50 protein-coding genes (1 of these 50 cut by a window edge) are annotated in these 55819 nt (G+C 69.0%); 30 read left to right on the top strand and 20 right to left on the bottom strand.

Going from position 1 to position 55819, the window contains the following annotated elements; all coding sequences use genetic code 11:
- Positions 1-126, bottom strand: partial view of a hypothetical protein gene (locus J7J50_RS03665; protein WP_215055012.1) — the 5' portion only. Its footprint begins 60 nt before the window's first position; only the first 126 of its 186 coding nucleotides appear in the window; it begins with the start codon at positions 124-126; its stop codon lies beyond the left edge, outside the window.
- 188 nt (positions 127-314) lie between these two features.
- On the opposite strand from J7J50_RS03665, the gene J7J50_RS03660 reads away from it, so the two are divergent.
- The 5 genes from J7J50_RS03660 (at position 315) to J7J50_RS03640 (ending at position 7118) form a co-directional block, all read left to right on the top strand.
- Positions 315-887, top strand: coding sequence for an ECF-type sigma factor (locus tag J7J50_RS03660; protein WP_215055015.1), 573 nt, complete (start codon positions 315-317; stop codon positions 885-887).
- Complete coding sequence (locus J7J50_RS03655; RefSeq protein ID WP_215055016.1) at positions 884-3685, top strand: serine/threonine-protein kinase; 2802 nt, start codon at positions 884-886, stop codon at positions 3683-3685. Before J7J50_RS03660 ends, J7J50_RS03655 begins: the two co-directional genes overlap by 4 nt.
- Positions 3686-3907: 222 nt before the next feature.
- Positions 3908-5575 carry a M28 family peptidase gene (locus J7J50_RS03650; RefSeq protein WP_215055018.1) on the top strand — a complete coding sequence of 556 codons (1668 nt, stop codon included), beginning with the start codon at positions 3908-3910 and terminating at the stop codon, positions 5573-5575.
- 167 nt (positions 5576-5742) lie between these two features.
- Entirely contained in the window at positions 5743-6450 is a 708-nt protein-coding gene (locus J7J50_RS03645; RefSeq protein ID WP_215055020.1) for an aspartate/glutamate racemase family protein, read from the top strand.
- Positions 6451-6533: 83 nt separating this feature from the next.
- Positions 6534-7118: a cytochrome c oxidase assembly factor Coa1 family protein gene (locus J7J50_RS03640; RefSeq protein ID WP_215055022.1), complete on the top strand. Its 585-nt coding sequence runs from the start codon at positions 6534-6536 to the stop codon at positions 7116-7118.
- Here J7J50_RS03640 and J7J50_RS03635 read toward each other — a convergent pair.
- Complete coding sequence (locus J7J50_RS03635; protein ID WP_215055024.1) at positions 7090-7566, bottom strand: Lrp/AsnC family transcriptional regulator; 477 nt, start codon at positions 7564-7566, stop codon at positions 7090-7092. The genes J7J50_RS03640 and J7J50_RS03635 overlap by 29 nt on opposite strands.
- 135 nt (positions 7567-7701) lie before the next feature.
- Here J7J50_RS03635 and phhA point away from each other — a divergent pair, with 135 nt between their 5' ends.
- Both phhA and J7J50_RS03625 read left to right on the top strand, forming a co-directional pair.
- Positions 7702-8595 carry a phenylalanine 4-monooxygenase gene (gene phhA / locus J7J50_RS03630; protein WP_215055026.1) on the top strand — a complete coding sequence of 298 codons (894 nt, stop codon included), beginning with the start codon at positions 7702-7704 and terminating at the stop codon, positions 8593-8595.
- Positions 8596-8671: 76 nt separating this feature from the next.
- On the top strand, positions 8672-9313 hold the full coding sequence (locus J7J50_RS03625) for a DUF4291 domain-containing protein (protein WP_215055028.1): 642 nt from the start codon (positions 8672-8674) through the stop codon (positions 9311-9313).
- Between the two features lie 274 nt (positions 9314-9587).
- Here the strand turns inward: J7J50_RS03625 and J7J50_RS03620 are convergent, their stop codons facing one another.
- Positions 9588-10106 carry a DUF6622 family protein gene (locus tag J7J50_RS03620; RefSeq protein ID WP_215055030.1) on the bottom strand — a complete coding sequence of 173 codons (519 nt, stop codon included), beginning with the start codon at positions 10104-10106 and terminating at the stop codon, positions 9588-9590.
- Between the two features lie 506 nt (positions 10107-10612).
- On the opposite strand from J7J50_RS03620, the gene J7J50_RS03615 reads away from it, so the two are divergent.
- From J7J50_RS03615 to J7J50_RS03595, 5 genes are all read left to right on the top strand, one after another.
- On the top strand, positions 10613-11239 hold the full coding sequence (locus tag J7J50_RS03615) for a hypothetical protein (RefSeq protein WP_215055032.1): 627 nt from the start codon (positions 10613-10615) through the stop codon (positions 11237-11239).
- Positions 11240-11307: 68 nt separating this feature from the next.
- A complete protein-coding gene (locus tag J7J50_RS03610; RefSeq protein WP_215055034.1) occupies positions 11308-11931 on the top strand; it encodes a hypothetical protein in 624 nt (207 codons plus the stop codon).
- The gene (locus J7J50_RS03605; RefSeq protein WP_215055036.1) at positions 11928-12401 is read left to right on the top strand and encodes a hypothetical protein; all 474 of its coding nucleotides are present in this window, start codon (positions 11928-11930) and stop codon (positions 12399-12401) included. The genes J7J50_RS03610 and J7J50_RS03605 overlap by 4 nt, the downstream gene beginning before the upstream one ends.
- Complete coding sequence (locus tag J7J50_RS03600; RefSeq protein WP_215055038.1) at positions 12401-13204, top strand: hypothetical protein; 804 nt, start codon at positions 12401-12403, stop codon at positions 13202-13204. Before J7J50_RS03605 ends, J7J50_RS03600 begins: the two co-directional genes overlap by 1 nt.
- Before the next feature lie 112 nt (positions 13205-13316).
- Positions 13317-15236 carry a carboxypeptidase-like regulatory domain-containing protein gene (locus J7J50_RS03595; protein ID WP_215055040.1) on the top strand — a complete coding sequence of 640 codons (1920 nt, stop codon included), beginning with the start codon at positions 13317-13319 and terminating at the stop codon, positions 15234-15236.
- Between the two features lie 30 nt (positions 15237-15266).
- Here the strand turns inward: J7J50_RS03595 and J7J50_RS03590 are convergent, their stop codons facing one another.
- The 3 genes from J7J50_RS03590 to J7J50_RS03580 all read right to left on the bottom strand — a co-directional run bounded on the left by J7J50_RS03590 (position 15267) and on the right by J7J50_RS03580 (position 19292).
- Positions 15267-16652: an FAD/NAD(P)-binding protein gene (locus J7J50_RS03590; protein ID WP_215055042.1), complete on the bottom strand. Its 1386-nt coding sequence runs from the start codon at positions 16650-16652 to the stop codon at positions 15267-15269.
- A 457-nt stretch (positions 16653-17109) separates the two neighbouring features.
- Positions 17110-18468: an alpha/beta hydrolase gene (locus J7J50_RS03585; RefSeq protein ID WP_215055044.1), complete on the bottom strand. Its 1359-nt coding sequence runs from the start codon at positions 18466-18468 to the stop codon at positions 17110-17112.
- 101 nt (positions 18469-18569) lie between these two features.
- On the bottom strand, positions 18570-19292 hold the full coding sequence (locus tag J7J50_RS03580; protein ID WP_215055046.1) for a hypothetical protein: 723 nt from the start codon (positions 19290-19292) through the stop codon (positions 18570-18572).
- A gap of 156 nt (positions 19293-19448) precedes the next feature.
- Between J7J50_RS03580 and J7J50_RS03575 the strand changes: the two genes are divergently transcribed.
- The 4 genes from J7J50_RS03575 to sigJ all read left to right on the top strand — a co-directional run bounded on the left by J7J50_RS03575 (position 19449) and on the right by sigJ (position 22846).
- Entirely contained in the window at positions 19449-20576 is a 1128-nt protein-coding gene (locus J7J50_RS03575) for a histidine kinase (RefSeq protein ID WP_215055048.1), read from the top strand.
- Complete coding sequence (locus J7J50_RS03570; RefSeq protein WP_215055050.1) at positions 20573-21220, top strand: response regulator transcription factor; 648 nt, start codon at positions 20573-20575, stop codon at positions 21218-21220. The genes J7J50_RS03575 and J7J50_RS03570 overlap by 4 nt, the downstream gene beginning before the upstream one ends.
- Before the next feature lie 153 nt (positions 21221-21373).
- Entirely contained in the window at positions 21374-21820 is a 447-nt protein-coding gene (locus tag J7J50_RS03565) for a carboxymuconolactone decarboxylase family protein (RefSeq protein WP_215055052.1), read from the top strand.
- A 138-nt stretch (positions 21821-21958) separates the two neighbouring features.
- Positions 21959-22846, top strand: coding sequence for an RNA polymerase sigma factor SigJ (sigJ, locus tag J7J50_RS03560; RefSeq protein WP_215055054.1), 888 nt, complete (start codon positions 21959-21961; stop codon positions 22844-22846).
- Positions 22847-23207: 361 nt separating this feature from the next.
- Here sigJ and J7J50_RS03555 read toward each other — a convergent pair whose 3' ends face one another.
- The 5 genes from J7J50_RS03555 to J7J50_RS03535 form a co-directional block, all read right to left on the bottom strand.
- Entirely contained in the window at positions 23208-23900 is a 693-nt protein-coding gene (locus J7J50_RS03555) for a YafY family protein (protein ID WP_215055056.1), read from the bottom strand.
- Between the two features lie 94 nt (positions 23901-23994).
- The gene (locus J7J50_RS03550; protein WP_215055058.1) at positions 23995-25239 is read right to left on the bottom strand and encodes an NIPSNAP family protein; all 1245 of its coding nucleotides are present in this window, start codon (positions 25237-25239) and stop codon (positions 23995-23997) included.
- A 17-nt stretch (positions 25240-25256) separates the two neighbouring features.
- The gene (locus J7J50_RS03545) at positions 25257-25859 is read right to left on the bottom strand and encodes a hypothetical protein (RefSeq protein WP_215055060.1); all 603 of its coding nucleotides are present in this window, start codon (positions 25857-25859) and stop codon (positions 25257-25259) included.
- A 126-nt stretch (positions 25860-25985) separates the two neighbouring features.
- Positions 25986-27533, bottom strand: coding sequence for an ATP-binding protein (locus J7J50_RS25250; RefSeq protein WP_215055062.1), 1548 nt, complete (start codon positions 27531-27533; stop codon positions 25986-25988).
- A complete protein-coding gene (locus J7J50_RS03535) occupies positions 27530-28195 on the bottom strand; it encodes a response regulator transcription factor (RefSeq protein ID WP_215055064.1) in 666 nt (221 codons plus the stop codon). Before J7J50_RS03535 ends, J7J50_RS25250 begins: the two co-directional genes overlap by 4 nt.
- 253 nt (positions 28196-28448) lie before the next feature.
- Between J7J50_RS03535 and J7J50_RS03530 the strand changes: the two genes are divergently transcribed.
- Positions 28449-28982 (top strand): GNAT family N-acetyltransferase, encoded by a 534-nt coding sequence (locus J7J50_RS03530; RefSeq protein WP_215055066.1) that lies wholly within the window; start codon positions 28449-28451, stop codon positions 28980-28982.
- Positions 28983-29398: 416 nt separating this feature from the next.
- On the opposite strand, the gene dinB is transcribed toward J7J50_RS03530, so the two are convergent.
- Both dinB and J7J50_RS03520 read right to left on the bottom strand, forming a co-directional pair.
- Positions 29399-30520 carry a DNA polymerase IV gene (gene dinB, locus J7J50_RS03525; RefSeq protein WP_215055068.1) on the bottom strand — a complete coding sequence of 374 codons (1122 nt, stop codon included), beginning with the start codon at positions 30518-30520 and terminating at the stop codon, positions 29399-29401.
- A 101-nt stretch (positions 30521-30621) separates the two neighbouring features.
- Positions 30622-31059, bottom strand: a complete 438-nt coding sequence (locus J7J50_RS03520; protein ID WP_215055071.1) for a hypothetical protein — start codon at positions 31057-31059, stop codon at positions 30622-30624.
- Between the two features lie 224 nt (positions 31060-31283).
- Between J7J50_RS03520 and J7J50_RS03515 the strand changes: the two genes are divergently transcribed.
- The 3 genes from J7J50_RS03515 (at position 31284) to J7J50_RS03505 (ending at position 34927) form a co-directional block, all read left to right on the top strand.
- Positions 31284-31802: a hypothetical protein gene (locus J7J50_RS03515; RefSeq protein ID WP_215055073.1), complete on the top strand. Its 519-nt coding sequence runs from the start codon at positions 31284-31286 to the stop codon at positions 31800-31802.
- Between the two features lie 155 nt (positions 31803-31957).
- On the top strand, positions 31958-33013 hold the full coding sequence (locus J7J50_RS03510) for a class 1 fructose-bisphosphatase (protein WP_215055075.1): 1056 nt from the start codon (positions 31958-31960) through the stop codon (positions 33011-33013).
- Between the two features lie 447 nt (positions 33014-33460).
- Positions 33461-34927: a sigma-54 dependent transcriptional regulator gene (locus J7J50_RS03505; protein ID WP_285222262.1), complete on the top strand. Its 1467-nt coding sequence runs from the start codon at positions 33461-33463 to the stop codon at positions 34925-34927.
- Here J7J50_RS03505 and J7J50_RS03500 read toward each other — a convergent pair.
- Positions 34924-35301, bottom strand: a complete 378-nt coding sequence (locus tag J7J50_RS03500) for a hypothetical protein (RefSeq protein ID WP_215055078.1) — start codon at positions 35299-35301, stop codon at positions 34924-34926. The two genes, J7J50_RS03505 and J7J50_RS03500, sit on opposite strands and share 4 nt — an antisense overlap.
- 591 nt (positions 35302-35892) lie before the next feature.
- Between J7J50_RS03500 and J7J50_RS03495 the strand changes: the two genes are divergently transcribed.
- Positions 35893-36624 carry a 2OG-Fe(II) oxygenase gene (locus J7J50_RS03495; RefSeq protein WP_215055080.1) on the top strand — a complete coding sequence of 244 codons (732 nt, stop codon included), beginning with the start codon at positions 35893-35895 and terminating at the stop codon, positions 36622-36624.
- Positions 36625-37125: 501 nt separating this feature from the next.
- On the opposite strand, the gene J7J50_RS03490 is transcribed toward J7J50_RS03495, so the two are convergent.
- Both J7J50_RS03490 and J7J50_RS03485 read right to left on the bottom strand, forming a co-directional pair.
- Positions 37126-37560 (bottom strand): response regulator, encoded by a 435-nt coding sequence (locus J7J50_RS03490; RefSeq protein ID WP_215055082.1) that lies wholly within the window; start codon positions 37558-37560, stop codon positions 37126-37128.
- The gene (locus tag J7J50_RS03485; protein ID WP_215055084.1) at positions 37553-38734 is read right to left on the bottom strand and encodes a PAS domain S-box protein; all 1182 of its coding nucleotides are present in this window, start codon (positions 38732-38734) and stop codon (positions 37553-37555) included. Before J7J50_RS03485 ends, J7J50_RS03490 begins: the two co-directional genes overlap by 8 nt.
- A 123-nt stretch (positions 38735-38857) precedes the next feature.
- Here J7J50_RS03485 and J7J50_RS03480 point away from each other — a divergent pair, with 123 nt between their 5' ends.
- The 4 genes from J7J50_RS03480 (at position 38858) to J7J50_RS03465 (ending at position 45147) form a co-directional block, all read left to right on the top strand.
- A complete protein-coding gene (locus J7J50_RS03480) occupies positions 38858-40657 on the top strand; it encodes an SLC13 family permease (RefSeq protein ID WP_215055086.1) in 1800 nt (599 codons plus the stop codon).
- Positions 40658-41294: 637 nt separating this feature from the next.
- Complete coding sequence (locus J7J50_RS03475) at positions 41295-41513, top strand: hypothetical protein (protein WP_215055088.1); 219 nt, start codon at positions 41295-41297, stop codon at positions 41511-41513.
- A gap of 398 nt (positions 41514-41911) precedes the next feature.
- On the top strand, positions 41912-43828 hold the full coding sequence (locus tag J7J50_RS03470) for a M4 family metallopeptidase (RefSeq protein WP_215055089.1): 1917 nt from the start codon (positions 41912-41914) through the stop codon (positions 43826-43828).
- Between the two features lie 359 nt (positions 43829-44187).
- A complete protein-coding gene (locus tag J7J50_RS03465) occupies positions 44188-45147 on the top strand; it encodes a helix-turn-helix domain-containing protein (RefSeq protein WP_215055091.1) in 960 nt (319 codons plus the stop codon).
- A 27-nt stretch (positions 45148-45174) separates the two neighbouring features.
- On the opposite strand, the gene J7J50_RS03460 is transcribed toward J7J50_RS03465, so the two are convergent.
- Positions 45175-46077, bottom strand: a complete 903-nt coding sequence (locus J7J50_RS03460) for a LysR family transcriptional regulator (RefSeq protein WP_215055092.1) — start codon at positions 46075-46077, stop codon at positions 45175-45177.
- Positions 46078-46214: 137 nt separating this feature from the next.
- Here J7J50_RS03460 and J7J50_RS03455 point away from each other — a divergent pair, with 137 nt between their 5' ends.
- A complete protein-coding gene (locus J7J50_RS03455) occupies positions 46215-47810 on the top strand; it encodes an MFS transporter (RefSeq protein WP_215055094.1) in 1596 nt (531 codons plus the stop codon).
- A gap of 245 nt (positions 47811-48055) precedes the next feature.
- Entirely contained in the window at positions 48056-49942 is a 1887-nt protein-coding gene (locus J7J50_RS03450; protein WP_215055096.1) for a hypothetical protein, read from the top strand.
- A 64-nt stretch (positions 49943-50006) separates the two neighbouring features.
- On the opposite strand, the gene J7J50_RS03445 is transcribed toward J7J50_RS03450, so the two are convergent.
- From J7J50_RS03445 to J7J50_RS03435, 3 genes are all read right to left on the bottom strand, one after another.
- Positions 50007-51110: a PA0069 family radical SAM protein gene (locus J7J50_RS03445; RefSeq protein WP_215055098.1), complete on the bottom strand. Its 1104-nt coding sequence runs from the start codon at positions 51108-51110 to the stop codon at positions 50007-50009.
- Between the two features lie 124 nt (positions 51111-51234).
- Entirely contained in the window at positions 51235-51999 is a 765-nt protein-coding gene (locus tag J7J50_RS03440) for an SIMPL domain-containing protein (RefSeq protein WP_215055101.1), read from the bottom strand.
- Positions 52000-52085: 86 nt separating this feature from the next.
- Positions 52086-52625, bottom strand: coding sequence for a cysteine hydrolase family protein (locus J7J50_RS03435; protein ID WP_215055104.1), 540 nt, complete (start codon positions 52623-52625; stop codon positions 52086-52088).
- A gap of 181 nt (positions 52626-52806) precedes the next feature.
- Between J7J50_RS03435 and cls the strand changes: the two genes are divergently transcribed.
- From cls to J7J50_RS03420, 3 genes are all read left to right on the top strand, one after another.
- Positions 52807-54222 carry a cardiolipin synthase gene (gene cls, locus J7J50_RS03430; RefSeq protein WP_251044464.1) on the top strand — a complete coding sequence of 472 codons (1416 nt, stop codon included), beginning with the start codon at positions 52807-52809 and terminating at the stop codon, positions 54220-54222.
- Positions 54223-54520: 298 nt separating this feature from the next.
- A complete protein-coding gene (locus J7J50_RS03425; protein WP_215055110.1) occupies positions 54521-54781 on the top strand; it encodes a hypothetical protein in 261 nt (86 codons plus the stop codon).
- A gap of 91 nt (positions 54782-54872) precedes the next feature.
- Complete coding sequence (locus tag J7J50_RS03420) at positions 54873-55628, top strand: pyridoxine 5'-phosphate synthase (RefSeq protein WP_215055113.1); 756 nt, start codon at positions 54873-54875, stop codon at positions 55626-55628.
- Positions 55629-55819 lie beyond the last annotated feature (191 nt).

Genomic DNA, 55819 nt, shown 5'->3' with positions numbered 1-55819 from the left:
CGGCGACGGCCGCGGCGGGAAATCGATGTGCGGGCCGCGCTGGGCCTGCATGCCGCCGTCGTCGGCGACGACGACATCCGCGCCGCCGGCGATGCCGGTCAGTACATTCGGGTCGATCTGCTTCATGAGCATTCTCCTGGGCAGGTGAGCTTCGATCGCCACCTTCTTCCCACAGTTCGCAGCGCGGCGGCGAAACCCGACACGGCCGCGAAGTTTTTTCGCCACCGGCGTGTACGAGTTCAGAAAGCCCGACCGAAGGCGCATGCCACGGCGGCGACGGCGTCGTATGCTGGGCCGCGCACGGAGGAAGGGCCATGACGGACGAAGCGACGAAAGGAGACGTCACCCGCTTGCTGCACGCCTGGAACGGCGGCGACAGCGATGCGCGCGACGCGCTGTACCGCCTGGTCTACGGCGAGCTCAAGGGCATCGCATTGCGGCGGCTGGCGCACATCGGGCGATCGGTCATCGATCCGACCGAACTGGTCAACGAAGCGCTGCTGCGCCTGCTCGACGACAAGCTCGACGCGCAGAACCGGCAACACTTCTTCCGCATCGCCGCGACCGCGATCCGCTACACGCTGATCGACGTGATCCGCCAGCGCCAGGCCGACAAGCGCGGCGGCGAGGTGATCATCACCTCGCTGGATTCGACCCTGGGCCAGAACCAGGCCGCCGCGCCCGCCGATCAACGCTGGATGGAAGTCGAACAGGCGCTGGTCGCGCTCGACGAGGCCTATCCGCGCCAATGCCGGGTGATCGAGCTCGCGTTCCTGGTCGGCCTGAAGCAGCACGAGATCGCCGAGGCGCTGGCCGTCAACGTGCGCACGGTCGAACGCGATCTGAGTTTCGCCAAGGCCTGGCTGCGCGAGTACCTGTCGCCATGACGCCGGAACAGCACGCGCGGGTCGAAGAAGCCTTCCACGCCGCGCTGACCCAGCCGCCGTCGCTGCGCGAGCGCTATCTGCTCGACACCGAGCCCGATCCGGACGTGCGCGCGGCGGTGCGGCGCCTGCTCGAACATGCCGCTCACGACGACAGCTCCGATCCGCTGGCCGAGCGCCTCGCGCAGGCCTTCGCCGCGCCCGATGCCGCCACCGCCAGGCAGGTCGGCGCGTATCGGCTGCTGCGCGAACTCGGCGCCGGCGGCATGGGCACGGTGTTCCTGGCCGAGCGCGATGCTGGCGACGGCGTGCAGCGGGTCGCGCTGAAACTGCTGCACGGCCTGCCGACCCAGGCCGCCAACCGGCGCATGGCGCGCGAACGCGGCTTGCTGGCGAGCCTGGACCATCCGCAGATCGCCCGCCACATCGACGGCGGCGTCAGCGAAAGCGGCCAGCCGTATCTGGTCATGGACTATGTCGAAGGCGCCTCGCTGCACGAGTATCTGGCGGCGACGCCGGGCACGACGCGGCAACGCCTGCGCCTGTTCCTGCGATTGTGCGACGCGGTCCAGCACGCGCATCAGCGGCTGGTGCTGCATCGCGACCTCAAGCCGTCCAACATCGTGGTGCGCGCCGACGGCGCGCCGGTGTTGCTCGACTTCGGCATCGCCACGCTGATGGCCGGCGACGAGGAACGCCCGGCGCTGACCGCGACGGTCGCGTTCACACCCGCCTACAGCGCGCCCGAACAACGCCGCGGCGAACGCGCGACCACCGCCACCGATGTGTTCGGCCTGGGCGCGCTGCTGTTCGATCTGCTCAGCGAACGCAAACTGGCCGACGTGCGCGGCCGCGACGCACCGGTGCCGGCGCCGGGCAAGCACGCACACGACCCGGCGTTGCGGCGCGCCTTGCGCGGCGATCTCGACCGCATCGTGCTGGCCGCCTGCGCCGAAGCACCGGACGAGCGCTATCCCACCGTGGCCGCGCTGGCCACCGACGTGCAGCGCTATCTCGACGGACTGCCGATCTCGGTCGCGGTCGGCGGCCCGGTCTACCGGCTGCGCAAATTCGTCGCCCGCCATCGCCTGGCCACCGCCGCCGCCGTGGTCGCGCTGGCCGCGGCCGGGTTGTTCGTGTGGCGGCTGGACAGCGAGCGCCAGCGCGCGCTCGCGGCCGAATACGCGGCGCAGCTCTCGCGCCTGCGCGCCGAGCGCGAGGCCGGTTACACCGAGGCCTCGCGCAACTTCCTCGCCTCGGTGTTGGCGCAGACCGCGCCGCAATCGATCCGCGGCGAGCCGATCACGGTGGCCACGCTGCTGGCGCGCGCCTCGGAGCAACTGCAGGCCGAACAAGGTCAGGACCCGCGCACCCGCGCCATCGCCTGGCTGACCATCGCCGAGGTCTACGACGCCATCCTCGATCCGCAAGCCGCGCTCGACGCCGCCGACAAGGCCAGGACGCTGATGGCGGGCGCCGGCCTGCGCGATCCCGAGTTCGACGCGCGGGTGCTGCGCGTGCACGGCGCCTCGCTGGCCGGGCTGGACCGCTTCGACGAATCCATGCGCGAGCTCAAGCGCCTGATCGTGATGCGCGAACGCCGGCCCGAAGATGCGGTGGCGATCGCGCAGGCCTACTACCAGTACATCGCCGTGGCCGTGCGCGCGGCCTCCGGCGCAACCACCGAACGCTATGTGCGCCACGCCCTGGGCGTGCTCGATCGCGCCGGCGAAACAGCCCCGGAGCTGCGCGCGCACTTGCGCATCGCCCTGGTCACCCCGGCGATGGACGCCGGCGACCTGCCGCTGGCGCAGCGCCGTCTCGACGAAGCGGTAAGCGCGGCGCGCTCGGGCTGGCGCGAGAACCATCCGGATGGGTACATCGTCCATCTGCTGACCGCGCAGTTGCGCCGCCTGCAATCGCGCCACGACGAGGCCATCGCCGAAGGCGAACAAGCCGTGCGCCTGGCCTACAAGGCCTACGGCGAACGCAGCCGCCTGACCATGGAGATGGAGAACGATCTGGCCGCCAGCCTGAGCGAGGCCGGCCGTCGCGACGAAGCCCTCGCGCATTACCAGCGCGCCTACTCCATCGCCCAGCAGTTGGGGCTGCAGGCGCTGACGATGGCGCAGTTGCAGATCAACCTGGGCACCTTCCACCTGTTTTCCGGCGATGCCGCGCAGGCGCTGGAGATGGAAACCGCCGCGCTCGCGCTGCTGGCCGCGCGCGCCGACACGAACGAAACCGCGCAGCTGACCTGGCGCCAGCGCGCGCACGCCAGCCGCGCCAAGGCGCTGATGGCGCTGGAGCGCAAGGACGAGGCCTACCTCGATTTCGAGGCGGCGATCGGGCTGGCCCGGCAACTGGGCGATATCGACGGCATGATCGGTTCGCAGCTGCAGCTGGCCAAGCTGCGGATGAAGGATGAGCAGTTCGATCAGGCCCAGCAGTTGCTCGACACCGCCAAGCGCGCGGTCGATGGCGGCAAGCCGGAGCAACGCAACTTCGAACCCGGCATCGATGCGCTCAGCGCGCAACTGGCGCGCAAGCGCGGCGATCTGGCCCTGGCCTCGCGACGCATGAGCGAGGCGCTGACCAGCGCGGCGAAGGCGCCGGGCTATAACGCGGTGATGATCGCCAAGCTGAAACTGGTGGCGGCGAGCATCGAGATCGAACGCGGCGAGAGCGCCGCGGCGCGGCGGCTGCTCGACGAGGTGATACCGGTGGTGCGGGACAAACTGCCCGCCGATGCGCCCGAACGGGTCAAGGCCGACGAACTGATGCGCAAGTTGACCGGTTAGCGCGGTCGCTCGCCTCGCGCCGAGACCGTCACTTGGCGGCGCCATGCGCCGGTGCTAGCGTCGGCCTCGCATCCAGCCACCGCGCCGCCGCTCATCGCCGCCGAACCGACAACGCGGCGCGAGGTCCGATGCGCAACACCGGCCATTTACGCCGATCGGCGCCGCGCTGATCGGGGTTCGGCCGCCGCAAGCCGCTGTCGTCGCCACCGCCGCGAGAATTCCATGCGCCGTCCGATGTCCGTCCTGCTGTCCGCCGTCTGCGCCCTATCATTGTCCGCATGCAAACCCGAGACGGCGACGCCACCGGCCGGCGGCTACGACGAACGCGCCGGCGCCGACGCGCGCCGGATCGAATCGGACCTGCGTTTTCTCGCCGACGATCTGCTGGAAGGCCGCGAGACCGGCACGCGCGGGTTCGATCTGGCCGCGCTGTACGTCGCCGCCCGCTTCCGCGCGATCGGCCTGCACCCGGCCGGCGATGGCGGCAGCTATTTCCAGCAAGTGCCGCTGCTGCGCGCGCAACGCCTGGACAACGGCGGCAGTTTGAGCATCGAGCGCGCGACCGGCACGGTCGCGCTGCGCTTTCGCGACGATTTCCTGCCGCAGCTCAATTTCGATCAGGCCCAGGCGCAGGTCGCCGCGCCCGCCGCGTTCGTCGGCCAGGCCGTGTACGCGCCGGATCTGGACCAGGACGACTTCGCCGGCATCGACTTGCGCGGCAAGATCGCGGTGCTGTTCAACGGCGCGCCGGCGCGCTTCGACATCGACCGGCGCGCGTTCTACAGCTCGTATCGCGAAAAGATGCGCGCGCTGGTCGAGCGCGGCGCGGTCGGCGCGGTGATCGTCGACACCGAGGACGAAGAAAAATCCGAGCCCTGGGCGCACGAGGCGCGCAACTGGAATTGGCCGGGCATGCGGCTGCGCGATACCGGCGGCGGCGCCATCGACACGTTTCCGCAGTTGGCGGTGGTCGCCCGCGTCAGCGCGGCCAGCGCCGGCGCGCTGCTCGATGTCGGCGCCCACAGGGCCGCGTCGCTGTTCCGCGATGCCCGCGAAGGCCAATTGCGCGGCTTCGATCTGCCCGGCACGCTGAGCCTGTCGGCGCACAACCGGATCGAGCCGGCGCAATCGCGCAACGTGGTCGCGCGCCTACCCGGCGCCGACGCGGCGCTGGGACGCGAGCACGTGGTGTTCACCGCGCACCTGGATCACCTGGGCGTCGGCGCGCCGGTCGGCGGCGACGCGATCTACAACGGCGCGCTCGACAACGCGCTGGGCGTGGCGGTGATGCTGGAATCGGCGCAGCAGCTGGCACAGTCGGCGACGCCGCCGCGGCGTTCGCTGCTGTTCGTCGCGCTGACGGGCGAGGAAAAGAATCTGCTCGGCGCGGAGTGGTTCGCGCAGCGGCCGACGGTGCCGCGCGAGTCGCTGGTCGCGAACATCAACGTGGACATGCCGGTGATGCGGGTGCCGACCCGCGACGTGATCGCGATCGGCGTGGAGCATTCCAGCTTGCAGCCATTGCTGGAGCAGGCCGCGGCGGACATCGGCGTGGAGCTGTCGCCCGATCCGTTGCCGCAGGAAAGCATCTTCATCCGCAGCGATCAGTACGCCTTCATCCGCGCCGGGGTGCCGGCGGTGTTTCTGCTCGGCGGGCTCAAGGGCGGCGAGGGCGCGGATCGGCAGCTCAAGGATTTCCTGCGCGATCACTATCACGAGCCCAGCGACGATGCGTCGCAGCCGATCCAGTATGGCGATGCGGCGCGGCTGGCGCGGCTCAATGCGCGTATTGGTCAGCGCATTGCCGATGCGCCGGTGCGGCCACGGTGGAATGCGGGGGATTTTTTTGGGGAGCGGTTTGGTTCGGCTGAGAGGGCGGCGAGGCCGTGAAGTTCGTATTGGGGGGGGCGGGCGATCTGAGCGGAAAGCATCGGGGCTGAAGCCCCTCCCACAAAAGTGTTGAAGCCTCTCCCACAAAGGGTGAAACCCCTTCCACAAAGGGCTGAAGCCTCTCCCGCAACGGGCGTGGCTATACTCCGGGCATGAGCGAAACCACGATGAAAACCCTCGGTCTGCTCGGCGGCATGAGTTGGGAATCGACCGTGCCGTACTACCGCATGATCAACGAGACCGTGCGCGATCGTCTCGGCGGCCTGCATTCGGCGCGGCTGCTGCTGTACAGCGTGGACTTCGCGCAAGTCGAGCGCCTGCAGCATGCCGGCGACTGGGATGCGGCCGGCGAGCTGCTCGGCCGCGCCGCGTGTTCGCTGCGCGACGGCGGCGCGCAGTTGCTGGTGATCTGCACCAACACCATGCACAAGGTGGCCGCGCAGGTCGAAGCGGCGTCCGGGCTGCCGCTGCTGCACATCGCCGATCCCACCGGCGCGGCGATCCGCGCCGCCGGCCTGGGCAAGATCGGCCTGCTCGGCACGCGCTTCACCATGGAACAGGCGTTCTACCGCCAGCGCCTGATCGAACGCCACGGCCTGGAGGTGCTGGTGCCGCCGGCGGAGGATCGCGAGATCGTGCACCGGGTGATCTACGACGAGTTGTGCCTGGGCAAGATCCTGCCGCCGTCGCGCGAGGCGTATCGGCGCATCATCGCCGGCCTGGTCGCGCGCGGCGCGCAGGGCGTGATCCTGGGCTGCACCGAGATCGGCCTGTTGATCGGCCCACAGGACGTGGACGTGACCTTGTTCGACACCACCGCGTTGCATGCGCGCGCGGCGGCGTTGGCCAGCCTCGGCGAAGCGCCGGCGCCGTAGTCGCCGCCCCGGCCGCCGCGGCGGTGGTGTTGCAGCCGCGCTGCCGCCAAACTGCGGCGATCCAACGCGCAACGGAGTCCGCGATGAACGACCGCCCGAATCCCGGCTGGTTTGGCCGTAACTGGAAATGGTTCGTCCCCACCGGTTGCCTGACCGTGCTGTTGCTGGCCGCGCTGGCGCTGGTCGGCCTGATCGGGCTGGGCATCAAGGGCGCATCGGGGCTGTTCGCGTCGTCCGAACCGGTGCGCCACAGCGTGACCCTGGCGCAGGCCAATCCGGCCGTGGTCGCCGCTCTGGGCACGCCGCTGGAAGTCGGCATGATGATCCAGGGCAGCATGCAGACCAGCAACGACGACGGCCACGCCGATCTGTCGCTGCCGCTCACCGGTCCGCGCGGAAAGGGCCGGCTCTGCCTCAAGGCCGATCGCGCCGCCGGACGCTGGTCGTACTCGCTGATCGAAATCGCCATCGACGGCAGCGACCAGCGCATCGACCTGCTCGGCAACGGCGGCTCCGCGCCGGCCGCAGCGGCGCCGGAAACCGCGCCGCAATCGGAGTCGAACCCGGACTCCGAGGCCGAGCCCGACGCCGAGCAACCCGACTCCGAGGAAGAACCCGAGCCGCGCGCCGACGCCGAGGTCAGCGCGACGGCAGCGGCAAGCCCTTGAAGGTCTTGACCGTGCGCAGCACCAGGCTGGAATTGATGTCGGCGCCGCCGGCCTGATTGAGCAGGCGGTCGAGCAGGAAGCGCGACAGATGCTCCAGGTCGCGCACCACGATCTGCAGCAGATAGTCCATGTCGCCGGTCAGGGCGTAGCAGGCGACCACCTCGTCCCAGGTTTCGACGAACTCGGCGAAGGCGCCGACCGCCTCGCTGTCGTGGCGGCCCAGGCGCACGCGCACGAACGCCTGCAGGCCCAGGCCCAGGCGCGCGGCGTCCACCTCGGCGCGGTAGCCGGAGATCACGCCCTCGCGTTCCAGCCGCTGCACCCGGCGCAGGCAGGCCGAGGCCGACAGATGCACGCGCTCGGCCAATTCGGCGTTGGTGAGGCGGCCGTCGCGCTGCAATTCGGCCAACACGACGATGTCGGTGCGGTCCAACTCGATGCTGGCCATTTTCAGCGCCTTATGGGTTAACGACGCAACAATCTTGCGCCAAGACCGCCGAAACACGCAACAACGCAAGCTAATTGCGCCGAATCGCGATTAAAGTCGTGTGATCACCTTCCTCGTGGTCAGGAGCGACCCGGCATGAACCCCGCCACCCCGCAGCGCGTCGAACACCAGCTCACCGACAAGGGCTACGTGCCGGTCTATACGACCGCCGTGATCGAGCAGCCGTGGGCGTCGTATTCGGCCGACGACCACGCGGTGTGGGCGCAGTTGTTCGAACGTCAGCAGCAGGTGCTGGTCGGCCGCGCCAGCGACGAGTTCATCACCGCGCAGCGCGCGATGCGGATGACGCCGGACCGGATTCCCAAGTTCGACGACCTCAACCGCGTGCTGCGCGCGCACACCGGCTGGGAGCTGATCGGCGTGGAAGGCCTGCTGCCGGAGCTGACTTTCTTCGACCATCTGGCCAACCGCCGTTTCCCGGTGACGTGGTGGATCCGCAAGCCCGAGCAGATCGATTACCTGTCCGAGCCGGATCTGTTCCACGACCTGTTCGGCCACGTGCCGCTGCTGATGAATCCGGTGTTCGCCGACTACATGCAGGCCTACGGCCGCGGCGGGGTGAAGGCGCACGGCATCGATCCCGACGCGCTGGTGCATCTCACGCGCCTGTACTGGTACACGGTCGAATTCGGCCTGATCAAGCAGGCCGACGGGCTGCGCATCTACGGCAGCGGCATCGTCTCGTCCAAGGCCGAGTCGATCTACAGCCTGGAATCGCACGCGCCCAACCGCATCGGCTTCGACCTGGAGCGGCTGATGCGCACGCGCTACCGCATCGACACCTACCAGAAGACCTACTTCGTCATCGACAGCTTCGAGCAGTTGATGCGCGCGACCGAGCCGGATTTCACCCCGATCTACCAGCGCCTGGCGAAGCAGGATTCGATCCCGGCCGGCGACGTGCTGGCGACCGACACGGTCTATACCCGCGGCACCGGCGAGGGCTGGTTGCTGGACGGCGATGTCTGATTCGCATGGTTCGTAACGGCAGGAGCGGCCCGCGCCGCTTCTGCCGTCGCCTGCGGCCGGGTTACACTGCCGCGCAATGACCAACGACAATCAGAGCAAGACCCCGCACACGGGTGCGGATCACGCAGGCCTCGCGCAGGGCGCGGGCGCCGTCCCTTACCGCCAGATCCGCGCCGTTTACGACGACGCGACGATCCGCGTCTATCAGGCCTACAACCACCTCATCGCCGACCCGGCGTTGTGCAACGGCCGCTTCGTCGAGCCGTTCTCGCGCTCGCGCATGACCTGGATCAAGCCGTCCTTCCTGTGGATGATGTATCGCGCCGGCTGGGGCTACAAAGACGACAACCAGCAGCGGATTCTCGCGATCGATCTGTCCCGCGAGGGTTTCGAGTGGGCGCTGGCGCACAGCTGCCCGTCGCATCCCGATCCGGCGATGAGCGCCGAGGAATGGAAGCGCCACAAGGACGCCACGCCGGTGCGTATCCAATGGGATCCCGAGCGCGACCTGCATTTCCATCCGTTGGACCATCGCGCGATCCAGATCGGTTTGAGCGGCGCAGCGGTGCCGCTGTATGCCGATCGATGGGTGCAACGGATCGAAGACATCACGCCGCTGGCGCACCGGCTGCATGCGCTGGTCGAGGCGGGGCGCTTGGATGAGGCCAGGGCGTTGTTGCCGGTGGAACGGCCGTACATGGCGAATACCGAGGTTTGAGTGTCTTCGCCTGGGTCGAAGCGAAGCGATCTGAGCGAAGAGCATCGGGGCTGAAGCCCCTCCCACAAAAGACTTCGTGGCGACGCAATCTGTTGTGGGAGGGGCTTCAGTCCCGATGATTTCCGCTCCGATCAGGTAATTTCCACCAAAGCTCAAACCAGCTCCCAGACATCGCGCAACCGCGAAGTCTTTTGTGGGAGGGGCTTCAGCCCCGATGCTTTCCTCTCAGATCAAACCGAACCGCCATCGCTTCGACCGCTCACCGGCGCTGCGATCAAGCCGCGCTCGCCAGCAAATCCGTCTGCGGCGCGCGCCGCTGGCCCAGTACGAAACGAACCGACCAGCCGATGAAGTAACCGGCGCTCAACCCCGACACATACACATCCCAGCCCATCGCGCTGTCGCGCAAGTGCGGCTGGGTCGCGGCGATCACCTGCAGCACATAGTGACCAAGGAAGATCGCCAGATTGCGCAGCAACGGCAGCACGCTGCCGGGCTGGTGCACCAGGCGGTTGCGGTGATCGAACCGCAGCGACGCCGGCGACAGCGACCACGCGCCCAGCGCGCCGCCGAGCAGGGCGCCGGCGAACCAGTGCGCGGCGATGTCGATCGGCGGGCCGCTGCGCGCGAACAGGCCGGACACGCCCCAGACGATGAACACCGCCGGCACCATCCACACCCGCGTCAGCGGCGTGGTGCGCGCCTGCAGGCGCTTGGCGCCCAGCCAGACCAGCAAGGCGAGCAGGGCGAACACCCACAGGGGCGTTTGCGAGAACAGGGCGGACAGCGGCATGGCGAACCTCGGCGGATGGGGAGGACTCACCGCAGGGACGGGCGCGGCGACGGTTGGGCGCAAGCCGTCACGGCCGGCCCGTTGCCGCCGGAGGGCCCGCTGCGGTGTGGCGCTCATGCTCGGTCGGCGCGCGTCCGCGTCGCAGTCCCGGCGGTCATCGATCCGACCTGCCGGAAGTCATCGCCGCATCCGCCGCCGACGCGCCTCATCCGAATCGTGCCGTGAGGTCGCGGCATCGGCACCTGAATCGGGCCCATGCCGACACCGCGCCCGCGCCGCTGGTCCAACCGCGTCACATCCGCCGCGCGCGCCTGACCAAAAACGGCGAATCCCGACGGGCTCGGCACTTGAGGCGCACTTCGCGGCAACCGTCACATTTATCGGTTCTGCGTAACGATCCGCTAACAATTGACAATGCTATTGAAATCACATTTTTGGCATGGATTGTGCGTAATCAGGTCGGAGCTCCGGATTCCCCGGCAGCCCTCTTCGGATTCCAATCCACCATGCGCAAGCTCCCGAAAGCCCTCCTGGCCATTACGCTGCTGGCCAGCCTGCCCCTGATCGCCCAGGCCGAATCGCAGTACACCACCGGCGCCGGCACGCCGATTACCGCCAGCGCCCGCCTGGACTTCCAGATCACGATTCCGAAGATCCTGTTCCTGCGCGTGGGCACCGGCGCGGACGCCATCACCAACGCCGCGATCAACCAGATCGCCTTCGCCGTGCCGGCGGCCAATGTCGGCGACGGCAGCGCCATCGCCGCCACCGCCGGCTCGGGCGACCTGGGCAACGGCGCGGTCACCGCCAAGGTGCTGGGCAACAACGGCAACATCACCTTCACCTCGACCACCCTGGGCGCGCTCGGCAACGGCGCGGCGGGCGACACGATTTCCTACAGCCAGATCGGCACCACGGTCACCGCGCTGAACTCGCCGGTGGCGCTGCCGCATCCGGCCCTGGCCGACGGCGCGACCACCACGGTCAACCTGACCCCGGCCAGCGGCAAGGTCATCAACCGCGACGCGCGCTGGACCTTCGCCTACCTCAACGGCAACGTGGCCGCTCCGGGCACCTACGGCGGCACCAACACCAACAACAGCCGCGTCACCTACACCGCGTCGATGCCGTAAGCGGCAACGCACGCGCGTCATGCACCGCCGCCGATCCGGCGGCGGCGCTTCTCTTTTTGAGGTCCGCCATGACCGCACGTTCCCGCGGCGGGGCGCTGCTGCTGCTCGCCTGCGCATGGTCGCAGGCGGCCGGCGCGTTCACCGCGACCATCCTGCCCGGCACCCGCGCGGTGTATCTGCGCGTCGGCAACGGCGTGTTCACCGGCAACTACAGAAGCGGCGGCACGCCCGGCTCGGGCGGGGCGCTCAACGTGGTGTCGGTGACGGTGCCGGCCGCGGTCCTGGGCAACGGCACCGACCAGGTCATGACCACCAACGCCACCCAGGCCAACAGCAACTACGACGGCTTCGCGTTCTGCAACGTGCCCGCGCAGATCTACGTCGGCGGCTTCTACCGCCTGCCCGGCAGCAACGGCACCGCGACCTTGAGCGCGACCGCGCCGACCAGCCTGACCAACGCCCAGGGCGAGGCGATCGCGTTCTCGCAGATCAAGTGGACCAGCAGCGGCAACAACGACACCAGCGCGCAGCCGATCGCGGCCGGACAGTTCACCGGCGGCACCCAGGTCCTGGCCAGTTTCCCGGTCAACAGCTGGCGCGAGAGCTGCCACACCTTCAGTTATTCCAACGATGCGGTGGTCGCCGCCGGCGTCTATAGCGGCCGGGTGACCTACACCCTGAGCGCGCCGTGATGCTCCGCTCCGCGCCCATCGCGATCTGCGCCGCCGCGCTACTGGCCGCGCCGGCGACGCTGCCGGCGGCGACCTATCGCGTCGACGACAACGGCACCCAGGTATCGAACAACAGCGTGCAGATGCGCTGGGATTCGCCGCTGCCCGGCGGCGCCGCGGGCTCGGGCGTGAGCGGCGCGCTCAATGTCGCGCTGCGTTTGAACGTGGCCGCCTGGCGCGGCCGCATCGCGCGCATCTACATGACCCTGCCGGCCTCGCCGTCGGGTCCGCTCAGCGCGAGCTGGAGCACCCAGGGCCGGCTGTTGCCGGGCACCTTGCGCGCCGGCGAACGCACGCTGGTCTACAGCGGGCCGATCGGCGACAGCGCGCTGGAAGACCACCTGCGCCTGAGCCTGCAGGCCGACGGCCAGCGCCTGGTGCGCGCCGAAGCGCTCAACTTCTCTTTCGAAATCGACTTGGACGATCTGTGATGCGCAAGCTCCGTCTCGACATCGCCGGCCTGCTGTTCGCCGCCTGCGCCCTGGCCCCGGCCGGCGCGGACGCGCAGGGCTTCTCCGCCCTGGTCTCGCCGCCGCGCTTCGAAGACCAGGTCAAGCCCGGCACGGTCTATCGCAACGTGGTGGAGATCTCCAACGTCTCCGGCGCCGCCGCGCACTACACCCTCAAGACCGCCGACTGGCATCTGGACGCGCAGGGCTCGGCGGTGTTCGACACCGCGCTGGCGCCGGGCAGTTGCCGGCCGTGGGTCGGGCTGGAAGCGGCCGATATCCAGGTCGCCGCCAACGGCAAGCGCCGCTACCGCTTCGAAGTCGCGGTGCCGGCCGATGCGCCGGTCGGCGAATGCCGCTTCGCGATCCTGCTCGAAGGCGATCCGCAGAACGTCGGCGGCGCGCTCGCGCTGCCGGTGTCGGGACGGATCGGCATCATCGTCTACCTCGGCGTCGGCGACGCCGCCGCGCGACTGCAGCTGCTCGACACCGGCGTGGCACAGATCGAAGGCCGCAAGGTACCCGTGCTGCGCGTGCGCAACGACGGCAACGCCCACAGCCGCCTGGAAGGCCTGGTCGATGGCACCGACGCCAACGGCCGCAAGCTCAGCTTCCTGCCCAGCAGCCTGCCGCTGATGCCGGGCGAAACCCGCACCATCGCGCTGACGCCGCAGGCCGACGACGCCGCGTCGGCGGCGCCGGTCATCGCCTATCCGCTGCAGCTCAAGGGCGCGCTGGACTGGGGCAAGCAGCGGCTCGAACTCGACGCCCGGCTGAGTCCGTGAGCGCGCGCCGTTGAGTCCACCCCGCGCCCCGGAGCGAAGCAGGCTCGCCGCCTGCCTCGCCGTCGCGATCGTGTGCGGGTGCGCGTGCGCACCGGCGCTCGCCGGCGACGCCGTGGGCGCGACGACATCGACCGACCACGAATACCGCGACCGCATCATCGCCGCGCAGGCGCTGGCGCCGCTGCCGCCGGACGCCGACGACGTCGCCGACAGCAGCGGCCTGCCGCGTTCGCTGCGCGTGCAGCTCGATCTGGCCCGCACACAGCGCGGCGATGAAAGCTACGGCGAACAAGGCCTGGCCGCCGGCGGTTACTGGGAAACCGCGAACTGGGGCAGTTGGTCGCTGGACGCGGCCGCCTTCCGCAGCGACCGCGCGCGTTACGGCGACGGCGGCGGTTGGGGCGGCGCGGCCACGCTGTGGCAACGCGGCCTGTTCCTGGACGGCGGCTGGCGCCTCGACAACGGCCTGGGTGTGATCAACACGCCGTCGCTGGACCTGCAGCGCAACCAGTACCGGTTCTTCCTGCCGACGGTGGCGCTGGCCGGCCTGAGCACGCAATGGAATCGCGATGCCGACGGCCTGAGCGCGTACGCCGCGTTCGGCCGCGCTGGCGTCTACAACGGCACCCGCGTCACCGGTTTCGATACCGCCGACGGCAATGTCGGCGCAGTCGGCGCGCAATGGCGGCCGGCGCCGGGCTGGACCGCGTCGGCGGCGCTGTTGAGCACCGACGGCCGGATCGTGCCCGATTCGCTCGGCGAAGCGGCGCTCGCCACCGGCTCGTCGCAAGCCGCGCACTGGGCCGCGGCCTGGAGTTCGGCGCGCGACTCGGTGCAGATCAACCTGCTCAACAGCCGCGCGCGCGGCGACGGCGATGCGCGCGGCGATCGCGGCGACGCCACCGGCGGCTGGATCGACGCCAGTTCCCGGCGTGGCCGCTACCGCCACAACTACGGCCTGTTCTCGCTCGATCCCGGCCTGGTCTGGGGCGCGTTGCCGATCAACCAGGACGTGCGCGGCGGCTACTACCGCATCGCCTATCAATACGGCCGCTGGATCTGGAACGCCGGCGTCGATGACATCCACTCGATCAGCGGCCACGGCTTCGACGGCCAGTACGCGACCGGCTTCGCCCGCTATCAGGCCAGCAGTTCGCTCGGTTACGGCGCCAGCGCCAGCCTGCGCCATGTCGAAGGCAGCGACAGTTATTCGCTGCAGGGCTTCCTCGACCGGCGCAGCGACTGGGGCCTGACCCGGCTGCAACTCGATCAGGCCGACGGCGGCCGCGGCATCGGCCGCAGCTGGCAGGCCAGCGTCGATCAGGCCCTGCCGCTGCGCGAAGGCCGACGCCTGTCGGTGTCGCTGGGCTACGGCGAATTGAGCTATCCCGATCAAAGCCCGACGCGCACCGCGAGCGTGTCGATGTACGGCGGCATCGAACTCGGCCAGCGCTGGTCGCTGGACGGCAACGCGCGCTGGACCCGCGGCGCCGGCCCGTCGGCGCTGCGCGGCGTCGATCTGAACCTGGGTCTGAACTGGCGCATCGCCCCGGGCTGGGGCTTGAGCGCGTCGCTGTATCAAAGCCGCGGCTCGCAACGCTCGCCGTTCGCGCTCGATCCGCTGGCGGTGGACTCGCCGTTCCAATCGCTGCCGCGCGAACGCTCGGGCTTCCTGAGCCTGCGCTACGACTATCAGGCCGGCCGCCCGCTGGCGGTGATCGGCGGCGCGCCGGGCGCGGCGACCGGCGAAGTCGCCGGCTCGATCTTCCTCGACGACAACGGCGACGGCGTGCGCGCCGCCTCGGAACTGGCCGCGGTCAACGTCACCGTGGTGCTGGACGGACGTTATTCGGTGCGCACCGACAGCAACGGCCAGTTCGCGTTCGCGCGGGTGTCGGTCGGCTCGCACCGAGTGCAGGCGATCGCCGACAACCTGCCGCTGCCGTGGTCGGTGGCCGACGGCGCGCTGCCGGTGACGGTGGAGGTGCGCGATACGCGCCGCGTCGATATCGGCGCGACGCGGCCGCGCTGAGGCGCGGCTCGCGTCGCACCGTGACAGGACTTAAGCGATCGCCACTCGCTCCGCCGCCTGCCGCGACGCCGCCGAATTCGACAGCAACCGCCCGGCCAGATCGCGCGCGGCCACGCGCAGCTCCGGCACCGCGGTGATCTCCCACCACTGCGCGCGCAGCAGCGGCCCGATCGCATACAGGCCGCGCACCGCCACGCCTTTGTGATCGAGCACTTCGAACTGCGCCGAACTGCGCAGCCCCAGGCCGAGCGGATCGGCCGCGACCAGCCCCGACTCGCGCAGATGCGCGATCAACGGATGGGTGCTGCGTTCGACATCGGTATCCAGGCCGGTGGCGCGGATCAACACATCGAAACGCTCGGTGTGCAGGCGCTGACCGCCGCGTTCGCGGATCAGCGCCTCGACCGCGTCGTCGCCGCGGCGCGCGCGCAGCAGGCGGCCGGCGCGGATCTGCAGCTGCCCGCTCTCGCGCAAGGCCTGCAGTTCATCGTGCAATTGCGGCGCGATGCGGTGGCGCGCGATCTCCCAGTACGAGCGCAGATGGCGCAGGAAACTCGCCCGCTGCGGCGTCGCAACGCCCTGCCAGAACGTCTGCAGATGCGGGCGCAGGGCATCGACTAGGCTGCGCCAGTCGGCGATCACCGGCGTCAGCGTGCGCAGCGCGCGCAGCAGTTCTCGCGGAGCGTGGCGGTCGAGCGCGTGCAGCACCGCCGGCGGCAAGGCGATCGTTTCCGGCGGCTGCTCGCCGTGCGCGCGCGGCAACAGGCCGTGGCGCGACAACGCGACGATTTGTCCGCGATGGCCGCGCCGCTGCAGAGTCACCACCACGTCGGCCATGGTCAGGCCGGTGCCGACGATCAACAGCCGCGCGTCGGGCGCGATCGCGTCGATGGCGCCGTCCTGCCACGGCCAGCCCAGGTAGCTGGGATGGATCGCCAGGCGCGGGCCGACGCCGGCCAGGGGTTGCGGCGGCAATGCGCCGAGCGCGAGCACGACGCGGTCGCTGACGAAATCGCTGCCGTCGGCCAGATGCACGCGAAAGCCCGCCGACGCGCGTTCGACCGCGATGGCTTCGTGGCGGATCTGGCTGAAACCGGCGGTGCTGCCGGCGACGGCGGTCTGCAATTGCGCGTGCAGGTATTCGCCGTAGAGCAGGCGCGGCAGGTAACTGCCGCGGGCGCGGTCGGTGAGGTTGAGCCAGTCGGCGAAACCGCCGGGGCGATCGGGCGTGGCGCCCAGATCGCTGGCGCGCACGTTGAGCAGATGCTCCGGCCGTGCCTCGCCATAGGCCACGCCGCGGCCGTAACTTTCCGGCTGGCCGACCAGGCACAACTCCACGCCCGGCCCGGCCTGGCGTGCCAACTCGCTGGCCAGCGCACTGCCGCTGAACCCTGCTCCGACGATCGTGATGCGCATGACGCGGCTCCTGCGACGCGATGGGGAGCCCACGTTCTAGAGGATCGCGCCGCGGTGTGTGTAAAGCGCGGGTTACCGCTTCGTAAAGCGGCGCGAACGATGCGGAACTTCGTCATGACTAACGGGAATTACGGATGACGCGGAATTGCAAAGCAGGTTGCCGCGCGGCGGGCGCGCCTGTTGATCGAAAGCAACATCAATTCCCTCTCCCGCAAGCGGGAGAGGGAGTCGTAGCGAAAGCAACCATCCGTTCCCTCTCCCTCTCCCACTCGCGGGAGAGGGTTAGGGTGAGGGCGCTTTTTTGCTGTTGCTTTTGCTTGCCAGACGACAGCAAAAGCATTCACGCCTTCGGCGTTCATCCCCTCACCCCGGCCCTCTCCCGCGAGCGGGAGAGGGAGTCGTATCGAAGATCCTCGCAAACGGGTAGCCCTGCCTCGCACCCGAAGCGCAACAACCCTTACTTCGGCCCCGCCAGCTGCTTCGCCGTCCCATACGGCCAATGCTTCAACGTCCCGTCCTTCACCCAATCCAGCTGCATGCGCACATACCCGTCGGCGGTGCGCGTGTGCTGGCGCTCGCCCTTGGCGTCCTTCTCGAATTCCAGGATGCCGTGATCGGCCTGCGGGAACATCACGCTGGCGATCGGCCGGCCGGCCTTGCCCAGCGCGATCAGACGCTTCTGGGTTTCCTGCGGCGGCGCCTCGACATCGTCGCCGCCCAGCACCCACAGCTGCGGCGTCTTCAAGGTCTTGAGCACCGGCATCGGGTCGTAGTCCCAGCTGACTTCGTAATCGTGCTTCGCCATCTCCGCCATCGATTCCTCGCGCGTGTGCAGGGCGACCAAGCCGCTGTACTCGCCCTTGAGCGACGTCCACCACGGCTCGCCCTGGTACTTCTCGCGCAGCGCGTCGAGCGCCTCCCAACCGCGCTTGCCGTTGCTGGAGGCGATCACGCCGGTGACATCGCTCACCTCGCGCGCCTTGCGCAAGGTCTGCGCATCGCCGAAGCCGGCCGCGATCAAGTCCAGCACGACTTGATCGCGATCCTCGGCCAGCACGCTGTCGGCCAGGCCGAAGCCGACGAACACGAACTGCGCCTGCGGCGTCTTGCTCGCCGCCAGCGGCGCGACCCAGCCGCCCTGGCTGCCGCCGTGGAAGCCGATGCGGCCGATGCGCGGGCCGCCCAGGCGTTGCGCTTCGCGCAGCGCCGCCGAGGCGTCGTCGGACAGGTCGTGGAAATTCTGCGAGTACTTGCCGCTCGATCTGCCGGTGCCGCGCTTGTCGTAGACGAACACGCCCACGCCTTCGGCCGGGAACAGATGCTGCTGGTAATAGGTGTCGACGCCGGAGTAATTCTCCGAACCGTGCACCATCACGATCACCGGCACCGGGCCCGACCCCTGCGGCAGCACCAGCCGGCCGCGCAGGCTCACGCCCTTGCCTTCGAACTTGCTATCGACGATGTCGAACTTGATTTTCTTGCCGGTGTGTCCCTCGTATTGGATGCGGCCGTCGCCGCAGGCGCCGAACGACACCTGCACGCCGTCGGGCCGATCGGTCCAGCCGCGCGTGCTGACCCAGGCGCCGTCCTTCGGCGTCAGCTTGCCGGTGCGGCCATCGATCAGGCGCCAGCGCAGTTGCTCGGGCTTGTCGATGGTGCCCACCGAGACCACGCTGTCGTCGTCGAGACGATAAGCGCCGGCATGACAACGCGCGTCGGGCGCTTGCGCGGCGGCGGCCGGTTCGGCGGCGACGGCGGCGGCGCTGGCCAGCAACGCGGTCAACAGGGCGGTGGTGCGCAGAACGAAGGTATTCATCAGCAAGGCCGTGGAGGAAGTTCATGGCTTGTGATGCGCGCCGCGCCGCGGCGGTTGCATCCACGCGCGGCGAAAAGGCGGCAACTGTAGACACTTTCCTTTCAGCCGCCGATGTGCTGCGCCTGCGCAAGCGGCGCCGGCTTGCGTGCGCCGCGCGGGCCCCACTTACGGTCGGCCCACAGCTTGGCGACGATCGCGGTCAGCAGCGGACCGAACCACGCCGCGTAGTGCAACGCCACGCCGTCGGCCATCGGCAGCAATCGCGGCAGGCCGATGCCGAGAAAGGCGATGTGCACGGCGATGCCGTTGCCGATCATCGCGGTGTAGTGCTCGACCAGCCACCAGCGCGGCTGCGCCGCCAGACGATCGCGCCCGCGCCGCTTGCGCAGCATGTCGATGCCGACATACAGGCCGACGCTGGAGAAGCCGATGAACAACGGCGCGCCGATCTTGAAGCCCAGCACCAGCATCGCCGCGCCCGACATCGCCGAAGCCGTCGCCAGCGCGGTATAGACCGGGCCGGTGTAGCGATAGACGTCGCGCTTGTCGCGGATCGCGCGCCAGCTGGCCCAGGTGCCGGTGGCGGTGATCACGATCAGATATGCCAGAAACGCGGCCGTGTTCGGCTTGTCGTTGCAGGCCGCGTACACGGTCATCGGCACCGCGGTAACGACGATGCCGCTCATCGCCAGCAGAAACAGCTGGCCGGCGCGGCGATGCAACTGGCTGCCTTTGCGCGCCAGACCGGCGGTCCAGAAACCGATCAGGGCCAGGGCTCCGATCGCGATGTGCAGGTATTTGATGATGGCGTAAACCGATTCCATGTCGAGGCTCCCGCCGGCGAATGGTGCCGGGCAGGTTCATGCTCGGCCGTGCGCGCCGCCAGGACAGGTCCCGGCGGTCATCATCGGCACCTGCCGGAAGTCACTTTCTGCCGCGCAAGCATTGCCAGCGCGGCGACCGCGCCGCAGCATGCCGGTATGACCGCGTTGCTGCGCCAAACCATATTGCAACCGATGAACCTGCCGGCCTTGCTGACCTGGCTGGCGGTCGCGCTGTCGCTGCGATACGCCAGCAACGGGACCTCGCCGGTGCTGTGGCTGGCGATGCTGATGTTCGCCGCGGCCTTCCTCGCCCACGATTTCCTGTCCGCGCATCGGGTCTACTCGCGCGCGGCGCTGTTCGCGCTGGAAACCGCCAGCGCGCTGACGGTGTGCTGGTTCGCCTCGCGCGGCGGCGCCGCGCCGGCCTTGCTGGTGGTGATGATCGCGCACATGGCCATGGTCTATCCGCGCCGCGTGGTGATCGTGCTGGCGATGGCGATCAACCTGGCCTTGTACGCGATCCTGGTCCACGCTCACAGCGCGGCGCCGCTGGTGATCACCCTGATCTTCGCCGGCTTCCAATCCTTCGCCGCGCTGATCGCGCGCTACGCGCGCAGCGCCGAACAAACGCGCGATCAGCTCGCCCTGGTCAACGCCGACCTGCTGGCCACGCGCGCTCTGCTCGCCGACAGCGCGCGCGACGCCGAGCGCCTGCGCATGGCGCGCGAGCTGCACGACGTGGCCGGGCACAAGCTCACCGCGATGATGCTGAACCTGCGCGCGCTGGCGGCCGAGCCCGATCTCGCCGAGCGTCGCGAAGTGCAGTTGGCGCAGCAATTGGCCGGCGAATTGCTCGGCGACATCCGCGGCGTGGTCCAGGCGCTGCGGGATGCACGGGGTCTCGATCTAGCCACCGCGTTGCGCGCGCTGGCCGCGCCCATGCCCAAGCCGGCGCTGGATCTGGCCATCGACGCCGACATCCATCTGACCGACCCGGCGCTGGCCGAAACCTTGCTGCGCGTAGTCCAGGAAGCGCTGACCAACAGCGCGCGCCATGCCGAGGCCGAGCGCGTGGTCGTTGATATCCGTCGCGACGGCGCGACGCTGCGGATGCGGATCGAAGACGACGGCCAGGCGCGCGGCCCGCTGCGCGAAGGCAACGGCCTGGCCGGCATGCGCGAACGCATCGACGCCGCCGGCGGTACCCTGGCGCTTTCCCGCAACCGGCACGGCGCGATGCGCATCGACGCGAGCTTTCCCCTGAACCCCGCGAGACCGGCATGATCGCGCAGCCCAAGGCACCGCTGCGGCTGGCCCTGGCCGACGATCAGATGCTGGTGCGCGCCGGCCTGCGCGCGTTGCTCGAACGCCTGGGCCTGCACATCGTCTTCGAGGCCGACGACGGCCAGGCCTTGCTCGATGGCCTGGCGCAGAGCCCGGTCGATGTGGTGCTCAGCGATATCCGCATGCCCGGCCTGGACGGCATCGACGCGTTGACGAAACTGCGCGAACGCGGCGACCGCACGCCGGTGCTGCTGTTGACCACCTTCGACGACAGCGATCTGCTGCTGCGCGCGACCGAGGCCGGCGCGCAGGGCTTCCTGCTCAAGGACGCGGCGCCGCAGGACCTGCGCGACGCGATCGTGCGCGTCGCCGCCGGCGAAACCCTGCTGCAGCCGGTCAGCACCGAGCCGGTGCGCGCGCGTTACCGCTATCACGCCGACGACGCGCCGCGCGCGCTGTTCACCGAACGCGAGGTCTCGGTGCTGCGGCTGATGGCCGGCGGTTATTCGAACAAGGAAATCGCGCGGGCGATGTTCCTGGCCGAGGGCACGGTCAAGAACTATGTCTCGGTGATCCTGGAAAAGCTCGATACGCGCGATCGCACCCGGGCGGTGCTCAAGGCGATTACCTTGCGGGTGATCTGAGGCGACCCGGATGGGTCCACAACCCGCGTCCCGCCTGGGTTTGCGGCGGTCCGGCGCCGGTCGTGGGGACTTTTTTCGCGGGACATGTCACCGATCGCAGGCCTGGATCGTCTAACAGGGTATAGACACTTCACCCCCTGAGAGGACGCCCCCATGAGCGACACCGCCCCCGTCAAGTACGAACGCGAACTCCCCCAGCTGCTGACCCAGCTCGGCGGCGTGGAATCGGCGATCAAGAACCTGGCCGACGAAGAAAAGCTGCCGCCGGCGATCTACCACCTGATCAAGCTGCGCGCCTCGCAGATCAACGGCTGCGCGTATTGCGTGAAGATGCACACGCGCGAAGCGCGCGCCGACGGCGAAACCAGCGACCGCCTGGACCGGCTGGTGGTTTGGCGCCACGCCGGCGACTTCAGCGCCGCCGAACGCGCCGCGCTGGCCTGGACCGAAGCGCTGACCACGCTCGACGCCGCCGCCGCCGACTACGCGCCGCTGCGCGCCGAACTGCGCGCGCATTACGAAGAACGGCAGATCGCGACGATGACCGCGGCGATCGCGATGATCAATCTGTGGAACCGGCTGCAGGTGTCCAAGCACTGAGTCGCTGACGGATGGCGGCGCGCGCGTGCCGCCATCACCGTCCGGCATTGCGGCATCACAACGTGTCGGCGACCGGGAACGCCGCGCGCCCGGCTATCATCTGCCTCGCCTTTTGAGCCCCCTCGCATTTACATCGCCATGACCGCCGCCGAAGACAACCGCTTGTTCGCCCAGACCGCGCCGATGCTGACCGGCCTGGCCTATCGCATTCTCGGCTCGCGCGCCGACGCCGAAGACGCGGTGCAGGACACGTTCCTGAAATGGCAGGCCGCCGATCGCGCCAGCATCGACAACCCGGGCGCGTGGCTGACCACCGCGTGCACGCGCCGTTGCATCGACCTGCTGCGTTCGGCCCATCGCACCCGCGTGGATTACGTCGGCGACTGGTTGCCCGAGCCCATCCACGCCGAAACCGCCGGCCAACCGGAGGAGCAATTGTCGCTGGCCTCGTCGCTGTCGACCGCGTTCCTGCTGTTGCTGGAGCGGCTGACGCCGAAGGAGCGCGCGGCGTACCTGCTGCATGAAATCTTCGATCAGCCGTATGCGGACGTGGCGCGCATCCTCGACATGGAGGAAGCCGCCTGCCGCAAGCTGGTGCAGCGCGCGCGCAACAACGTCGAGCAGGCCAAGGTGCGTCATGTGACCCCGGCCGAACAGCAGGATCGTCTGCTGACCGCGTTCGAAACCGCGCTGGTCGAAGGCCGCACCGCGCCGCTGGCGGCGTTGCTGTCGGAACAGATCGCCCTGCACGCCGACGGCGGCGGCAAGGTCAGCGCGGTGGCGCGCGCGCTGCATGGGCGCGACGCGGTGCTGGGCTTCATCGAATCGGTGCTGCATCCGGCCTGTCGCGGGGATCGCTGGGTGTTCGTCGATCTCAACGGCTCGCGCGGCGTGATCCTGGAACGCGAGGGCCGCATCGAAGCGGCGCTGAGCTTCGGTTACGACGAGGAGGATCGGTTGCGCGATATTTACATCATGCGCAATCCGGACAAGCTGGCTCGGTTGGAGGCGGTGAAGATTCGTTGAGGGCGATCGACGCGCCCCCAAGCTGTTCCCCCCTTTGAAAAAGGGGGGTAGGGGGGATTCGCTCTTCGCCGCGCAACCCGCAAATCCCCCGCGCGAGCCACATCCCCCCGACTTCGCACCAACGCAACGCGCAGCCCCCTTTTTCAAAGGGGGCGAACTATCGCGCCGCAAAAGCAGTTCCCCCCTTTGAAAAAGGGGGGTAGGGAGGATTCGCTTTTCGCCGCGCAACGCGCAAATCCCCCGCGCGAGCCATATCCCCCCGACTTCGTACCAACGCAACGCGCAGCCCCCTTTTTCAAAGGGGGCGAACTATCGCGCCGCAAAAGCAGTTCCCCCTTTGCAAGGGGGCCCATCGACGTTATCACTCCAACCCCCGCGCCCCCACCGAACGCAGATACCCATCCAACCCGCGCTCACGGCTGTCGGCGAATGTCTCACCCGTCACCACATGCGCGACGATCCGGTCCGGCCGGAAGCTGCGGTAATCCTCACGCAGCCGGCACCACGCCCCCAAGGTCCAACTGCCGCCCCAGAACGACAGACACAACGGCTCGATCTCGCGCTCGCTGGCCCGCGCTTCGCCGTCTCGATAGGTCAACTTCAGCAGTTGCCGGCCCTGGACCGCGCCGTACAGCACGTCGATCAAGCCGCTGGCCTCGATGCGATGCTCCAGTTCCGGCGCGAAGATGCGCGTGCGCGCGCTGCGATCGCGCAACTCCGGCGGCAGCACCGCCTCGATCTTCAGCAGCGCCGCGGTCGCGCTGCGCCCCAGGCGCTCGCCGCCGAAGGCGCGCACGAAACGGCTGCCGACCACCAGGGCTTCGAGCTCGTCGGGATTGAACATCAGCGGCGGGATGTCCGCGCCCTTGCGCAGCAGATAGCCGACCCCGGCCTCGCCCTCGATCGGCACGCCGGACCGCTGCAGGTCGGCGACGTCGCGATAGACCGTGCGCGGCGACACTTCCAGCGTCTGCGCCAGCTGCTGGGCGGTGATCGCTTGGCGGCGGCCGCGCAGGGCATGGATCAGCAGGAACAGGCGGTCGGCGCGGCGCATGCGGCATGATCCCGCGCCGCGCCTTCGCGCTCAAGCGCGCGCGGGCCGGCGCGCGACGGCCGCCACGGGTCTCGGCGGGGCCGGCCCGCCGCTGTCACGCCCGCAGCTCCGATCGCGCCGCCGGCGACAGCCGCAAGCGCTGCGGCGCCTGCTTGAGCTCGCCGAGCATCGCCTCGGCCAACGCCGCGCGCCAGCGCGGATCGGCCTGCAGGCGCTGCGCGTGTTCGCGCTGGCTCGCTTCGTCGGGATAACGCACGAACCACGCCAGCACGTGTTCGCCCTCGCGCACCGGCAGGCGCGGGTAGCCGTTCGGCGAGGCGTCGCCGACGTAAGTGGCCAGCCACTGCGCGCCGCCTTCGCCGAGCAAGGGCGCGAACTCGCGTTCGAAGCGCGCCAGGAATCCGTCCTGCGCCGGTGCGTTCAGGGCGCAGATGCCGGCGATCACCACTTCACTCGACTGTTCGCGGCTGCCGATCGGTTCGCGCACCCGCGCCGCCGGCGCGAAGCCCGAACCCGGCCGCGCCGGCTTGAGCATCAGCACGTCGTCGTTGTCGAGCAAGGTGGCGTTGGCGGCGTCGCGATGGCGGTTCCAGATCGGGCCGGAATAGAAGGCGCTAAGCGAGGCCGCGCGCAGGGCATGATCGGGGAAGCCGCGCATCCAGGTGTAGCGGTCGGCATCGTCGAGATCGCGGAACTGGCCGATCACGTGCATGCCCAGGGCTTCCTGCGATTCGATGAATTCGCCTTCGAACAAATCGATCAGATCGTCGCGGCGCCCGGGATTCATGCGGTATTGGCGCAGTTCGATCACCGTGTCCTCGTGCAGCAGGCGGCCGTGCTCGTCGCTGCGATGCATCCACATATGCCAGTTGGTTTCCCAGGTCCGGCCGCCGTCGGCGGAGAATTCCTGATGCCAATGCGCGGTGTTGGCGCTGATGTCGCTCCAGATGAAACGCGCCTGCACCGGCCGGCCTTCGTGTTCGAGTTCGCCGTTGAAGCGGCCCACGCCGTGCTCGAAAACGCCGACCACCGGCGGCTCCAGCACGCCGTCGTGGCTGCCGGCCCACCAGATGCTCCAGTGGCGATGTTCGAGATTGAACAGGCGCAGGGTCATGCCCTGGAAGCTGTCGGCCATGCCCGGCCGATGCCAGTCGCTGAGGAAGGCATCGACGTTGCCGAGCCCGCCGAGCACCGGCTCGCAGGTCTGCGTGGCGCGGAAGATTTCCCAGTCGTCGCCGCCGCTCAGGCGCTGGCGCAGGCGTTCGTTGTGCACCTGCCAGCGGCCGTGCAGGAAGTCGAAGTCGTGGCGGCCGTCGGCGGCCGCGGAAGTAGCGTTCATGGGCGTCACCGGCGCGGTCATGGCAGACGGGTCATGTGCATGACCCAGTTGGTTTCCCAGCTCTTGCCGCCGTCGGGCGACAACGCCTGCTCCCAGCGCACGCTGTCGGCGCGGATGTCGGTCCAGCGCGCGCGCGAGGGCAGCATCGCGCCTTCATGCAGTTCCTGGCCTTCGAACACGCCCACGCCGTCGCGGAAGCCGCCGATCAGCGGCGTTTCGAGCACGCCGTCGCGGTCGCTGGCCCAGTACACGTGCCATTGCCGGCTCTGCGGCCGGTACAGGCGCAGGGCGAAGCCTTCGATGCCGCCGTTCCAGTCGGTGAGGTAACGATCGACGCTGCCCAGGCCGCCGAGCACGGGATGGCATTCGTCGGTGGCGTCGAATTCGATCCAGTCGCCGCTGCCGGCCAGACGCTTGGCCAGGCGCCGGTTCTTGACCTGCCAGCGGCCGTGATAGAAGTCGAAATCGTGGCGGCCGTCGGCCGCGGGCGCCTTGAGTGCGGCGCGAGTCGGCGTGGGCGCCGGTTGCGCCGGCAGCGCGCCGGCCAGCGCCGCCAGTGGCGCGGCGGCGCCCAGGCGCAGCATCGTCCGCCGTTGCTTGTCCACGTCCGTGGTATCCAATGCCCGCTCCCCTCACCGTGCCGATCGCACACCGCCACGATGGGCCCGGGCTGCTGCCAGCCTGCTGTCAGCAGGGCGGCGGCGCGGGACGAAAGCGCAATCGCGGGACAACCGGCCGGCGCGCCCTCAGCCGGCGGGCGCGAGCGGGAACTGAACGCGTACCTCGAACCCGCGGCCGGGCCCGCGCGGATCGTCGCTGGCGCGCTCCAGGCCCGGGCCGCATTCGATGCGGGCGCCGTGGGTCTGGGCGATGCGCGCGACCAGCGACAGGCCGATGCCGCTGCCGCCGTCGGGGCTGCCCGGCGCGCGGTAGAAGCGGTCGAAGATGCGGTCGCAATCCTCCGGCGAGACGCCGCAGCCGCTGTCGGCGACGCTGAGCACCACCGCGCCGCTGTCGTGCACCGCGCAGGTCACCGCGACCTGACCCTCGGCGCCGGCATGGCGCACCGCGTTGTCGATCAGATTGCGCAGCAGGATGCCGAGCTGATCGACATCGCCGAGCAACCGCGCGGGTTCGGCGCGCAGGCTGATGCGCTGGCGGCGCTCGCGCGCGAGCGTTTCGAAATCGCGGATCACCAGCACGATCAGGTCCGACAGATCCAGCGGCTTGAGCCGCACCGATTCCTCGCCCGCATCCAGCCGCGCCAGGTCCAGCAACTGCTCCGACAAACGCGCGCTGCGCTGCACGCCGGCGTTGAGGCGCACCAGCGCGGCGTTCTTCTCTTCCAGCGTGGTCGCGCGCAAGGCCAGTTCGGCGTGCGTGCTCAACACCGCCAACGGCGTGCGCAGTTCGTGCGCGGCGTCGGAGATGAAGCGGCGCTCGTGCTGGACCGCGGCATCGACGCGTTCGAGCTGATTGTTGAAGGCGTCCACCAGCGGCCGGAATTCCGACGGCAATGCCTGGGTCGGCAGCGGAGTGAGATCCAGCGGCGGGCGTTGCTGCAGGATTTCGCGCAGGGCCGTGATCGGACGCAGCGAACGGCCGATGACCTTCCACGTCGCCAGACCGAACAACACCAGGATCATGCCGGCCGCGAGCAGGCTGCCGGCGATCCAGCCCTGCAGTTCCCGGATCGCCATCTGCTTGCTGCGGCCGACCTGCACGATCAGGCCGCGGCGTTGATCGGTGAGCGTGTACACCTGCCACGGCTCGCCGCCGATGAGGCGGCGGGCGAAACCGTCCTTGAACGTGGGATTGAGCGGCTGCAACGGCGCGGCCGCGGAATACACCACGTTGCGGCCCTGCGCCCAGACCTGGAAGCTCATCTTGCGATCGGCCGCGACCGGCTCGGTGATGCGCTTGGGATCGCGCGAAGGCAGCCGCTCTAGCCCTTCCGGCATCGACGCCAGCACTTGTTCGGCGATCTCGCGCAGCGAGTTGTCGAGCATGCCGGAGTGTTCGCGGCTGAGTTGCCAGACCTGGCACGCCAGCCATACGAACCAGGCCAGCAGCACGGTCTTGATCAGCACCCAGGTCAGCTTCCAGCGCAGCGAGCGGCCGCCGGCGAAGGATTCGCGATGGCCGCAGCGCTCCCGCCATTCGCGCCGGCGCTGTTCGCGATCGCGCCAGCGCTGGCGGCGTTCGTCGTGATCGCGGCCATGACGGCCGCCGCCGGAGTCGTCCTGCGCGGCGCGCGGCGGCGAGGCGTCGTTGCGGCCGTCGATGGTGCTCACGCCGGACCGCCGCCGATGCGGTAGCCGTAGCCGTGCACGGTCACGATCAGTTGCTCGCCGAGCTTGCGCCGCAGCTGGTGCACGTACACCGCGATGGTGTTGCTTTCGATGGTGCCGGAGCTGCCGTACACCGCTTCTTCGAGTTGCTCGCGGGTGACCGCGCGGCCCTGGCGTTCGAGCAGCAGCATCAGGGTGCGGAATTCGTGGCCGCTGAGCGCGACCGGCTCGCCGTCGCGGGTGACCAGGCGCCGCGCCGGGTCCAGCACCACCGTGCCGCAACTGAGCACCGGCGAAACCCGGCCCTGGCTGCGCCGCATCACCGCGCGCAAACGCGCGCACAGTTCGTCGAACTGGAAGGGTTTGACGATGTAGTCGTCGGCGCCGGCATCCAGGCCGGCGATGCGTTCGCTGAGCTTGTCGCGCGCGGTCACGATCAGCACCGGGGTGGCGTCGTAGCGGTTGCGCAAGGTGCTGAGCACGCCCAGGCCGGAGCCGCCGGGCAGGCCGACGTCGAGCACGACCGCGTCGAAATCGTGATCGACCAGCGCGGTCTTGGCCTGCGGCGCGTCGCCGACCCATTCCACGCGCCAGCCGTCGTCCGTCAATCCCGCGCGCACGGCCTCGGCCAGCATCGCGTCGTCTTCCACCAGCAGGATTTTCATGCCTCGTCTTGCGTCATTTGGCCGCATCGCCAGGACTCAGGCTGCGCCGGCACGATTAAAAACTTCTTAAAGGCCGGCGCGCACGATCCGCTCTGAGTTCCGTGGCGCCCCGCCATGTCCGCTGCCCGCGCTGGGTCGCGGACACCGTTGGCGAGGATGCTACGCCCGTCGCGGCCGGCACGGCGCGCGGCGGTTCAGGCCATGGCCGCCCCCGGCCGCGATTTCCCCTCCGTCCCCTAACCGGAACCCCGCGATGAAACCCCAGCTTGCCGCGACCCCAACCGCTCCCGCCGAGCACGGAGCCGTCGTCCTGACCGTGCGCCCGGTGCTGCCCGCCGATGCGCCCACGCTGATCGCGCTGTGCGATGAGCACGCCGACAGCCGCGCGCTGGAGCGCCGTCCCTACGGCCCGCCGCGCACGGATGCGCTGGAGCTGATGGAAGTCCTGTTCGAGCCGCCGTTCGGCGCCTGGGCGTGGCTGGCCGAGGTCGATGGCGAAGTGATCGGCTACGCCAGCGCCACCGCCGGGTTTTCGATGTTGGAGCGCGCGTATTGCCTGCAGCTGGACGATCCCTATGTGCGCTCGGCCTGGCGCGGGCGAGGCGTGGAGACCGAGTTGCTGCGGCAGGCGCTGGATGCGGCGCAGCGTTTCGGTTGTTTGAATCTGCAATGCCAGTCGCCGGCCTGGAGCGATGCGGCGCGCGAGCTGGATGCGCCGCTGCGCGCGGTGCGGGTGGAAGCGGTCAAATATGTGGTGCGGACGGAGAGTGAGGTGGTGGCTGGGTGATGTTTGGGGTGTGCGGTGGGGTGGGAAGGTGGTGCTGGATTTTTGCGGGATGCGTTGCGTAGGTCGTGCTCGTCGTTTCGTAGTTCGTAGTTCGTAGTTCGTACTTCGCATTTCGCATTTCGTACTTCGTACTTCGTACTTCGTATTTCGTATTTCGTATTTCGCACTCCGCCCTATTCACCCAGCACTACGCATTCTTACCTACCGTCATTCCCGCGAACGCGGGAATCCAGTGTCTTGCCGTGACCTGCACGAAAGTCGCTGGATTCCCGCCTTCGCGGGAATGACGGTCTGGAGGGATGGCGCTTAAGTCTCTGGATTCCCGCCTTCGCGGGAATGACGGCCTGGAGGGATGACGTTAAAGACGATGGCGCAAAGGTCTCGCGTCGCGTCGCGTCGCATCGCGTCGCCTCCCCTCACCGCCCCTCCACCTCCTCATCCACCACCCCGCCATCGAACAGATCCGACTGCGCGATCGCCTCGTCCTCCTCGACGAAACCCGACACGCCCACGCCGACCAGCCGATACAAGGTCGATGCCGGCAGCTCCACCCGCGCGCGCAGGCCGCAGACCAGATCGGCCAGTTCGGCTTCGCTCGCCGGCGGATGCGGCGGCGTCAGGCTGCGGGTGAGAATGCGGAAATCCGAGGTCTTGAGTTTCAGCACCACGGTACGCGCGATGCGCCCGGGATTGCGCTGCAGTTCGCGCTGATAACCGGCCCAGGTCTTGGCGGCCAGCGCGCGCAGGTCGGCTTCGACTTCGCTCAGCGGCAGGTCGCGTTCGAAGGTGTCTTCGGAGGAAATCTGCAACGTCGGCCGCGACGGCTCGACCGGATGATCGTCGATGCCGTAAGCCAGTTCGTGCAGGCGCCGGCCCCAGCGGCCGAAACGCTGCTCCAGCGCCAACGCGCCCAGCGCGCGCAGATCGGTGACGCGCTGCACGCCCAGTTCGGCCAGCTTGGCTTCCATCACCTTGCCCACGCCGGGCAGGCGCCCGACCGGCAGCGGCGCCAGGAACGCCTCGACCTGATGCGGCTTGACCACGAACAGGCCGTCGGGCTTGTTCCAGTCGGAGGCGATCTTGGCCACGAATTTGTTCGGCGCCACGCCGGCCGACGCGGTCAGCCGGGTTTCCTCGCGGATCGCGTCGCGGATCGCTTCGGCGGTGGCGGTCGCCGACGGCAGGCCGGTCTTGGTCGCGGTGACGTCCAGATAGGCTTCGTCCAGCGACAGCGGTTCGATCAGATCGGTGTGGCGGGCGAAGATTTCGCGCACCTGCCGCGACACCGCCTTGTAGCGCACGAAATCCGGCGGCACGAATACCGCCTGCGGGCACAGGCGCTCGGCGCGCACCGCCGGCATCGCCGAGCGCACGCCGAACTTGCGCGCCTCGTAACTGGCCGCGCACACCACCGAGCGCGAGCCGCGCCAGGCCACCACCACCGGTTGCCCGCGCAGCGCCGGATCGTCGCGCTGTTCGACCGACGCGTAGAACGCGTCCATATCGACATGCAGGATCTTGCGGCTGGAAACGGGCACGGTGCGCGGGCGGCGGGGCGACGACGCATAGTAGCCCGGACGCGGCCATCGGCCTGCGGTGACGCGCGCCGCAGCTTTGCGAGCGCCATCGCGCGCGATCTTCAGAAGGTCGGCACCAGCACATTGGCATCGTTCAAGCCGGCGCCGTAAACGCCGTCGCCGTAGGCGAATTGGCGCGGATTGCCGAGCGCGGCGATCAATGCGTCGAAGGCCGCCGGAATCGTGCCCTTCCAGGTCGAGATCTGGCCGATCACGAACACCGTCAGCGGATCGTAGTTCCAGCCTTGCAGCACGCTGGTGACGGTGGCGACGTCGCCAACGCCAAATCGGGTGCCGTCGGCGGCGTCGATCGCCAGATGGATACCGATCACATCGGTGCCGTTGTTGTTGCGCGCGGCGATGCCGATGCACGAGGAGAAACCGGTGAACTGGATGGTGGGCTGGGTATCGCCGCCTACACTGGGAACATTGGCGGCCGCGGCCCATTGGCATTCGGCGATCGCCAGCGCATTGCCGGCCGGAGTAAGGGTGTAAGGCATCGCTGCGCTCCTGCGCGGCGGGATGCCGCGTCGCGACGATGAAACGCCTGGGTTCCGCGTTTGCGCCATGGGGACCGCGCGCGCAGGCACCGATCCCGGTTCGTTCGCGCTTTGCGGCGACTTGCGCGTTTGCTTGCGCGCACCCGGCGCGGGTCGATCCGTGCATGCAAGCTTGGATGCGGCCGCGCCATTCACGTTCCTCGCAGCGCCGCGTTCTGCCGGGCATGACTTCCGAACTTCGTCTGCAGCCCCCCGCCGACTCCGCGACCGCCGCGCATCCGTGCTTCACCGGACTGCCGCCGCCGGACACGGACGACTTCGACTCGCTGTGCCGGTTCTGCGAAGACCATCGCGTGGCGGTACTGGCCTCGCTGCCGTGGGTCGCGGCCGAGGTCGCTGGTCTGAGCGGATTCGAGGCGATGCTGCGGCTGGTGCTGCGCCACGGCGGGCGCCGGCTGTATCTGCCGCGCGGCCGCGTCGCCTGCTCGGACCGGCTCGAAGTGTCGCTGGACCCGGCCACCCATCGCCGCCTGCTCGACCGCGCCAGCGCCGCCGGCACCATCGAGATCCCCTCGGCCTGGGGCGTGTTCGTCGGCCTGCGCCGGGTCGCCATCCGCGCCGCGGTGCGCGCCGGGCGCAGCCAGCGCGAGGTCGCGCAGGCCTTCGGGGTGACCGAGCGGCATCTGCGCCGCGAAGCCGATTCGATCCAGCTGAGCGAACGCACGCGCGCGGCGGACAACTGAGCGAACCGGCGCGGCGCCCGGGCGGCGGCCCCGCCCTGCCCGTCGCTGAACCCCGATCCGGCGCGCAAAAAACTGAATGCGCACGCGCCGGCGGTCTGCGTCCGGTCACCCGCATCGGCGACAATGGCGCCCCTCGCCGCCACTGCCCCGAGCCCATGTCCTCCGTCCTGAGCCCCAGCAACACCTCCATCTCCCTGACCCGCTACCTGATCGAGGAACAGCGCGCCGGGCGCATCAATCCCGACCTGCGCCTGCTGATCGAAGTCGTCGCCCGCGCCTGCAAGACGATCTCCATCGCGGTCGGCAAGGGCGCCCTGGGCGGTGTGCTCGGCGATGCCGGCACGCCCGGCGCGGCCAGCATGAACATCCAGGGCGAGGCGCAGAAGAAGCTCGACGTGCTCAGCAACGAGATCCTGCTCGAAGCCAACGCCTGGGGCGGCCACCTCGCCGGCCTGGCCTCGGAGGAAATGGACACCTCGCATCCGATCCCCGACGTCTACCCGCGCGGCAACTACCTGCTGCTGTTCGATCCCCTCGACGGCTCGTCCAACATCGACGTCAACATCTCGGTCGGCACCATCTTCTCGGTGCTGCGCGCGCCCGAAGGCGTGACCCAGGCGCAGGACCAGGACTTCCTGCAGCCCGGCACCGAGCAGGTCTGCGCCGGCTACACCACCTACGGCCCCAGCACCATGCTGGTGTTGACCATCGGCAACGGCACCCACGCGTTCACGCTCGACCGCGAAGTCGGCAGCTTCGTGCTGACCACGCGCGGCATGCAGATCCCGGACGACACGAAGGAATTCGCGGTCAACATGTCCAACCAGCGCCATTGGCAGCCGCCGATGCAGGCCTACGTGACCGATCTGCTGGCCGGCAAGGAAGGCCCGCGCGGCAAGGACTTCAACATGCGCTGGGTGGCTTCGATGGTCGCCGACGTGCACCGCATCCTGACCCGCGGCGGCATCTTCAGCTATCCGCTCGACGCCAAGTGCGCGGCGCAGGGCGGCAAGCTGCGGCTGATGTACGAAGCCAACCCGATGAGCTTCCTGGTCGAACAGGCCGGCGGCGCCGCCAGCACCGGCCGCCAGCGCCTGCTGGAAGTGCAGCCCACCGGCCTGCACATGCGCGTGCCGGTGTTCCTGGGCAGCAAGGCCGAGGTCGAGACCGCGGTGCGCTATCACCACGAGTTCGACGCCGAGCAGGCGTGATGCGCGGGCGGCGGAACCGGGCCGGTTCCGCCGCCGGTTTTCCCCGCCAACCAGGGACCCGGTTGGCGGCGGTGAGCGGGCGTGGGTGATCGCCGCGACGCACGCGAAGTAAATATCCGATGTAGTTCTATCGATGAGGACGGCGTGGGCGCTTGGCGCCGCGCATCGCCGTGGACGTCGCGCACCGCAGTGAAAGCATCGTCGCGGCGTGGGCGCGTGCGCGTTCCGCCGTCGCCAACATGCTTCGCCGTATGCTGCGTGTCGCCGCGCTTAGATCGAAACAATTGCGCGCGCTGCGTGGCCCGTTTCTTGCGCCCGGCCGAGCCGCCCGCATAAACGCAGCAAGCCCGGCCTACCGGCCGTCGGTGACCGCCTTTCGCCGGACTCTGCGTTGGAGTAATTACTTGCGGTAATTGCAGGCGCCTTGCGCCGGCGGGGAATACAGCTATGGCCAACGGCATCCGTGGCGACTTGGGGAGTCGCTCCGCAACGCAGCCTGCGTCCGCGCGGGCCGCCGCCGCGCGCGGAGACGGCGCGCGCGAACTCATCTACCTCAGCCCCGGCGGCGCCGGACGCATGCACGCGCTCGCTCCGCTGCAGAACCTGGGCTGGACGCTGCGCCGCGCGCCCGACGCGCGCGCCGCGCTGCGGCAACTGCAGTCCAGCCCGCGCCTGCCGCATGCGGTGCTGGTCGATCTGCGCGAAGGCTTCGACGCGCGCGACCTGGAAGAACTCGGCCCCGCCCTGGCCGCGCAGAACGCCGGCTGGATCGCCGGCGTCGCCTCGGCCCAGCTCGACGACGAAGCCGCGCGCCGGCTGATCCGCGACTACTGCTACGACTACGTCACCCTGCCCTGCCCGGAAGCGGTGCTGCACACGGTGATCGGCCACGCCTACGGCATGGCCGCGCTGGCCTGCGGCGCCGGCAGCGCCGACGTGCTGTGCAGCGGCGGCGTGGACGGCATGATCGGCGAAAGCGAAGCCATCCGCGCGCTGTGCCGCGGCCTGCACAAGGCCGCCTCCACCGACGCGCCGGTGTTCATCGCCGGCGAGACCGGCACCGGCAAGGAACTGGGGGCGATGGCGGTGCACCGCCAGTCGCATCGCAGCCGCAATCCGTTCATCGCCATCAACTGCGGCGCGATTCCGCACAACCTGGTGCAGTCGGAATTGTTCGGCCACGAGCGCGGCGCCTTCACCGGCGCGCAGCACCGCAAGCTCGGCCGGATCGAAATGGCCAACGGCGGCACCTTGTTCCTGGACGAAATCGGCGACCTGCCGATGGAGAGCCAGGCCTCGCTGCTGCGGTTCCTGCAGCAAGGCTCGATCGAGCGCCTGGGCGGGCACGAACAGATTCCGGTGGACGTGCGCATCGTCTCGGCGACCCATCACGATCTCGATCAGGCCATCGCCGACGGCCGCTTTCGCGCCGACCTGTTCCACCGCCTGTGCGTGCTGCGCCTGCAACAGCCGCCGCTGCGCGAACGCGGCGGCGACATCGACCTGATCGCCGACCACGCGCTGCAACGCTATTCGCAGGAAACCTCGCGCGGCATCAAGGGCTTCTCGCCGTGCGCGCGCCAGGCCATGCACCGCCATCCGTGGCCGGGCAACGTGCGCGAACTGATCAACCGCGTGCGCCAGGCCGTGGTCATGGCCGAAGGCCGCTACATCACCGCCGCCGACCTGCACATCGACGATGCCGCCGACGGCGTGCCGATGACTCTGGAAGAAGCCCGCGACCTGGCCACGCGCGACGCCATCGAACGCGCCTTGCACCGCAACCGCCGGCGCCTGGGCGAATCGGCGCGCGAGTTGGGCGTGTCGCGGGTGACCTTGTACCGGTTGATGCAGCGGCTGGGCATGCGCGGCGGCGAGGAAGAGATCGACGACGACACCATCCGCACGGCTTAGGCCGTCGCTCGCTCGCCCGGTTCGTCCGCGCCATCCGTCGCCACCGGTTCGATCCGGCGCACGACCACTTCGATCGCATCGATGCCCGCGGTCGAGGCCTTCGTGCTCCACAGCGCCAGCTCATCGATGATCAGGCCATCAAGGCTCCAGCCAAGACCGGTGCGCTGGGCCAGGGCGATCGCCGCCACCACGCTGTCGGACCACGACGAGGTCGCGTGCTCGCTGCGCGCCTGGATCTTGTAGCCGCCCTTTTCGCAGGGCGCGACCGTCAACGCCGACACCTCGACCTGGGCGCGGCGGAAATGCCCCGCCGCGAGCTTGCGCGCCGCCGGTTCGGTCTTGGACGAAACGAACAAACGCCAATGCAGATTCATAACCGAGCCCACGCCGCCGATGCAGGAACAGACCAGTGATTCATCGGCGGCAGTTCTCGATATCGCGATCGTGGGTGGCGCGATTCTGGTGCCGCCGCGATGCATCGCGCAATCGCGATTCGCTTCGCTGCAAGCGCGCGTCACATAAAAATATGGCGAAGATCAGGCCACCGGGGTGGTGTGGGATGCCAGGGCGAGCAGGGCATGGCAGCGATCTCCGAGACGGGACGCTCTCGCGGCATTCGCATCGGGGCGATCGAGGCAGACGGGCAGGGCCGGCGCCAGAGCCGTGCCAAGTTCGCAAGGCCATGAGTTCGAAGAATTTTATGGACATCCAGCGGCGCGTGGCCGCCGTGAGGACATTGCGCTGTCGCAACACGCGATGAAATTCGCACGCTGGGTATTCGCCTGCCCGGCTTGGGCCGGCAAAGGCGTTCAGGCCCGTCCAGCGAATCTTTGAGACGCTTGCGCGACGAGGCCGCCGGCAGGCCGTTCCCACCTTGCCTTTTTGCAACCCCGGGTCCCCGTGCGAGGATGGCCGCTTTCCACGCGCTTGCCGTTCGCGCGTTCTCTCACCACCCAGCGCCCGCCATGTCCTCAACGCCCGATTCCGTTGCACTCACCGGCTCAGATGATTTCATCGAGGTCTATCCGCAGGCGTTGACGCGCGAGGAATGCGCCGAACTGGTGCGCCGCTTCGACGCCAGCCGCGACAGCGAACCGGGCCGTGTCGGCGGCGGCGTGATGCCGGATCTGAAGGACAGCCGCGATCTCACCATCACCGGCCGCGAAGGTTGGAAGGACGTGGAGGTCGCGCTGAACTTGGCGGTGTTCCGCGGCTTGCTGAAGTATCTGCGGCGTTATCCGCACACCATGATCGCGCCGTTGATGCTCGAAGCGCCGGCCGCCGACGGCAAGCGCCATCGCCTCACGCCCGAGCGCATGGCGCAGATGGACGATGGCGCCTTGGCGCCGATCGCGCAGACTGTGTTCCGTCCGGGCGCGATCAACCTGCAGCGTTACACCGCCGATCGCGGCGGCTATCCGTACTGGCACTGCGAGTTGTATCCGCGCGACCAGACCGCGGAAACCCTGCACCGGCATGTGCTGTGGACGATCTATCTCAACGACGGTTTCAGCGAAGGCGAGACCGAGTTTCTTTACCAGCGCCGCAAGATCGCGCCGCGCGCGGGCGATCTGCTGATCGCGCCGGCGGCGTTCACTCACACCCATCGCGGCAACCGGCCCAAGGGCGGGGACAAGTACATCGCGACCAGCTGGATTTTGTTTCAGCGGGCGGAACGGTTGTACGGCGGGGGGTAAGTGTGGTGCGGCGCGCTGCGGCGTGGAGCAAATCCCCCGGCGCTGACGCGGCGGTCAGGTCACGGTTGTTCGCGGGCGCCCTGCCCCCTTTCCAAAGGGGGCGAATTGATGCGCTCGTAAACGGGAAGCGGTTGTGCGGCGCGTTGAGGTGGGGAGCAAATCCCCCGGCGCTGGCGCGGCGATCAGGTCACGGTTGTTCGCGGGCGCCCTGCCCCCTTTTTCAAAGGGGGCTAATTGACGCGCTCGTAAACGGGACGCGGCTATGCGGCGTTGAGGTGGGCAGCAAATCCCCCGGCGCTGGCGCGGCGATCAGGTCACGGTTGTTCGCAGGCGCCCTGCCCCCTTTTTCAAAGGGGGCTAATTGATGCGCTCGTAAACAGGACGCGGCTGTGCGGCGCACTGCCAAATCACGCTGCCGTATCCGAAGGGGTTCCCCCCTTTGAAAAAGGGGGGCCAGGGGGGATTTGCTTTTGCCTTTATCCCCGAATATCCGCGAAGCAATCAGGGATTACGCGGATGATTCAAAACCAGCCAATACAACCCGACCTGCTTCACCGCCCACACGAACTGCTCGAAATCCACCGGCTTCTGGATATAGCTGTTGACCCCGAGCGCATAGCTGGCTTCGACGTCGAACGGCTCGGTGCTGGTGGTCAACACCACCACCGGCAGCGTGCGGGTGGGTTCGTGGGCGCGGATCGCCTGCAGCACTTCGCGGCCATCGACCTTGGGCAGATTGAGGTCCAGCAGCACGATCGACGGCAGATCGGTGGGATCGCGATCGGAGTAACGGCCGCGGGCGAACAGGTAATCCAGCGCCTCGGCGCCATCGCCCATCACCACCAGCCTGTTGGCGATCTTGGCCTCGTCGAAGGCGAGCCGGGTCAGCTCGACGTCGTCGGGGTTGTCCTCGACCAGCAGGATTTCCTTATGCATTTGCGCTTTCCTCGCCCTTGGACCGCAAGGGCAGTTCGACTGTAAACGTGCTGCCCGCGCCGGGCTGGGAGTGCGCGCGCAACTGGCCGCGATGACGCTCGGCGACCCGCCGCGCGATCGCCAGCCCGAGGCCGTGACCGCCGCCCTGATCCGGCCCGTGCAGGCGCTGGAACGGCTCGAACAGCTTGTGAGCATAACGCATGTCGAAACCGGCTCCGTGGTCCTGAATCGACAACTGCAGGCGCGATCCGACCACCTCGCCGCGCACCTGAATGCGTACCGGAACCAGCTCGCCGCCGGGTTCGCCGCCGGCCCGCTCGCACGAGAATTTCCACGCGTTGTGCATGAGTTGATTGAGCATCAGCTTGAGCAGGCGCTCGTCGCCCTCGACCTGCAGACCGGGCTGCACGCTGACTTCGCCGCGATGCCTGGGATCGGCGTCCTGCAGCTCGGCGCCGACCCAGTCGGCGAGCAGGCTCAGGTCCACCGGGGCGATGCGCATCTCGGCGCGGGTCACGTGCGACAGCTCGGTCAGCGCGGCCAGCAGGCCGGTCATGCGCGAAGCCGCGGCGCGAATCCGGGTCAGGTAATCGCGATCGGTTTCGTTCAAGCGCTCGGCCGCGCGCTCGCCGAGCAGCGCCGAGAAGCTTTCGATCGAACGCAGCGGCGCGCGCAGGTCGTGCGCGACCGCGTCGGCGAACAACTGCAGCTGGCGGTTGGACGCGTCCAGCGCGGCGCCGTGCTCGGCCATGCGCGCGCGGCGCGCCAGATCGGCTTCGCGCTCGTCGCGGATGTCGCGCATGTGCGAGATGAAATACTGCGGCTTGCCGTCTTCGTCGCGCATCACCGCGATGTTCAGCTGCACCCACACGTCGCTGCCGTCCTGGTGGACGTAACGCTTGTGTTCATCGACCGAGGCCAGCGCGCCGCTGACCAGCGCGGCGACCAGGTTGTCGCTGATCGCCAGATCGTCGGGATGGGTGACTTCGCTGTAGTGGTGACCGCGCAATTCGTCGATGCGGTAGCCCAGCATTGCGCACAACGCCGGGTTGACCTCCAGCCAGATGCCGTCGATCGAAACGATCGCCATGCCGATGTTCGACGCCGCCATCGCCAGGCGGAAGCGGTCGTCGGCGGCTTTGCTGGCCGGCATCGTGGGGTGCGGCAGGGTCATCGCGGTAACGCTGTGATCGCACAGGGGGTCCGAAGTGACCGGGGAGTGTATCCAATGCCGCCGTGACGGCGCGGTGGACGGCGCACACGGCCTGGACACGGCCGGCTCAAGCACAATCGCGCAATGGACTTTTCTCAGATCGCCTTCCTGCTGATCCTCGCGGCCGCCCTGTACCTGTTCGTCAGCGAACGCCTGCGGGTCGATGTGACGGCCATGATCACCCTGCTGGCGCTGGTGCTCAGCGGGGTGCTGGACGCCAAACAGGCCTTGTCCGGCTTCGCCAGCGAACCGGCGATCATCGTCGCGGCGGTGTTCGTGATTTCCGGCGGCCTGGCCGCGACCGGCATCACCGAGCGCCTGGGCCAGTGGATCGGCCGCGCCGCCGGCCGCAGCGAGAGCCGCGCGATCGCGGTGACCATGCCGGCGGTGGCGGCGCTGTCCTCGTTCACCCACCACGTCATGGTCACGGCGATGATGCTGCCGATCCTGACCCGGTTCGCCAAATCGCGCGGCCTGTCGGCGTCGCGCCTGCTGATGCCGATGTCGTTCGCCGCCTCGCTGGGCACGACCCTGACGCTCGTCAGCGCGCCGGCGTTCCTGCTCGCCGACAATCTGATCGAACGCACCGGCGCGCCGGGCCTGGGGATTTTCTCGATCACTCCGATCGGTCTGGCCCTGGTGGTGGTCGGCGTGCTGTACATGCTGGCCGCGCGCTGGGTGCTGCCCAAGCGCGGCGGCGAACACGGCGACGACGGCTACCTGCGCCTGGACCGTTACCGCACCGAGCTGGTGATCGTCGAAGGCTCGCGCTGGAGCACGCGTCCGCTGTCGGAACTGCAGAAGGCGCTCGGCGATCGCTTCGTGCTGACCGGCTGGCTGCGCGACGGCCAGCGCCGCCAGGATCTGGGCCCGGGCAGCGCCCTGATCAGCGGCGACATCCTGCTGGTGGAGGCTTCGGCCGACGCGCTCGCCTCGCTGCACGACGACGCCGGCCTGGATCTCAACGCGATCAAGCGCTTCGGCGAGCACGCAGACGGCGACGGCGAACCGCAACTGGTGCAGGCGCTGGTCGCGCCGGGTTCGGAATTCATCGGCCGCAGCGTGCGCGAGCTGGATTTCGCGCGCCGCTTCCACGCCGTGATCGCCGGCCTGTGGCGGCGCCAGGGCGCGGTCGCGCCGCGTCTGTCCGACGCGCGCCTGCTTGAGGGCGACCTGCTGGTGCTGTGGGGCCGGCCGGCGCGTTTCGCCGAACTCGCCGCGCACCACGGCTTCCTGATGCTGGTGCCGTTCGCCGGCGAAGCGCGGCGGCGGGTGCGCGCGCCGCTGGCGCTGGGCATCCTGCTGATGACGATCGTCGCGGCGGCGACCGAATGGCTGCCGGCGTCGCTGGCGTTCCTGCTGGGCGCGGTGGCGATGGTGACCACGCGCTGCGTCGATGTCGAACAGGCCTATCGCGAAATCGACGTGCGTATCTTCGTGATGATCGCCGGGGTGATTCCGCTGGGCGTGGCGATGGAGCAGACCGGCACCGCGCAGTTGCTGGCGCAGGGCATGCTGCAGGTGATCGCGGGCTGGTCGCCGCTGGCGATCTTGCTGGTGATGTTCACCGTCGCCGCGCTGCTGACCCAGATCCTGTCCGATGCGGCGACCACGGTGCTGCTGGGGCCGATCGCGATCTCACTGGCGCAATCGCTGGGCCTGCCGCCGACGCCGTTCGTGGTGTGCACGGCGCTGGGCGCGGTGGCCGCGTTCCTGACCCCGATCGGTCACCACGGCAACCTTCTCATCCTCGGCCCGGGCCAGTACCGCTTCAGCGATTTCCTGCGTATCGGCCTGCCCTTGACCATGCTCATCGCCTGGGTCAGCGCCTGGATGGCGCGCTGGCTGTGGCTGGGCGGGCCGCTGCTGCCGGGCGCGTCCTGAGCCGGCGGCGCGGCGTGCACCAGGAACGGCAGCGACGGCAGGGCGCCGCGACCGCTCGCGGCCGGGGCGCCTGCGCAGAGCGTGAGCAGGCACAGCGTCGCCAGAAGATGGCGCGAACGGGACGATAGCCGCCGCGCGCGCGGCGCGGGTCGCATGGCCGTGGTCGTGGCGGTCGCGAACATGGACGGTCCTGTCGGGGCCGCAGCGCTGCGGCGCAGACACGCTAGAGGCATTGCCGGCGCGGTGAATCCGCCTAAGGTCGAGGGGCGCGCGGGGTTTGCGGGGTTCGTTCATGCGGCGGCAAGGCGGTTGGGGGGATCGCGTCGCTTGTGGGGGCCGATGAAGGTGCGATGCGACCGGAGCCGAAAGCATCGGGCCTGAAGGGCCCTCCCACAAAGAGCGCCCTGCCGGGGGTTGCGGACGTGACCGCGGTCACGCGGTTGTAAGGAATTCCCTACAGCACGGGCTGGGGTCTCCTGAGGGTAAATCCTTGGTCGCTAAGTCACCTTATGCACGCCCCGACAGCACGACTTATGCGCCGGCAACGGACGCCGCTCAGCAAGGGAATAAGTCGCCGCCTTGAGCAAGCGGTCAAGCTGGGTCGGGGCATCCCGTTTCATTCGATGGTCGCGACCCCATGCCCTACACGGTGCAACTCAACGAATCCACTTACCTCGGCCGCACCTTGTCGTGCGACGTGGCCGAGGAGCGTTTCGACAATGTCGCCGCCGCTTCGGCCGCGGCCAAGAACGAGGCCTTCCACCTGTCGGTGCAGCTCGGCGTCGCCGTGGCGATCCGCATTTTCGAAGACCGGCGGATTTTCCTGTCGCACATCATGCCGGCGCCGCGGCGCTGACGCGCGCGGCGATCGCGCCGCACGCGGATGCAGTCCATCGCAGGCGCCACGCGCCTGTCGCCCTCGCCACGATACTTGCCCATCGGCTGCGATTTCGCGGCCTTTCGGCGTTTGCTGCGTGTCTTCAACCGTAAGCCTGCGTTAGACGCGCATCGCATTTCGTGAAGGAAATACGTCACCCGCGTGCCCGCAAGGTGGGGTGAAACGCATCCGAGAGCGTTCGCATTGATAGGGAAACGGTGGAGAACGCGTGTCCTTCCTCGTCGTAGGACGCGTCTTCCCAAGCATTACAAGCTCCCTGCCGTTGTGCAGTAACGCCGATTTCGCGACCTCGATCGCGGAACGGCGATTTTGCTTTCTTTCTTCCTTATTGCTTTGCATGACTCGGAGAACTTCGCATGTCCATGAAACAACGAGTGCTGACCGCATCGATCCTGCTTGCGATCACCGGCACCACTGCGACCGCGCTGGTCACCGCGCATCGCGATGATGCCGCTCGCAGCGTCCCCCAGACCGGCGCGGCGGCGAATGCGGCGGCGCGCGCGCCTGATGCGTCCGCGCGTTCCAACGCCAGCGTCCGCGCCACCGCGGAAAACACCTTCGCCGATGCCAGCGCCGTCTCCGGCGCCACCCCGGCCGCGCAACTGGAACGCCATCCGGCGGTGCAGCGCGCGCGCGAACTGCTGCAGGCGAGCAAGGCCGGCAGCGCCGGCGCGCAAGGCCTGGCCAAGGCCGGCGCCAACGCGATGGCGGCGGAAAGCTACAAGCCGCGCGATGTCGTGGTCGAAGCCGACGGCAGCGAGCACGTGCGTTTCCAGCGCGAATACCAGGGCCTGCCGGTGATCGGCGGCGATCTGGTCACCCACGCCAAGGGCGGCCTGCTGACCTCGATCAGCAAGACCCTGGACCTCAAGCTCGGCGACGGCGGCTCGATCACGCCCAAGCTCTCGCAGAGCCAGGCGATCGCCGACGCCGGCGTGCATTTCTCCGGCCGCTTCATCGAGGCGCCGAAATCGCGCACGGTGTATTTCGCCCAGAACAACCAGCCCAAGCTGGCGTATGAAGTCAGCTTCCGCGGCCTCAACAAGGCCGAGCGTCCGGTCCATGATCTGATTTACGTCGATGCCGGCAACGGCAGCTTCCTCGGCCGCGACAGCCGCATCTACACCGCCGAAGCGGCCGAAGGCGAAGGCTTCACCATCACCCGCGGCAAGGTGCCGATCTCCACCAGCAAGGTCGGCGCCGAGGAAAGCGACGGCCGCGGCGCCGGCTTCCTGCTGCGCGACGACAAGCGCGGCGGCGGCACCGTGCACAACACCGGCGGCACGGTCGTCGACCTGGTGTTCGGCGGCGGCGACTTCACCGCGCCGCCGATGTTCGATGCCGACAACGTCTGGGGCAACGAGCAGATGACCAACATCGAACGCACCGGCGTGGAAGCGCATTACGGTGTGTCGAAGACCTGGGACTACTACAAGAAGTACTACGACCGCGCCGGCATCTTCGGCGACGGCCTGGGCGTGCAGAGCTTCGTCAATGTCACCTTCACGTATTTCTTCTTCCTCGACGCGGGCGGCACCAACGCGTTCTGGGACGGCGACGCCAAGCGCATGGTCTACGGCAACGGCGACTACGGCCTGTCCAACCCGGTGGTCGCGCTCGACGTGGCCGGCCACGAGATGTCGCACGGCGTGACCCAGGCGACCTCGGGCCTGTTGTACTCGGGCGATGCCGGCGGCTTGAACGAAGCCAATTCCGACGTCCACGGCACCCTGGTCGAGTTCTACGACAACAGCCCGAAAGACCCGCCGGATTACCTGATCGGCGAGAACGTGATGCTCAGCGGCGTGCCGCTGCGTTTCATGTTCAAGCCCAGCCTGGACAAGAACGCCGCCGGCGTGGGTTCGTTCGACTGCTACCCGGCCGGCGGTTTCGATCCGCAGAACGAGGCGCACGATCCGCACTACACCTCCGGCATCGGCAACCACTTCTTCTACCTGCTGGCCGAAGGCCAGAAGGTGCCGAAGTCGCATCGCAAGACCGTGTTGCCGTCGGATCTGGTCTGCAACGGCGCGACCGGCCTGAAGGGCCTGACCCCGACCGTCGCCGGACAGATCTGGTACCGCGCCAACACCTTGTACCTGACCTCGCAGGCGACCTATCCGGATGCGCGCGTGGCGACGCAGACGGCGGCGCAGGATCTGGTCGATCGCGGCCTGCTCAAGGCCAGCGCGGTCAAGACCGTGGCCTGCGCCTGGGAAGCGGTCGACGTGACCCTGCCGGAAGGCTCCACGGCGGCGCGCTGCAAGAACTGAGGAATCGCTCTGAGCCGTACCCGGGCTCGACTTGGCAAGTGTTTGCGGTCTTTGCGGCCCCCGTTGCGTTCGCGCGGCGGGGGCCGTTCTTTATCCGGCCTTATCGATGCACGGGTCGTGTCCGCCCTGCCCTCGCAACGACGGCGGTAGCGACGAAGCGATCCGCATCAGTGAGTGGCGCGCCATCGCCGTTCAGGCCGCGCATCCGTATCCCGGCCGATGCGGCGCGGCGCGCGCCGATGCGGCGAAGCCGCCAGATCTCGCCGGGTTCCGGCCATCGCCGACACGCCCGTATCCGTGCGCGCGGGCGGCGAGGCCGCTGGCTACACTTTGTCCAACCCCCAGCACAGCCGGTCCCCATGCATCAGATCGCTGTCGTCGCGATGGACGACGTTCTGCCTTTCGAGCTGTCCATTCCCGGGCTGGTGTTTCCGTGGGTGCGGCTGGCCGACGGCGAGACCGCCTACGAGGTGCGCATCTGCGCCGAACGCGAGCGCGTGCGCACAGGCTCGATGGAACTGGTGGTGCCGTGGGGCCTGGCCGAACTCGAACGCGCCGACACCGTGATCGTGCCGGGCATGTCGCCGTGGCGCGCGCCGTTTCCCGCCGCGATCCTGGACGCGCTGCGCGCCGCCAGCGCGCGCGGCGCGCGCATCGCCTCGATCTGCACCGGCGTGTTCGTGCTGGCCCAGGCCGGCCTGCTCGGCGGCCGCCGCGCCACCACGCATTGGTCCACCACGGTCGAACTGGCCGAGCGTTACCCGAACATCCAGGTCGATCCGGACGTGTTGTTCGTCGATGAAGGCCAGATACTCAGCTCGGCCGGTTCGGCCGCCGGCATCGACCTGTGCCTGCACCTGATCCGCCGCGACTGCGGCGCCGCCGCCGCCGCGGCCGCCGCGCGCTGGGCGGTGGTGCCGATGGAACGCGGCGCCGATCATTCGCCGCTGCTGCAGCATGCGCCGCCGCAGTCCGACGCCTCGCTGGCGCCGCTGCTGTGCTGGATGGAGGAACATCTGGACCGGCCCCTGCTGGTCGACGAACTCGCCCGCCATGCGTCGGTCAGCACGCGCACGCTCAACCGCCGTTTCCGCGAGCAGACCGGGACCACGCCGCTGCAGTGGCTGCTGATCACCCGCATCCGCCGCGCGCAGCAATTCCTGGAAACCACCGACTTGTCCGTGGAGCAGATCGCGCTGCAGGTCGGCTTCGCATCGGCGACGACCTTCCGCGATCGCTTCTCGCGTTCGGTCGGCACCAACCCGACTTCGTACCGGCGCGGTTTCAGCGAAGGCCGCGAGAGGAAGCGCGCGCGCTGATTCCGCACTGACGACGACGCATCGCGCTCAAGCCAGCGGCTTGTGCACGAACAAATGCTCATCGACGAAATCCAGAAACACGCGCAGCTTCGGCGAGACGTGCTTGTGCGCCGGCCACAACGCCCAGAACTGCCCGCGCTGGGTCTCGAACCCCGGCAACACGCGCCGCAGCCGGTCCGAAGCCAAATGATCGCGCACCAGGAAATCCACCGAATACACGATGCCCAGGCCGTGCACCGCGGCCTGCACCGCCGCTTCGCTGTTGTTGCACACCAGCGCCGCCGGCAGATGCGGCGGGTTCTCGCCGGGCTCCAGCCGCAGCGACCATTCCTGCAGCTTGCCGCTGTTGGCGAAGCGGAAATGGATGCACTCGTGCGCTTCCAGGTCGGCCGGCGCGCGCGGTTCGCCGCGCCGCGCCAGATAGTCGGGCGAGGCGCACAACATGAAACAGAACGGCCCCAGCCGGCGCGCGCGCAGGCGCGAGTCGGGCATGTCGCCGCTGCGGATCACCGCGTCGAAACCGCCTTCGATCACATCGACCATCTGGTCGTTGAAATCCAGGTCCAGCTCGACCTCGGGATAGCGCCGGCGGAACTCGCCGAGCACCGGCACCAGGAACTTGTAGCCGTTGGTCGGCAGGCTGACCCGCAGGCGCCCGCGCGGCGCCTGCATGGAGTGGGTCAGCATCGCCTCGGCTTCTTCCAGTTCGTCCAGCAGCGGTTTGCAGCGCTCGTAGAACTGCCGGCCTTCCTCGGTCAGGCGCACGTTGCGGGTGTTGCGCTGGAGCAGGCGCACGCCGAGCTGCTGCTCCAGCTTGGCCACGCTCTTGCCGACCGCCGAGGACGAAATGCCGATCTGGCGGCCGGCGGCGACGAAGCTGCGCGACTGCGCGGTGCGGACGAAGGCGAGCAGGCTGCCGAGCTTGTCCATGCGGGGTCTCCAGCGGCGGGGCGCCTAGATTGCGGCCCCGATTATGTCGTATCGCTCCATAAAGCATGAACCGGATCGGTATTTTTCCCCGATTGCGGCCCATCTAAGCTGGACCGCCCGTCCCCACGGCGATCCCGATGCCCTCCCCCCTGCCCTCGCGGGCTTCCGCCGCCGGCCCCGTGCCCGGCCGTTACGACCGCTTCCTGATCCTCGGCGCCGTGTGCCTGGCCGGGCTGGTGCTGCCGCTGAGCTTCACCGCCCCGCCGGTGGCGATCCCGGCCATCGCCGCCGAACTGGGCGGCAGCCCGGTGGCGCTGAACTGGATGACCAACGCCTTCATGCTCGCCTTCGGCAGTTGCCTGATGGCGGCCGGCACCCTGGCCGACACCTACGGCCGCAAGCGCGTGTTCTCGATCGGCATCGTCGCCTACGCGATCGTCTCGCTGCTGCTGGCGCTGGCGCCGAGCCTGGCCGTGCTCAACGGCCTGCGCATCGCCCAGGGCATCGCCGCCGCGCTCGCCCTGGCCGGCGGCAACGCCGCCTTGTCGCAGGAATTCCACGGGCCGGCGCGGATCCGCGCCTTCAGCCTGCTCGGCACCGCGTTCGGACTGGGGCTGGCGTTCGGGCCGAGCCTGGCCGGCTGGCTGGTGCAGACCCAGGGCTGGCGCTCGGTGTTCCTGTCGAGTCTGGCGATCGCGCTGCTGGCCACGGTGTTCGGCGTGCCGCGCATGCGCGAGTCGCGCGATCCCGACGCCGCCGGCCTGGACTGGCGCGGCAGCCTGAGCTCCACCGCGATGCTGGCGCTGCTGACCATCGGCGTGCTGGAAGCGCCCGAGCGCGGCTGGAGCGACGGCTGGGTGATCGCCGCATTGATCGGCTCGGCGGCGTTCCTGGCCTTGTTCGTGCGGGTGGAAACCCGCGCCGCGCGGCCGATGCTGGACCTGAGCCTGCTCAAGTACCCGCGTTTCGTCGGCGCGCAGTTGCTGCCGATCGGCACCGGGTTTTGCTATCTGGCGCTGATCATCGTGCTGCCGGTGCGGTTGATCGGCATCCACGGCCTGAGCGCGCTCGACGCCGGCCTGATGATGATCGCGTTGTCGGCGCCGATGCTGGTGGTGCCGTTGCTGGCCGCGGTGCTCAGTCACCGCATCGCCGCCGGCACCTTGTGCGCGGCGGCGTTGTTGCTGGCCGCGGCGGGACTGGTGTGGCTGGGCGTGGAAGCCGCGGCCGGTTCGGTGCATGGCCTGATCGCGCCGATGCTGCTGATCGGCGCCGGCTCGGCGGTGCCGTGGGGCCTGATGGACGGTCTGGCGATCAGCGTGGTGCCCAAGGAACGCGCCGGCATGGCCGCGGGCGTGTTCGGCGCCAGCCGCGTCTCCGGCGAAGGCATCGCCCTGGCGATCACCGCCGCGGCCCTGGCCGGGCTGCTGCAACTGCGTCTGTCGTCGGCGATCGGTGCCGACGGCGCCGCGCTGGCGCAGGCCGCGCAACGGCTGGCCACCGGCGACGCGGCGCGCGCGCAGGCCTTGCTGCCGCAGCTCGACGCCGCCGCGCTGGCGCACAGCTACGACGCCGCGTTCGCGTGGTTGATGTACGGCTTGGCCGGGCTGACCGCGGCGATCGCCTGGGTGGTGTTCGCCCTGCTCGGCGGCGCATCGGCGCACGAGCCGGCGGTTCTGGCCGAGCCGGTCCGCGACGATCGCATCGAACTGGCCGACGAGCCGGCCTGCTGAGGCGGCCGGTACGAGACGGCGGCGGCCCGGGAGGCGGCCGCCCCACCCGTCCAGCATTTTTGAGCGAACCCGCACGCATCCGGCGCATGTCCGCCCTCGCGGCCTTACCTCGATTCAACCACTGACCCCCACCGATCAGGCGCAAGTTCTCACCTCGAAGGCACCGTAAAGATGCCTTCGAGGCGTAGTCCAAGCGCAGATCGGCCGCTCCGTCAGTGCTGCATATGTCGAGAGACCACCGACCGATGGCCACCACCTCCCCACTTGCCGGCGACGCTGTCGCCCGCGCGGACCGGCCGCGCGCGAAGACCCGCGTCCGCCTCTGGCTGGCGCTCACCACGTTGGCGCTGCTGGCCGCCGCCGCCTTCGCCGTCTATTCCGTCAAGCAACATCGCCACGACCTCGAACGCTCGGCGCGGGTTCACGCCCAGGTCGCGGCCTTGTTCGAGTCCCGCCTCGGCGTCGACGCCATCTGCCATCTGGACCGCGCGCCGTTCGCTTCGGTCGCGCGGCTGATCGACACCGAGGTGCGGCTGCGTCGCCTGGCTTCATCCGATCAGGCGCTGACCCTGGCCTGTGGGCTGTCGGTGCTGGCGCGCAGCCACGCCCTGATCGGCCGCTACGCCCAGGCCGAGCGCTTGTCCGGCGAAGCCAACGGCCTGCTCGACCGGCACGGCCTGGAGAATCTTTCCGTCACCGCGACCACGGTGTCGCTGTTGAATCTGCAAGCGCGTTACGCGCCGGCGGAAAAAATCGCCAAGACCGCACTGCGTCGCGGCCACGACGGCATCGACATGGCCACGCGCCTGGATCGGCTGCGCCTGCAGCTCGAACTCAGCCGCGCACAATGGGGCCTGGCCGACGACGACGGCGCGATGAGTTCGCTGGAAGACGCGCTGGCGCAGGCTCGCACCCTGGTTCCGCCCAATGCCGGACTGATCGCCGAACTGCTGAGCCAGCGCGGCGAATGGCGCGGACGGCGCTTCGATTTCACCGGCGCCGAACACGATCTCGCCCAGGCCATCGCGATGAGCCAGGGCACGACCCAGGCCGACAACGCGCGCTACCAACTGGTGCGGATGCTCAGTTACAGCGAACAGCCCGAGCGCGCGATCGCCGAGGCCGGACAACTGGTCGCCGACCGGCAAGCGCATCTGGGCGCGCGGCATCCCGATACCGGCCGCGCCTGGATCGCGCAGTCCGACGCCCAATACAACGCCGGCCGCATCAGCGACAGCATCGGCGCCTTGCGGCACGGCAAGGCCATCGTCCTGGCCAGCTATGGCGCGCGCCATCCCGAGTACGCCGAAGTGCTGCGCCTGGAATCGCTGCACGACTACATGCACATGCGCTACGACAGCAGCGTGGGCAAGGCGCGCGAGGCGGTGAAGATTTGCGAGCAGGCGTTCGGCCCGACCCACGAGCAAACTTTGCGAGTGCGATTCAACCTCGCGACCAAGCTCACCTTCGGCTTGGACAGCCGCTGGGATTCGCCAGACTATCGCGAAGGCCTGGGCATGCTGGAGGACTTGGTCCAGACCGGCAGCGAAACCGATATCCCCATGCCCTACGAAAAAATGACGGTGGGCATCGCCCTGGCCATGCGCGCGCCAGAGCACGAACTGCCGCGCGCCGAACGCATCCTGCGCGAAGTGCAAGTCGATATTCACCAGTACCTGCCGGCGCGCGCGGCGGCGCGTTCCTACGTGGATTTCACCCTGGCGTCGGTGATGTACCGCGACGGCCGCCAAGTCCAGGCCGACGAGCAATTCGCCAGGTTCGTCCAGGCCAGAGACGGCGAGCAGTCGCTGCCGCTGCCGACGCGCACCTTGATCCACGAAGCATTGATGTACCGGGCCCTGTACGCCATGTCCACCTGCCGCCGCGAGGATGCGTTGACCGCCTTACGCAAGGCCCTCAAGAGCGATCGCGAGCATCTGTCCCAGGCGCGCATATACGCGCGCCAGGCGCAGGATTATCTCGGCGAAATCGAGCGTCACGGCGTGTTGAGCGAACACTTCGGCCGCGAGCAGGTCGCGAACAAGCGCCTGGACGGAGCCGATGCGAAGTTGTATTTCCAGGCCTCAAGGCTTTCGCTCGATTGCTCGCGCGGCCTGTTGGCCAAGCGCTGATCACAGTTTTTCACGCTGCGCGCGATCGCAGCGGTTGCACCGCCTCGCGCCCGCGCCGCAGCGCTCAGAACAGTTCCAACTGCGGCGTAGGCTTGCGCGGCGCGACGAAACGGCCGGTATCCAGCGGCGGCAAGCGTCCGTAGCCGTGCTTGCGCCAGGCCTTGTGGAAGCGCTGCTGTATCAGCTTCGCGAACGGCCCTTCGCCGCGCATGCGCTTGCCGAAACCGGCGTTGTAATCCTTGCCGCCCTGCATCTGCTGGATCAGGCTCATCACATGCGCGGCGCGATCGGGGTAATGCAGTTGCAGCCACTCGCGCCACACCTGCTTGAGTTCATGCGGCAGGCGCAGGGTCACGTAACCGGCCGAGCGCGCGCCGGCCTCATGGGCGGCGGCGAGGATGCGCTCCATTTCGCTGTCGTTGATCATCGGAATCACCGGCGCGACCATGACCCCGACCGGCACGCCGGCATCGGCCAGCGTGCGCATCGCCTTGAGCCGCGAATGCGGCGCCGAAGCGCGCGGTTCCATCTTCGCCGACAGATGATTGTCGAGCGTGGTGACCGAGAAATACACCGACACCAGCCCGCGCCGCGCCATCGAGGCCAGCACTTCGACATCGCGCACCACCGAGGCGTTCTTGGTGATGAGGCTGAAAGGGTGCGAGCAGGCGTCCAGCACTTCGATGACGCCGCGGGTGATGCGGTAGCGGCGCTCGATGGGCTGATAGGAATCGGTGTTGATGCCCAGCGCGATCGGCGCGCAACGGTAGCCTGGGCGCGCGAGTTCGTTCTGCAGCCGCTCGGCGGCGTTGGTCTTGGCGAACAGCCGGGTCTCGAAATCCAGGCCCGGCGACAGCTCCAGATACGCATGCGAGGGCCGGGCGAAGCAGTAGACGCAGCCGTGCTCGCAGCCGCGATACGGATTGACCGACTGGCCGAAGGCGATGTCCGGCGAATCGTTGCGGCTGATGATGCTGCGCGCGCGCTCCTCCGTGACCACGGTGTCGGGCCGCGACTGCGCGTCGGCATCCTCGTACACCGAGCCCCAGCCGTCGTCCTGCGCCTGCGCGGTGGTGACCGCGTAACGGCCGGCGACATAGGACGCCGAGCCGCGGCCCTTGATCGCGGCGGGGTCGAGCGAAAGCCGGGTTTTGTGCGCCGAATCCATGCGCCCCAGATTACCCCCGCGCCGTCGCAGCCGACGCGACGCGCGCGTCCGATCGCGCCCCGCGCCTGAACCAGTCAGCGGCGATTGCGGCGCCGCCGCCGCGCGCGGCCGGTAACGCCGCGGCTCACTCTATCTCGAAGGTCACATTCACCGACGCGTTCACGCTGATCTGGCCGACCGCCGAGGTCGCCCCGTCCTCGCCGCCGTCGCTGCTGCCGCCCCCGTTCTGCATGACGTTCTGCATCAGTTGCTGGCCGCCGCTGTTGCCCCAGCCGGCGGCGCTGCGCCACCAGCCGCCCGAATACGATTCGGAAATCGATTGCGCCGGGCCGCGACGCACGCCCAGCTCGGAGGTCAGGGCGTCGGCTTTTTCCTTCGCCGCGCGGATCGCCAGGGCGCGCGCGGCGTCGCGATGCTTGCGCAGCTGCGAGGTGCGGAACTCGATGCCATGGATGTATTGCACGCCGTTTTCGAGCAGGCCCGTCAGCAGCGCGTCGAAGTCGGCGACGCGGGTCACCTTGATGCCGATGCTCTTGCGCACGATGTACAGCAGCGGCACCCGCGTCGATCGTTCCAGCGCGGTGCGGTTGCTGTTGTCGCGCTCGTAATCGGGCTCGATGCTGATGAAGTCGGTCTGCACGTCCTTGTCGGGCACGCCGCTGCGCCTGAGGAAGGCCAGCGCGGCGGCGACGCTTTCGTCGTTGAGCCGCTTGGCCTGGTCGAGCTTGGGATGGCGCGATTCGACTCCGACGTTGAGCAGGATTTCGTCCGGCGCGACCTTGATCTCGGCCGAACCCGACACGCTGATGTTGCGATTGGCTTTCTGCGCGAACGCGGGCAGGGCGGGCAAGACGGCCAGGGCGAGCGCGAACAGCAGGCGGTATTTCATGTCATCACTTCCTTGGATTAGGCCGCCGTTCCGCGGCGGTCGGGACGGGCGTGGCGGCGATGCGTGGGACAGGAACCGGCGCGAGGTCAGTGGACGAAATCGATCGCCGCGGCCGCTTGCGCGCGGATGACCGGGCCAAAGCTGGTGGCATCGGCCAGGGTCAGGTTGTGGTGGGCGCGGATGAAGGCGGCATCGGCGTGCGGCTTGTCGTGGGTGGTGTGCGCATCGGCCGCCACGGTCACCGGATAGCCCAGCGCGGCGGCGCGGCGCACGCTGGTGTCGATGCAGAATTCGCTGGCGTAGCCGGCCATCACCAGGCGATCCACGCCCAGCGCCTGCAATTGCGCCTGCAGGTCGGTGCGCAGGAACGAGTCGGGCGTGGTCTTGCGCACGTAGCGGTCGCTGTCGCGGACCTGCAGGCGCGGGTCCAGCGCCCAGCGCTCGCCGCCGTGTTGCAACGGCGTGCCCTCGCACTCGTGCTGCACGAAGATCACCGCGACGCCGGCGGCGCGGGCGCGCTCAGCCAGTACGTTGATGCGCGCGATCACCGCGTCGGCCTCGGCCGGCGGCGGGCGGGTGTCGAACAGGCCGCGCTGCACGTCGATCACCAACAATGCCGTTGCCATCGGGCCGTCCTCGCTGCGACAGCGGCTATCCTAAACGCAAGCAGCGGCACCGGCTTATGCTCGCCATGCCGACTGATCGCACTCTTTGCGCGCATGCCCCGGCGGGCTAGCCTTAGCCCGCACCGGTTGCGGCCGCAGCGGTCGCCCATTGGAGTTTCCCGTGCCCGAAGCGCTGTCCCAGCTGTGGCAGGACCTGATCCGCATTCCCCACCTCAGCCTGTACCTGACCGTGGGCTGGGCGGTCTATCTGGTCGGGCTGGGTCTGTGGATCGTGCTGCAGAAGCGCGAGCCGGTGGCGACCATCAGCTGGCTGGTGAGCCTGGCGGCGCTGCCCTACATCGGCTTCTTCATCTATTACTTCTTCGGCCCGCAGCGCATCCATCGCCAGCGCCTGCGCCGGGTGCGCGCGCGCGCCGCGCTGCCGGCGCCGCCACCGGGACTGACGCCGTCGCCGGAAGCCATCGAGCTGGCCCGGCTCGGCCAGGCCACCACCGGCCTGCCGCCGACCACCGCCACCCAGGCGCGCCTGCTGATCGACGGCGGCGCCAAGTACGCGGCGCTGCTGGCCGACATCGCCCTGGCCCGCGAGTACATCCACCTGGAGTACTACATCTACCAGCCCGATCGCACCGGCACCGCGCTGCGCGATGCGTTGATCGAGCGCGCCCGCGCCGGGGTCAAGGTGCTGATGCTGCTGGACGCGGTCGGTTCGGGCTCGACCTCGCGCGCGTTCCTGCGGCCGCTGCTCGATGCCGGCGCGGAAGTGGCGTGGTTCCACCCGATGAAGCTGCGCTGGTTCTGGCGCCGGCCATGGTTGAACCTGCGCACGCACCGCAAGATCGTGGTGATCGACGGCAAGGTCGGCTACACCGGCGGCATCAACATCACCGACGAGGAAGACGAGCGCTTGCGCAAGGACGCTTATCGCGATCTGCACCTGCGTCTGGAAGGCGACGTGGTGCGCGAGCTGGAACTCGTCTTCATCGAGGACTGGTGCTACGCCACCGGGCAGCCGCCGATCCGGCAGATTCATCCGGCGCCGCAGCAAGGCGCGATCGCCGCGCAGGTGGTCAGCTCCGGGCCGGATTCGGGCTGGGAAGCGATCCATCGCGTGCACGTCGGCGCCATCCACGCCGCGCGCCAGCGCGTGTGGCTGGTCACGCCGTACTTCGTGCCGGGCGAGGCCGCGCGCATGGCGCTGACCTCGGCCGCGCTCGGCGGCCTGGATGTGCGCCTGCTGGTGCCCAAGCTCAGCGACAGCCGCCTGGTCACCTACGCGGCGCGTTCGTACTTCGACGAGCTGCTGGAAGCCGGGGTCAAGATCCACGAATACGGCCCGCGCATGCTGCACACCAAGGCGCTGCTGTGCGACGACGAGATGGCGATCATCGGCACGGCCAATTTCGATCACCGCAGCTTCCGTCTGAACTTCGAGATCTCGGTGATGTTCTACAACGCGACGCTGGCCGGCGAGCTGGCGGCGCTGATCGAACAGGAATGCTCGTGGGCGCCGCGCGTGCGCATCGATCGCGAGCGCTCGCTGTGGCGCACCCGCCTGCCCGAGGCGCTGGCGCGGCTGGTGTCGCCGGTGCTTTGATCGGCGGCTTGCGAAGGGCGGCCGCGCCCGCGAATTCTCGTTCGCGGCGCCATCGGCTGGGACGGTCGCGGCTCGCGGCCGCTGCCATCGCGCGGCCTCGGGCATCCGGGGCGTTCAGCCAATTCCGCTCAACCCGCGCACATGTGCCGGCGGTCGCAGCCAGGGACCGCCCCAGCTGTCGCCGTCGCCGGGCCGCGCTACACTCGACCCGGGCCTGCCGAGGCCCACGGTCCACCGCCGTCCGGCCGCGATCCGGAGCGGACGCGGGGATGTCGAATTCGTCAGGGAGCACGCCGCAATGCCTTGGGTTTACCTGCTGCTGGCCGTCGCCGCCTTCGTGGTGGCGCTGAAGACCACCTCGCCCGCGCTGATGGCGGTGAGCCTGCTGGCCGCGCTGGGCCTGCTGATCGCCGGCGTGATGAGCCTGTTGGCCCGGCGCCTGGACAACACCAGCCGCGATGTCTCGGTGATCATCGATCCGGTCGAGCTGCGCCGTCTGCGCGAACAGGCCGAAGCGCGCAAGCTCGCCGCCAGCCAGTCCGAGCCGCCGCCGCGCTGATCCTCGCCGCGCGGTCGCCGCGGCCGTCCTCGCTCTCACCCAGCCACATTGCGCACTCGCCGCCCGCGACGCGGCGCGTTAGGCTTTCGTCATGACCGCCCTGAGTGTCAACGTCAACAAGATCGCGGTGCTGCGCAACTCGCGCGGCGGCGGCGAACCCGATGTGCTGCGCGCCGCGCGCACTTGCCTGGACGCCGGCGCGCACGGCATCACCGTGCATCCGCGTCCCGACGCGCGGCATATCCGCGATTACGATGTGTTCGCCCTGGCCGAATTCGCGCACGCGCGCGGGGTCGAGTTCAACATCGAAGGCAATCCGTTCGCGCCGCCGCGGCCGGGTTATCCGGGCCTGTTCGAACTGTGCCGGCGCACCTCGCCGGCGCAGGCCACCTTGGTGCCGGACGGCGATGATCAGCTGACGTCGGACCATGGTTTCGATTTCGAACGCGACGCCGAACGGCTGCTCCCGCGCATCGCCGAACTGCGCGACCTGGGCTGCCGCGTCAGCGTATTCGCCGACGCCGACCGCGACGGCATCGAACGCGCCGCCGAACTCGGCGCGCACCGGGTCGAGCTGTACACCGGGCCGTATGCGGAAGCCTTCGCCGAGGGACGGACGGACGACGCGCTGGCGTTGTTCGCCGACGCGGCGCGACGTGCGCAGGCGGTGGGCCTGGGCGTCAATGCCGGACACGATTTGAGTCAGGCCAATCTCGGCGCGTTTCTGCGCGGTGTGCCGCAGGTGCTTGAGGTGTCGATCGGGCACGCGTTGATCAGCGAGGCTTTGTACGCGGGGTTGGATGCGACGGTGCGGGCGTATGTCGAGGTGATCGCCAGGGCGCGTTGATTCGGTAGATCGCTCTTCGTTCGTTTTTCTGAATCGTATCGAGCTTGATTGAGCGCGCGTCGAGTTCGGGTAAGGCGATGTCGTATCGCGGCAGGAATCGGATTCTCGGCGTCATCCGCCTGCCCGGTGTCATTTTTACTCGCCAGTCCGACATCCGACTGCCCGACATCCCTCCACTCGTCATTCCCGCG

It is taken from the genome of Lysobacter sp. ISL-50 (assembly GCF_018612875.1).
GTDB lineage: Bacteria > Pseudomonadota > Gammaproteobacteria > Xanthomonadales > Xanthomonadaceae > Lysobacter.
The sequence above is the reverse complement of the archived record's forward strand: the minus strand, read 5'-3'. Positions and strand labels throughout refer to the sequence as shown.

Excerpts from the sequence above, each read along its gene's own strand:
- J7J50_RS03475 (WP_215055088.1), top strand. The coding sequence starts at position 41,295 with ATGCCCTACACGGTGCAACTCAACGAATCCACTTACCTCGGCCGCACC.
- J7J50_RS03590 (WP_215055042.1), bottom strand. The coding sequence starts at position 16,652 with ATGCGCATCACGATCGTCGGAGCAGGGTTCAGCGGCAGTGCGCTGGCC.
- J7J50_RS03520 (WP_215055071.1), bottom strand. The coding sequence starts at position 31,059 with ATGCCTTACACCCTTACTCCGGCCGGCAATGCGCTGGCGATCGCCGAA.
- J7J50_RS03455 (WP_215055094.1), top strand. The coding sequence starts at position 46,215 with ATGCCCTCCCCCCTGCCCTCGCGGGCTTCCGCCGCCGGCCCCGTGCCC.
- J7J50_RS03620 (WP_215055030.1), bottom strand. The coding sequence starts at position 10,106 with ATGCCGCTGTCCGCCCTGTTCTCGCAAACGCCCCTGTGGGTGTTCGCC.
- J7J50_RS03445 (WP_215055098.1), bottom strand. The coding sequence starts at position 51,110 with ATGGATTCGGCGCACAAAACCCGGCTTTCGCTCGACCCCGCCGCGATC.
- J7J50_RS03465 (WP_215055091.1), top strand. The coding sequence starts at position 44,188 with ATGCATCAGATCGCTGTCGTCGCGATGGACGACGTTCTGCCTTTCGAG.
- J7J50_RS03470 (WP_215055089.1), top strand. The coding sequence starts at position 41,912 with ATGTCCATGAAACAACGAGTGCTGACCGCATCGATCCTGCTTGCGATC.
- J7J50_RS03645 (WP_215055020.1), top strand. The coding sequence starts at position 5,743 with ATGAAAACCCTCGGTCTGCTCGGCGGCATGAGTTGGGAATCGACCGTG.
- J7J50_RS03640 (WP_215055022.1), top strand. The coding sequence starts at position 6,534 with ATGAACGACCGCCCGAATCCCGGCTGGTTTGGCCGTAACTGGAAATGG.
- J7J50_RS03655 (WP_215055016.1), top strand. The coding sequence starts at position 884 with ATGACGCCGGAACAGCACGCGCGGGTCGAAGAAGCCTTCCACGCCGCG.
- J7J50_RS03585 (WP_215055044.1), bottom strand. The coding sequence starts at position 18,468 with ATGAATACCTTCGTTCTGCGCACCACCGCCCTGTTGACCGCGTTGCTG.
- J7J50_RS03625 (WP_215055028.1), top strand. The coding sequence starts at position 8,672 with ATGACCAACGACAATCAGAGCAAGACCCCGCACACGGGTGCGGATCAC.
- sigJ (WP_215055054.1), top strand. The coding sequence starts at position 21,959 with ATGACCGCCGCCGAAGACAACCGCTTGTTCGCCCAGACCGCGCCGATG.
- J7J50_RS03515 (WP_215055073.1), top strand. The coding sequence starts at position 31,284 with ATGACTTCCGAACTTCGTCTGCAGCCCCCCGCCGACTCCGCGACCGCC.
- J7J50_RS03650 (WP_215055018.1), top strand. The coding sequence starts at position 3,908 with ATGCGCCGTCCGATGTCCGTCCTGCTGTCCGCCGTCTGCGCCCTATCA.
- J7J50_RS03450 (WP_215055096.1), top strand. The coding sequence starts at position 48,056 with ATGGCCACCACCTCCCCACTTGCCGGCGACGCTGTCGCCCGCGCGGAC.
- J7J50_RS03510 (WP_215055075.1), top strand. The coding sequence starts at position 31,958 with ATGTCCTCCGTCCTGAGCCCCAGCAACACCTCCATCTCCCTGACCCGC.
- J7J50_RS03660 (WP_215055015.1), top strand. The coding sequence starts at position 315 with ATGACGGACGAAGCGACGAAAGGAGACGTCACCCGCTTGCTGCACGCC.
- phhA (WP_215055026.1), top strand. The coding sequence starts at position 7,702 with ATGAACCCCGCCACCCCGCAGCGCGTCGAACACCAGCTCACCGACAAG.
- J7J50_RS03575 (WP_215055048.1), top strand. The coding sequence starts at position 19,449 with ATGACCGCGTTGCTGCGCCAAACCATATTGCAACCGATGAACCTGCCG.
- J7J50_RS03420 (WP_215055113.1), top strand. The coding sequence starts at position 54,873 with ATGACCGCCCTGAGTGTCAACGTCAACAAGATCGCGGTGCTGCGCAAC.
- J7J50_RS03550 (WP_215055058.1), bottom strand. The coding sequence starts at position 25,239 with ATGAACGCTACTTCCGCGGCCGCCGACGGCCGCCACGACTTCGACTTC.
- J7J50_RS03635 (WP_215055024.1), bottom strand. The coding sequence starts at position 7,566 with ATGGCCAGCATCGAGTTGGACCGCACCGACATCGTCGTGTTGGCCGAA.
- J7J50_RS03440 (WP_215055101.1), bottom strand. The coding sequence starts at position 51,999 with ATGAAATACCGCCTGCTGTTCGCGCTCGCCCTGGCCGTCTTGCCCGCC.
- J7J50_RS03530 (WP_215055066.1), top strand. The coding sequence starts at position 28,449 with ATGAAACCCCAGCTTGCCGCGACCCCAACCGCTCCCGCCGAGCACGGA.
- J7J50_RS03565 (WP_215055052.1), top strand. The coding sequence starts at position 21,374 with ATGAGCGACACCGCCCCCGTCAAGTACGAACGCGAACTCCCCCAGCTG.
- J7J50_RS03555 (WP_215055056.1), bottom strand. The coding sequence starts at position 23,900 with ATGCGCCGCGCCGACCGCCTGTTCCTGCTGATCCATGCCCTGCGCGGC.
- J7J50_RS03460 (WP_215055092.1), bottom strand. The coding sequence starts at position 46,077 with ATGGACAAGCTCGGCAGCCTGCTCGCCTTCGTCCGCACCGCGCAGTCG.
- J7J50_RS03615 (WP_215055032.1), top strand. The coding sequence starts at position 10,613 with ATGCGCAAGCTCCCGAAAGCCCTCCTGGCCATTACGCTGCTGGCCAGC.
- J7J50_RS03425 (WP_215055110.1), top strand. The coding sequence starts at position 54,521 with ATGCCTTGGGTTTACCTGCTGCTGGCCGTCGCCGCCTTCGTGGTGGCG.
- J7J50_RS03505 (WP_285222262.1), top strand. The coding sequence starts at position 33,461 with ATGGCCAACGGCATCCGTGGCGACTTGGGGAGTCGCTCCGCAACGCAG.
- J7J50_RS03500 (WP_215055078.1), bottom strand. The coding sequence starts at position 35,301 with ATGAATCTGCATTGGCGTTTGTTCGTTTCGTCCAAGACCGAACCGGCG.
- J7J50_RS03535 (WP_215055064.1), bottom strand. The coding sequence starts at position 28,195 with ATGAAAATCCTGCTGGTGGAAGACGACGCGATGCTGGCCGAGGCCGTG.
- J7J50_RS03610 (WP_215055034.1), top strand. The coding sequence starts at position 11,308 with ATGACCGCACGTTCCCGCGGCGGGGCGCTGCTGCTGCTCGCCTGCGCA.
- J7J50_RS03600 (WP_215055038.1), top strand. The coding sequence starts at position 12,401 with ATGCGCAAGCTCCGTCTCGACATCGCCGGCCTGCTGTTCGCCGCCTGC.
- J7J50_RS03490 (WP_215055082.1), bottom strand. The coding sequence starts at position 37,560 with ATGCATAAGGAAATCCTGCTGGTCGAGGACAACCCCGACGACGTCGAG.
- J7J50_RS03485 (WP_215055084.1), bottom strand. The coding sequence starts at position 38,734 with ATGACCCTGCCGCACCCCACGATGCCGGCCAGCAAAGCCGCCGACGAC.
- J7J50_RS03580 (WP_215055046.1), bottom strand. The coding sequence starts at position 19,292 with ATGGAATCGGTTTACGCCATCATCAAATACCTGCACATCGCGATCGGA.
- J7J50_RS03480 (WP_215055086.1), top strand. The coding sequence starts at position 38,858 with ATGGACTTTTCTCAGATCGCCTTCCTGCTGATCCTCGCGGCCGCCCTG.
- J7J50_RS03495 (WP_215055080.1), top strand. The coding sequence starts at position 35,893 with ATGTCCTCAACGCCCGATTCCGTTGCACTCACCGGCTCAGATGATTTC.
- J7J50_RS03570 (WP_215055050.1), top strand. The coding sequence starts at position 20,573 with ATGATCGCGCAGCCCAAGGCACCGCTGCGGCTGGCCCTGGCCGACGAT.
- J7J50_RS03435 (WP_215055104.1), bottom strand. The coding sequence starts at position 52,625 with ATGGCAACGGCATTGTTGGTGATCGACGTGCAGCGCGGCCTGTTCGAC.